Source organism: Pseudohalioglobus sediminis (assembly GCF_008370495.1).
In the GTDB taxonomy this organism is placed as follows: Bacteria; Pseudomonadota; Gammaproteobacteria; order Pseudomonadales; family Halieaceae; genus Halioglobus.
This window is the reverse complement of the sequence record NZ_VTUX01000010.1, coordinates 115,344-173,014: the sequence shown is the minus strand read 5'-3', so window position 1 is coordinate 173,014 and position 57,671 is coordinate 115,344. Positions and strand designations below refer to the sequence as shown.

Sequence of the window (57,671 nt, the reverse complement as noted above, 5' to 3'; positions counted from 1 at the left end):
CGCACCTGCCTGCGCGCCCCGCCTAACACGATTTCCTTGACTTGTCTCACTGTATAGCGGCAGGCCACTCCGGTAGTATGCCCCACCCATAATAATGACTTTTCTCTAACGGAGTTCCTGTATGAAGCTTTGGCATTGTGCCGGCTCGCGTTCCCTGCGCCCGCTGTGGGCGCTGGAAGAGATGGGCCTTGAGTACGACATCGAGATACTGCCCTTTCCGCCGCGGGTGTTCCAACGCGATTACCTTGAGGTCAACGCGCTGGGTACCGTCCCGTATTTTGTCGATGGCGATACGCACATGACGGAATCGTCGGCTATCTGCCAGTACCTGGTTGACCGCTACCAGCAATACGATTTCGGCCTGCGCCCGGAGCATGCGCAGTACGGTGACTACCTGAACTGGCTGCATCATGCCGATGCTACGCTGACCTTTCCGCAAACGATTTCCATGCGCTATTACTACCTCGAGCCCAGCCCTGAAAAGCAGGCCGTCGCCGACGACTACGCCAAGTGGTTTATCGCGCGTTTGCGGCGCCTGGACGCGCACCTGGAAAGTCACGAGTTCCTGGTGGATGGGCGTTTCACGATAGCCGATATTGCCGTTACCTACGCGTTGTTCTTTGCCAGGGCGCTGCAACTCGATGAACGGTTCAAGCCGCAGACGCGTAATTACCTTGAACGCATGACCTCGCGTCCCGCGTTCAAGCGTGCCGAAGGCCAGGGTGAACCGCTGCAGTTGCCGGCGCGCGACCAGGTCTAGTTCCAGCAGCCATCAGAAAGCCGAGGTATAGCGTGGCCAGGAAAAAGAAACCGTTTCCCACCCGGGCTCTGGGTCGCAGTCTGTCCGTATCCATGGCCGGCCTGCGCGCAGGCGGGGCGCTGGCAGTGGACAGCGCCATGTCGCGGGTGCTGGGGCGCAGTGAGGATGATCCCCAATCGGAATTCGCGCGGCGTGAGGCCCAGCGCTTCGCCGAGGAACTGGGGCGCCTCAAGGGCACTTACGTCAAGATCGGGCAGATGCTGGCCCTGTTTGGCGAGCATTTCCTGCCTCCGGTGCTGGTTGATGCGTTGCGCGACCTGTCTGATGCAACTGAACCGTTGCACTGGGATGCGCTGGAGTCCTTTGTGCGCGGTTCACTGGGCCCGGTTTTCGACGAATTGGAAATTGATCCCGAGGCCATCGCGGCGGCGTCACTGGCACAGGTGCACCTGGCCAAAATTCGCGATACCGGGGAGTGGATCTGTATCAAGGTACAGTATCCCGGCCTGGCGCAGATGATCGACAGCGACTTTGACGCGGTAGTGAAAATGCTGGTGCTGGCCCGCTGGGTCAAGTCCGGACGCGACCTGGACAGCTGGATGCAATCCCTGCGCACGCATTTGCACAATGAAATCGATTACCAGCGCGAGGCCCGGTTAACACGGGAGATGGGCGCGCGCGTGGCCGGCCTCGAACTCGACGGTGTGCGTTATCACGTGCCGGAACTCTACCCCCGATACTGCAGTGGCGAGGTTCTCGCCATGGAGTATATCGAGGGTTACTCGGTTATCGATGCGGATGTTGCCGGCCTGTCCCAGGCGCGGCGCAATGCGCTGGCTCGCGCGATGCTGGAACTGTTTTTTTACGAGCTCTATGACTGGGGCGTACTGCAAACCGATCCGAACTTTGGTAACTACCTGCTGCGCCTGGACGACCGGCGCAAAAAGCATGCACATGATGAACTGGCGCTGCTGGACTTCGGCTCGGTGCTGGACTGCTCCGAGGACTTTCTCTACCACCTGCGTCATACCATCGCTGCCAGCCAGCGCGAGGACGTGCCCGCTATTGTCGACGGCCTCATAGGTCTGGGTTGCCTGCAGCCGGATGCCAGCGAGGAGGGCAGGAAGATGTTCGCCGACTTCTGTTTACACCTGCTGGAGCCGCTGCGGCCAGTCGACAAACTGCCCGCAGAGTACCTCAACGAGCGTGGCGAGTACTGCTGGGGGCGCTCACGCCTGATGAAGCGCGCCGGCAAACAAGCGGCGGCGTCTGCTGCCAGCCGGCACTTCACGCCGCCATCACGGGACTTTGCACTGATCGCCCGCAAGCTTACAGGCGTATTTAACTTTATCGCGGTGCTGGATGCCCAGTTCAATGCCTGCGACATGATCGAGGCCCATGTGGCAGCCTGGCAGGAGCGAGAACAGCGTGGCAAAAGACCGTAACGAGCGTAATGAGAAGCACAAGGCAGTACCGACTTCCCGGGTAGGGCGCTTTGCCCGGGTGGCGCGCATGGCCAGCGGTGTCGCCGGTGGCATGCTCGCGGAGGGCACGCGCCAGTTGCGTGCCGGGAAAAGGCCGCGCGCCCGGGACATGTTGATGACACCGGCCAATGCCCGCCGCGTGGCTGACCAACTGGCGACCATGCGCGGCGCTGCCATGAAGGTAGGGCAGATACTGTCCATGGATGCCGGGGACTTCCTGCCCCGGGAGTTGGCCGACATACTCGCCCGCTTGCGTGCCGATGCGCGCTATATGCCACCGGGCCAACTGGACAAGGTCATGACCGATGCCTACGGCGAAGACTGGGAGGCGGTGTTCTACGGGTTTCAGCACCGGCCCCTGGCTGCGGCCTCCATAGGGCAGGTGCATCGGGCTGTCTCCCCGGACGGGCGCGAGATTGTGCTCAAGGTGCAGTATCCCGGTGTCGCGGGCAGTATCGATGCGGATGTCGACAATATCGCCGCACTGCTGCGGGTTTCCGGATTACTGCCGACAGAATTCAATATTCAGCCGCTACTCGATGACGCCAAGGCGCAACTCAAGGATGAGGCCGACTACAACAAGGAGGCCGAATTCCTTGCCGCCTTCGGTGATCTGCTTGCTGGCGATGAACGTTTCCTGGTGCCGGAGGTGCTGCCTGACCTCACTCGCCAGACGGTGCTGGCGATGACCTATGTCAGCGGCGAACCCATTGAGTCGATCGCCGACCTGCCGCAGGAAGAACGCGATGCGGTGATGACCTCGCTGGTAGAACTGATGTTCAGGGAACTGTTCGAATTGCGCATGGTGCAGACAGATCCCAATTTTGCCAACTACCAGTACAATCGGGCCAGCGGCAAGATAGTACTGCTTGATTTCGGTGCTACCCGGCGTTTCAAGGCCGGATTTGCCAATGCCTATCGCAGCCTGGTAAAAGCGGCGATTGCCGGCAACGAGAAGCGCCTGGTCGCCGCCGCGGAGAAAGTGGGCTACGCCATGGGCGATGAGGACAGTGACTACCGGGAACTGGTGTTGTCACTGTTCCTGCTGGCGCTGGAGCCTTTGCAGGAGGACGCACCTTACGATTTCGCGCGCTCCGACATGGCCAACCGCATGTCGGCAATGGCCGAGGACGTGACCGATTATCGCGACTTCTGGCAGGCACCACCGACCGATGCGGTGTATTTCCACCGCAAGCTGGGTGGCATGTTCCTGCTGGCCAGTCGGCTCAGGGCGCGGGTCAATGTGCACGCGCTGATCAAGCAGTTCCTTTAGTCCGACTGCGTTTTTTCTTTGCCGCAGGCTTTTTCTTCTTCTTCGTTTTCCTGACCGTGGCCGCATACAGTTCATCAAAGGATGCCTGCAGGCATTTCGCATAGAATTCGGGGTCGGGCATCATTTCCCGGCAAGCCGTAAATGACAGCACGATGCTGCCCTTCTTGTTCTGCACCGAGCTGTACACGATCTGGAACAGGCCGACATTCGGCAACAGCGGCCCGAGGCTGATGGAGTCCACCAGGGCGGCCCCGCACATGTACAACTGGTAGGGCGCCCCCGGGACGTTGGTGACGATGGTGTTGAACATCACGCTGGCCTCTGACAGGCCGGTGGCGGAGGCCGTGCGCACGGCCAGGGACAGCACGTTACCCGGCAGTACATCGGTGAGGTCAACGGCGAAGCGGGGTCCCAGCGCTTCGGCATAGGTCTTGGCGTTCTGTGACTCCTCGTGAATCGCTGCCAGTCGCGCTGCCGGGTCGAGGATGTCACTGCACAGGGCCACGTTCATAAAGCCCACCATATTGCCACCGGCGGCCTTTTCCTCTGGCGAGCGCACATCGATAGGGCAGCCGGTCACCAGTGATTCATCCGGTAGTTCACCCTTGTCCTCGAGGTAACGGCGCATGGCGCCGGAGACGATGGTCAGCATGGCGTCGTTGATGGTGGCGCCCGGTACACTGTTCTTGATTTCCCGCACCTGCTCGAAGTCGAACTTCCTTGCCCCAACCACCCGGTGTCGGGAAATCTTACCCTGGAAGCGCGTGGTGGGCTTGTCCTCGATGAAGTGAAAAGAACCGGCCTTGCTGCCGCGGCGGATGCGCAGGGCGGCGGGGATCGATTCCTTGATGAAATCGAGCGCCTGGCCCGGTTTGCGCCAGGCATCCAGGTAGGCGCGACCCAGCATACGCGCCTTTGACGGGCGTTCCACGATCCAGGGCGGTGGATTGCCGGGATCCCGGGTCTCCGGTGTCAGGTCGTGGACGATATTCATGAATTGCGTACCGGTGGCGCCGTCCATCGCGCAGTGGTGCACCTTGAGCAGGAGGCCGAAACAGCCCCGTGGATAGCCCTCGACGTTGTTCAGCCCCTCGATCACATACATTTCCCACATGGGCTTGTCGCGTCGTAGCGGCATGGAGTGAATGCGCGCGGTCAGGATGCACAACTGGCGCCAGTCGCCCGGCTTCGGCAGGGCAATGTGGCGCACGTGGTATTCCAGGTCAAAGTCCGGGTCTTCCACCCAGTAAGGCCGCCCCAGGCCACCCGGCACAAAGGCCAGTTTGCGACGGAATATCGGTGACAGGTGCAGGCGTCGCTCGAGCATGTCCAGGATCTGTTTGAAGCGGACCTTGCCGCCAGGCGCGGTGGACTGATCGTAGATGCTGACACCGCCGATGTGTTGTGGCAGACCATCGATCTCCGCGTGCAGGAACATGGCATCCTGGCCAGAAAGTTGTTGCATAAGCCGTCATCCGGGGTTGCTGTTGATAGCGAAGGATTGCGCGAAACAGGAGTGGGGTCAAATAACTTTTCCAGCTACTTCAGCCAGTTAGCGTTGCCGCCTTGCCCGTTCTGGCGGTCTGTTGGCGGCGCCCGAGGGCACCCTGAAAAAAATTCATTGACAACGTTGTCACAGGCTTTTAGGGTATCTCACGACAACGTTGTCTCAGACGGGCGGCGTGGATATAACAAGGTGCCGAAGAGGGAATACCGTGAATACCATCAATTCAAGCATTCGAAAGCTCAGCGGGAGCAAGACCACGTTCCTGCACAGTTCACTGGCCGTATTGGCCCTGACCGGTGTCGTCGGTTCTGTTGCAGCGCAGGCGCAACAGGAAGAACCCGCGGTACTGGAAGAGGTCGTGGTCACCGGAATCCGCAGCAGCCTGCAGGAATCCCTGGAAACCAAGCGTTACGCCGGAGCCGTTGTCGATGCGATTACCGCAGAGGACCTCGGTAAGTTTCCCGACAAGAACGTGGCTGATTCCCTGTCGCGCATCACCGGTGTTTCGGTGACACGGGGTTTTGGTGAAGGTGAGAAGATTGCCGTGCGCGGCACCTCCCCGGACCAGAACCGGACCCTGCTCAACGGTGCGGCGGTCGCTTCAGCGGACTGGTTCGTGCTCGACAATCCCTCGCGTGCCTTCAACTACACGCTGCTGCCCTCGACTATCGTGTCCTCCCTTGAGGTCTACAAGACACCGGAAGCCAGCATCCAGGAAGGTTCCCTTGGCGGTACTGTCATGTTGCGCACGCGCAGGCCGCTGGACATGGAAGCCAACAGTGGCGTGGTCCAGGTCCAGGGTATCTATTCCGAGAATTCCGAAGAGTGGGACCCGAACCTGTCCGCGCTGTACTCCTGGAAAAATGATGCCGAAACCCTGGGTATCAACGTTTCCCTGACCAAGCAGGACCGCACCGTGTTGCGCGAGGGAACAGAAGTGCTGGGCTACCAGTTCCAGGACTTTGGCCTCGGCCCACTGTGGACACCGCGCGCAATCGGTGACGCCTACTTCACCCAGGACCGTGAGCGTGAAACCGCGCTGATCACAGGCCAGTGGCGCCCCACGGATGCCGGCGAATTCACCCTGACCTACCTCAACTCGGAGCTGGATGCAGACAACACCAACTATAACCGTTACGAGTGGTTCAATGGCCAGGCTGGCGGCGGCACTATCGACCCGGCCACAGCACGTCGCGTTGGCAGCGGCGTGGTGGCAGGTGAAGTGGACAACAACTACGCCGAATATTACGTGATCGATCGCGTGTCCTACAGCGAGACAGAGTCCATCGACCTGCAGTACAGCCACAATTTCGAGACCTGGTCCATGGACCTGCGCGTTGGCCACACCGAAGCGGAAGGCGGCACCTCCAGTGATCGCCAGTATGGCTTTGACCGTTTCCTCGACGGCTCCAGCTTCAGCGGCCTGAATCACACACCCTTCTTCGAGGGACAGGTGGAAAGTGATGAGCAGCTTGTGACCCGCGGCCTCGGCTGGATGATGGAAAACAAGCGCATCATGGAAGATGAAGAGGACTATGCCTCCGTCGACTTCGACTTCCCCCTGGAAATGGGCGTGTTCAACGGCATCAAGGCCGGCATGAATTATCGCGATCACGACAAGAGCCAGTTCCAGAACGGCACACGCTTCCACTGGTTGACTGATGCCATGCACTCTGACGATGCCACCGAATATGGCGGCGGCTCGGACACCTCCGGCTGGGATCGCTGGCTGTACGGCAATCTCGATGCCGGCACCCTGGCGGACTACGCACGCAACGAGTCCGGTGCACCTTACCCGCTGATGAATATGAGCAAGGCCGCCTCGGTCATTTTCCCGGCCGAAGCCTATGCCAATGCCGCTACCATTCTCTTCCTGCCCGATACCTGGGATGTCAACGAGGAGATTATCGCGGCGTACGGCCAGCTCGAATTTGAGGGCGAGGGTTTCCGCGGTAATTTCGGCGTGCGTGTAGTACAGACCGAGGTCGCGTCGCAGGGTTATAACTGGGACGGTGACTGGCTCGCCGCCAGTATCGACCAGCTCGGCGGCTACCAGCTGCTGGTGGATTTGCTCGATCCCCGCGGCGACTTCAACGTGCGTCAGGAAACCATTGACCACGACTACACAGAAGTGCTGCCCAACATGAACGTGGCCTTCGATCTCACTGATGACAGTATCCTGCGTTTCTCCGCCGCCAAGGTGATGGCGCGTCCTGACTACGTGAAGATCGCCAACCAGGAATCGGCCAATACCGATACCCGCACCGGCAGCCGCGGTAACCCGGAGCTGGACCCGGAAACTGCGAACCAGTTTGACCTGGCCTATGAGTGGTACTTCCAGGATCAGGCATTGCTCGCATTCACCTACTTCAACAAGGACATCAGCGACTCCGTGATCTCCAGCACCTCGGTGGAGAAACGCTTCGACGAGAAGCAGGGCGAGTTTGTCGACGTGTTGTTCGTGCAGCCGGTGAACGGCAAGGGCGCGGAAGTTCAGGGCCTTGAGGTCAGCTACCAGCAGAACTTCGGCAACTTCGGTGTCATCGCCAACTACACCTACACCGATGCCGACAGCAAGGATGATCGCGATCCGGTGAACAACCCCGGGTCTGGCCTGGTGCGCGGCACGTCAGAGCATATGGCCAACCTGACCGGCTTCTACGAGAACGACTGGATGAGCGCGCGCCTGTCCTACAACTACCGTACCGAATGGTATGACGGCCTGTCTGAGTTTGGCTCGGAGATGTACATCGATGATTACGGCCAGCTGGATACCAGCATCACCTTTACCGTTTACAACGACTGGGACATCGTCTTTGAAGGTGTGAACATCACCGGTGAAGAGCTGGAGCACTACCACATCGACACCGGCCGCAGCGCGCGCCTGTACGACAACGGTGCACGTTACACGGTGGGCTTCAACTACCACTTCTAGAGTTGTGTGTCGGGCGTTGCGGTGACGCCCATGTCGGGTGAGGAGGTATCTCTGTAACCCTTTGAGGGTCGATATGTGAGGAATACTTGCGTATCGGCCCTTTTTTTATGAGGCTGTGTTTTTCACGGTAAAGGAACAACAATGGAACAAACCGTGCTGGCGCCAGTGGACTGGTGGGTGATCGCGGCCATGTTGGGCGCATCACTGCTGGTTGGATTCCTGGTCAAGGACCAGGCCAGTGAAGGTGGCGTTGAAGGCTTCTTTACTGCCGGTCGGAAAATGAAGTGGTGGCTGCTGGGCACCTCGATCGTGGCCACCACGTTCGCGTCCGACACGCCGCTGGCGATCACCGGCTGGATCGCGCGCTATGGTATTGCCGGTAACTGGTTCTGGTGGGGCGGGGTGCTCGGTTCCGTTGCCATGACGGTGTTTTTCGCACGCAAGTGGCGTACATCCGGCGTGGTCACCGATGTGGAGATCACCGAGCTGCGCTACGGCGGTCCCGCCGCGGCGACCTTGCGCTCGGTCAAGGCCTTCATCAATGCCACCCTGGTGAACTGCGTGATCCTGGGCTGGGTTTTTGCCGGCATGAGCAAGATTTCCGAATCATTCATGGACTGGCAGTGGTTGCTGGGCAGCGGCCTCTATGGCGCGATGGAGGCGGCCTACCCGGAAGCCTTGCTGTTTGGCAGTTTCGATAACACCCTGACCATCGCCGTACTCGTTGTCGTCACCCTGGCCTATTCTGCACTCGGTGGTATGCGCGCGGTGATCATTACCGACCTGGTCCAGTTCGCGCTGGCGATGTGTATGTCGGTATTGCTTACTGTCCTCGCGGTGTCCCACCTTGGCGGGTTGGAGGCGATGTGGGATGGGCTGGCGGCAATCTATCCCTCCGATGGTTCGGCGACCAGTCTTGATGGCACACCCTACCTGACTCATGAGAGGGTTGCCGCTTTCGTGCCGGACTTTGGTGACGGTGTAGTGGGGTCTCTGGGTATCCCGTTTTCCGCTTTTGTGCTGACGCTGGGTGTGATGTGGTGGACCAGCGGCACTGTTGACGGCTCCGGGTTCACGGCCCAGCGCCTGTATACCGCACGCGACGGAGGCGAGGCGGAGAAGGGCGCGCTGTGGTACAGCTTTGCCAATTTTATGTTGCGCTCCTGGCCCTGGGCCATCGCCGGGGTCGCTGCGCTGGTGATCTTCCCGCGACCGGATGTGGACCTGGCTGCACGCCAGTTTACCGAGTGCCTGCACCAGGAGCAGGCCTGTACCCTTGAGATGCGTGAGTGCCTGGAGAATCGCTATGCCTGCAGTGTCCCCGAGTATGCATTGCTGTATCGCGATGAGGGACAGTTGTCTCGCGACGGGCTCAGCGCGGCCGCGGTGGCGGCGGAAGACGAGGCCACCGTCGTCGTGTTCCGCGAAGATCGCGAGCGCAGTTATCCGGCCATGATCCGGGAATTGCTGCCCGCCGGCTTAATGGGCCTGATGCTGGCATCGCTGATGGCGGCGTTCATGTCCACGGTGTCTACACACATCAACTGGGGCGCGTCCTACCTGGCGAACGATTTCTACTACCGCTTCATCAACCCCCGGGCCAGCGAGCAGCACCTCACCACGGTGAGCCGGCTGGCCACGCTGGTGATCGCCCTGATGGCAATCGTCGTCGCGAGCACGGTGGATAATATTGGTTCCATGTGGGAGTTGTACGGCGGCATGATGGCGGGCCTGGGCTTGCCTCACCTGATGCGCTGGCTGTGGTGGCGAGCCAATGCCTGGACGGAGATCAGCGGTATGCTGACCGGGTTTGTGCTGGCGCTGGCCAACTACATTGCCGGCCAGAACGCACTGCTACCCGATGGACAGATTTCGATTTTCCCTGCGTTCATGGCCAGCCATGCCGTGCACGTGATCTGCTGGATTTCACTTGTCTCTGCGCTGGCTTCGGTGGTCGCGACGCTGGTCACAGCACCTGTCGAGGCGGCGCAATTGCGCCGCTTTGTGGCCAGGACGCGGCCGATGGGTTTCTGGCGCGAGTATGCCGAGGGCTACGCCCCGGAGCGCAGCTTTCGCGAATCCCTGTGGTATTTCGCGCTGGGCGGTAGTTCGATTTATGCCGGTATGTTCGGGGTAGGATATTTGCTGCGTCTGCAGTACGCCCAGGGGATTGGTTTGCTGTTGCTTTGTAGCGTTGCCCTGGCATGGATGGTCCGGGGCATGGGGCGAATTGATCGCGGAGTCGCAGCGCCCTAGGCGTTGACTGCGCGGCCGTGGACGCCGCGCGCAGCCAGTAACTGGTGTTGTTGCTGGCTGCGCTGCAGAAAAGCCGGCCAGTCCTGCCCGGTAGCGCCGCACCAGCCCCACTCGGCAATAGCGAACAGGCGTGGAAACAGCATGTAACACAGTTTTTCCCGGTCATCGATCAACTCGCACCAGAGATTTCCCTGCACCCCGAACAGGGGAGCGTGCAGTTCGCCCTGAGCGGAAAAATGCTGGAAGCACTGTTCCAGGTCGGCTGTGCCGGCCCAGTAGAGGCCCGGTTCGTCGGCATCTGCGCTCCATGCCATGTCGAGATAGGCCCAGGGCGCGGGGCAGCCGATTACAGGATGGCCGCTGGCGGCAATACGGCTTACCGCGGCCGCGCCCGTCCAGGCGCAAACGGGTGTGCGCGCGTCAAGCGAGCCGCTCTCAATCACTTCTTCCCAGCCGATCAGCGTGCGTCCCCGGGCGGCCAGTCGCTCCTGGGCTACGCGCATGATGTGCCCCTGCAGGTCCCGCGTGTTGCTGTAGCCCTCGCTGGCCATGAGCCGGGCGCAGGCGGGTGAGCCTGTCCAGGCACCGGCGGGGACTTCATCGCCGCCCATATGCACGTAGGGGCCGGGGAACAGCGCGCAGACTTCATCCAGCACCGCGTCAAGGAATGCGTAGGTGCCGGGAAGGCCGGGGTTCAGCACATTGTCGTTAAAGAACTGTACTGAGGTGTATGCCGATATGTCGGCCGGCTCGCACAGCAGTTGCGGCAGCGAGGCGATGGCAGCCCGGCAGTGCCCCGGAATATCGATTTCCGGGATAACGCAAATGCCGCGCGCGGCTGCGGCGTTCACCACCCGGGTAACATCTTCACGGGAATAGTAGCCGCCGTAACGTTGTGCACCGCTACCCAGTTGCGGGGGCAGCACTTCAGCGTGACCGCGCCAGGCACCTGCCTCTGTAAGCTGCGGGAAGGCCTTGATTTCCAGGCGCCAGGCCTCGTCGTCGGTGAGATGCCAGTGGAAGTAATTCAACTTGTACAGGGCCATCCAGTCCAGCAATTCGAGCAACGTGTCCACACTGTGAAAATGCCGGGCACAGTCCAGCATCAGGCCGCGGTAGGCGTGTCGGGGTTCGTCGTCTATCTGCTGACAGGAGAGGTCACCCCTGCCCGGCGGGCGCATGTCCAGGAGCTGCAGCAGACTGGCCGCGGCGCGTAGAAACCCCTCGGCATGCGACGCGGTCACGGTAACACCGCCGGGCATCACCTGCAGGCGGTACTGCTCTTGCGCGAAGTCATCGACCAGGGTGAATACAAGGGTGGCGTCCTCGCTATCCGCCGGGGTCCAAGCCTGCCCCAACATATGCTGCAACCACGCCACTGCAGGCGCCGCCGCGGATACTGCGGCGAAAGTGACTGACGCGGGCCAGTCACAGTGGCCGGGCAGGCTGGAGGACCTTGCAGGCGGTGGCACCAGGGCGCCGGCGGGGGAGACCGCGGATGGGGCCGCAGGGGACACCGCTGGTGTTGTCGACGTGCGCTGACGACGCGGCGGGAATTGCGGGCAGGCCAGTGTCACCGGCAGGGTCTCAGCGCCGGTTACCAGGAACACGCCCGCAGGCAGGTCTGTATGCCGTTGCAACAGGTCTGCTGCGCCCAGCAGGCAGAGCGTGACGCTGCCGCCCGCGGTGAGATCCTGGTGGCGGCTACTGGTAACGCGGATGTGACTGCCGACCCGCCCGAGGATGCGGGTGTCTTGCCCCGGCTCGATCTCGCGCAGCAAGTCGCAGTGCAGCACCCAGTTGCGCAGTGTCCTCGAGGTGGAGTTGTGCAGCGTCAGCCAGAGCTCGCTGCAGCCGTCCGTCTGCACCTGATTCAATTCCAGCCCCAGCCCCCGCGTGGCCCGCGAAGAATTCGTTGACAACGTTGTCATCGCCTCGTATTGTACAAATGACAACGTTGTCATAATTACGCAATAAATGCAATGAAGGCCCCTCAGGGCGTTGACGTGGAAAGCGATGAGCAGGGATCAGTTATTTTTGGGTATCGACGGTGGCGGCAGCAAGTGCAAGGCGCGGCTGGTCGATACCCGGGGTGAATTACTGGGTACGGGCGTTGCCGGCCCGGCCAATGCTTTCCAGGACGCCTGCCAGACGCGCGTATCGATCGTAGAGGCCGCCCGGCAGGCGCTGGCCGACGCGCAACTGCCCGCCGACGCGCTGGGCGGGCTGGTTGTTGGCGCGGGACTGGCTGGCGTTAATATCCCGCGCTGCCATCACGAGATGACAGCATGGCAACACCCGTTCGCCGCTTTTTACCTGGCCACGGATATCCATGTAGCCTGCCTGGGCGCGCATGCGGGCGCGGATGGGGCGGTGATTGTCGCCGGAACCGGCTCCGTCGGTTACAGCCTGGTGAATGGCGTGGGCACCAGCTTTGGCGCCCACGGTTTCCCGTTTGGCGACAAGGGTAGTGGCGCCTGGCTAGGGCTGGAAGCATTGAAAGCCGCCCTGCTGGCCATGGACGAACTGGGCCCGGCCACGACACTGCTCGGCGCTATCGAATCACACCTGGGTACGGCCAGCCTCGGCATCGTGGATGCCATGGCAGGGGGTAGTTCAAGGGACTATGGTGCGCTGGCACCGCTGGTGTTTACGGCGGCTGCTGCCGGCGACGCGGTGGCCAGGGGAATTGTCGAGGAAGGTGCCGCCTATCTGGATGCCCTGGCCCGTCGCCTGCAGCGTGCCGGAACAGGGGAGTTCTGCCTGCTGGGCGGTCTCGCCGTGCACATCACGCCCTGGCTGTCCGCCGATGTTGCAGCGCGGATTCGTGCCCCGCTGGGCCAGCCCGACGAGGGTGCGGTACGCCTGGCGCTGACTGCTCACCGCCGCTAGGCGGAACCCGCAGCACGCAGGCGGCCCAGCAGGGCCTGGTTCTGCTCTTCGATGTGCTTGAAGAAAGCCGGATCGCTGAGCTCACTGGCCGCGGCCTCGTCAACGATGACCACGGTTGAGGAGTGAAACTGCAGGGCCGATGCCGGACACCAGGACGAGACCGGCCCCTCCACCATGGCTTGCACTGCCGCCGCCTTGCTCTGGCCGGTGGCCAGCAACACGATCAGCCGCGCTTCCATGATTGTACCGATGCCCATGGTCACGGAGAGCTGTGGCTGGAACTCGTCGGCACGGAAAAAACGCGCGTTGTCGGCGATGGTCTCCCGGGTCAGGGTTTTTACCCGGGTGCGTGAGTTCAGGCAGGACGTCGGCTCGTTGAAACCGATATGGCCGTTGCGGCCGATGCCCAGCAACTGGATGTCGATGCCGCCCGCTGCGGCGATCGCGGACTCGTAATCGCGACAGGCCTGTATCGGATCGACAGCGTCGCCGGGCGGCACGTGGGTATTTGCCGGATCGATGTCGATGTGCGTAAAGAACTCCCGGTTCATGAACTGGCGATAGCTCTGCGGGTGATCGGCGGACAGGCCCATGTACTCGTCGAGATTGAAGCTGGTGACCCCGGCGAAGGAATATTCGCCGCGACGATTGCCGTCAATCAGTTCGCGATACAGGCTCAGCGGCGTGGAGCCGGTGGCAAGGCCCAGCACTGAGTCCGGCTTTTTGCGCAATTGTTCGCGGTAAATGTCGGCGCCATAACGCGCCACGGCTGCTGCATCATCCAGTATAACGACTTTCATATAGCTCTCGTTCAGGGCTGCCCTGGGTGCGCCAGGTGTTCCCCGCCAACCCAGGTGTCAGTTGCTGCGAAGTGTTCATCGAAGGCGACCAGGTCGGCGCGATAGCCTGCCTGCAGCCGGCCTCGTTCGTGTTCCAGTTTGAGAAAGGTTGCCGGGTACAGCGAGGCCATGCGCAGGCACTCGCCAAGCTCGATGCCGGCTTCCCGATGGGCAATACGCACGGCATCCAACAGGCTGATTGCACTTCCTGCCAGGCGCCCCTCGGCATTGACCAGGCAGCCATCACGCACGGTGATGCGCTTGCCGTAGAGTTCGAAGCTGTCCTGCGCAGAGCCCACCGTTGCCATCGCGTCACTGACCAGGAACAGCTTGCCGCGCGCTTTGCAGCGCTGCGCCAGTGCCAGGGTGGCGGGGTGCACGTGGTGTCCATCGGCAATGATGCCGGCCCAGGTGGCAGCGTCTTCCAGGGCGGCGCCCACCGCACCCGGTTCACGCGAGGTCAGTGGGCTCATGGCATTGAACAGGTGGGTAAATCCGCGCACGCCCTCGTCAATGGCCTGCCGCACCCGTTCGTAGTCGGCGTCCGTATGCCCGGCGCAGACCAGTACGCCCGCGTCGCTCAGCATGCGGACCACGCCGGCCTGTAATTGTTCGGGTGCCAGGGTCAGCATGAGTGGAAATGGCCGCGGCTGGCACAGCCATTCCAGGTCGCCGGCGTCCGGGCGCCGGATCATGTCGGCCTTGTGGGTGCCGCGGCGGGCCGGCGCAAAAAACGGCCCCTCGATGTGTAAACCGATGATCCCCGCTTCTTCATCGGCGATGGCCGCTGCCGCCGCCTCCGCGGCGGATCGCACCAGTGCCGCTGTATCGCTGATCACGGTTGGCATGATGGCGGTGGTTCCGGCACAGCGATGGGCCCGGGCGATACTGCGCAGGCCACTGCGGTCGGGCTGGTTGTTGAGCAGTACGCCGCCACCGCCATTGACCTGGACGTCGATCAGCCCGGGCGCAATGGTGGTGTCGCCGAGATCGGTCACCGGGGTATCCGCTGGCAACTGCTTGCGCTGCATTACGCTGCTGATACGTTGACCGTCGACCACGATGACGTGATCCCGCAGCCAGCGCTCACCGTCGAAGATCCGGCGTGCTGTGAGCGTCGCGGTCACACCGGGGCCGGGCATGTCGAATCGCGCACAACCAGTTCAGGCTTGAAGCCCAAATGCTGTGGCATATCATCTCCGCCGCGGCGCGTGGAGCGAATGCTCTCTATGAGCAGTCGTGCTGCCGAGCCGGCGATATCGCCGTTGGGCTGGTGGGCCGTGGTCAGCTTGGGCCAGCTCTGGCGCGAGAACGGGCTGTCCTCAAAGCCCACGATGGACAGTTCCTGGGGCACGGCAATGTGCTTGATGCGCGCGGCGAACAGTGCGCCTGCGGCGATCTCGTCGTTACAGGCGAAGATGGCGCTGGGCGGTGTTGCCAGGTTCAGCAACTGCTCGGTGCGCTCGCTGCCCGAATCGAAGGTGTATTCGCCTGCCATGACCAATTCAGGCTTTTCCTCCACGCCGTGGGACTGCAGCGCGGCGCGATAGCCGGAGAGTCGGTTGTCGCTGGAGGCGTGCTCCGGGTCACCGCCAAGGAAGGCAATGCGCTGGTGCCCGAGGCCGAGCAGGTAGTGGGTGATGTCATATGCCGCGTGGTAGTCGTCAACCAGCACGCAGGGTCCGGTGCAGTCGCATTCGCTCTCGCCGGACAAAATGCGCACGTGACGTATGCCGCGCTGTTCCAGCGCGGCAATGAGTTCCATTGACTCGGAGAAAGGCGGCGTCAGGACCAGTCCGGCGACATGGCCGTTACTGGCAAGTTGCAGCAACTCGTCGGTGACATCGTCGTCACCGACAGACAGGGGGTGTATCAGCAGTTCAAAGCCCTGGCGCTGGCACTCTGCCAGTAAGCCGTGCTGCATCTCAATGACATAGTGGCTGTTGGGATTGTCGTAGATGAAGGCGATGAAACTGCCCGCGCCACGCAGTTGCCTGGCGGAGAGATTCGGCTGGTAATTCAGTTCCTTGATGGCGTCCCAGACGCGTTGACGCAAGTCTTCGCCCACAGAGGGCTCGCGATTGATCACCCGGGACACGGTCTTGAAGGAGACCCCGGCGAGCTTGGCTACGTCTTTTATGGTGGCCGTCATGGTGCGGAGATAATCCTTATAATCGGTGGGGCTACACCCGGCAAAACCTCAGTCTAACCGCATTCTGCCGACGGGACAACGTTGTCATGCGGGTTTTTTGCGGTGGATAACTCGCAGGAAGGCCCGCCGCCCTCAGGCGGCGGGGGAGATGCCCGGTGTTGCTGCCGGCTGCGCCTGCTCGCTGCGTATGCGCCGCGTCAGTGGAATCAGCACCAGCCCCATCAGTGGCAGGAAGATGGCCACCAGCCACAGCAGCGTCCACTGCATGCCGCGGCTATCCAGCGCCAGCCCCAGCAGCGGGCCGGTGACGATGAATATGGCCCTGACACCCAGGCTCACCAGGGAATTGACGGTGGCACGAAACTCGCCGGGTACCCGCCGGTTCAGCGCCTCGTAAAACAGGCTCATGGATAATCCACGCGATATCTGGATGGCAAAGCCACACAGCACACCCCACCAGCCACTGCCAAAAGCCATACCCAGCAGTCCGCACAGGGGCAGGAGGCCGATCAGCAAAAGCAGCCGGCGGTAGCCCAGCCAGCGTTCCAGCGCCTCGCTGAAGCGCGCGGCCATGCTCACAGTCAAGGCAAAGGCTGCCCAGATATAGCCGAACCAAGCCAGGGGCACGCCCTGCAACTCCCAGTATTTCTGGTAGACCCAGAACACGTACACGGCGAGCAGGCCAAACACGGCGATGGCGAATGCGGTCCATAACACCACCGGTTTACCGAACAGCAGCAGTTCCAGGATGCGTCGGGCGTTGTCGCCGTGGCTTTTCACCTGCGTCATCTCCGCTGATCGCGGGCGCGGCGCCTCGCACAGGAACAGCGCCAGCACCAGAGGTGCGAGCCCGGTAAACGCCTGTACCAGTACCACGGAGTCAAGAGACCACATCAGCAACAGGCTGGCGGCAATGCCGGCGATGCCGGAAGCAGCGGCTTCCACCGCAATCAGTCGGCTCAGGGACCTGCCAGCGCCAGCGCCGCCGGATTCATTTTCCTGCAGGTAGACCTCGGTGTCATAGAGCAGCGCGAGATCAGCGCCCGAGACAAGGCTGAAGCCGATGCCCAGGATGAACTCGTACAGCAGGAAGTCGACAAAGGTGTCGGCCCACAGCAGTGAGAGGAAGCCCACCGCGTTCAGCGCAGAGCCCGCCAGGATCGCATTGCGACGACCCCAGAGGTCGGCAAGGTAACCGGAAGGCACCTCGCACAATGCAATGGTGAGCGCGAACAGCGCCTGCGTCTGCAGGACCTGGCTCATCGACAGCCCGTGGCCCTGCAGCAGTGGCACGAATACGGGTACGATCACCATAAAGCCGGTGAAAAATCCCAGCAGGTAAATCGTCTTGATGTTGTGTTGCAGTGACCTGTTCACGGTTCTGATCCCTTTTACGGGAGAACCCTGATGGCGGAAGCAAATTATCGACAGAAATAAAAAAGGCCTCCGGAATCAGGATTCTCGGAGGCCTTTGTTATCAATATTGCTGATTACATGTGCGTCCTCAAATCACGCTGCCTTTACACAGGCATACCGGCGATGCGGTTTGCATGCCGCTTCGCTTATAGCTATATGTCTGGTGCAGTGTGATCATGGTTTTGCTGCTGTAATCTACGCTGGTAATGTTTTCAGTCCTGTTTGGACAGACCGCTTATACTGCGCCGGTAGTTGATCGGGGTCAATGGTTGTCTGCCCAGCTGTGAAAAAATCACAGCTGCCAGCCGGCGCATGGCACCCGCGACGTGCCGATAACAATAAGGAGAGAGCACTTGAAAGCCGATATCGAGATCGCCCGAGAGGCGAGCATGAAGCCTGTCCTGGATATTGCCGCCGGGCTCGGCGTCGATGCAGGACACCTGGTGCCCTACGGGCACTACAAGGCCAAGATAGGGCTCGACTATATCAACAGCCTGCGCGATCGCGACAATGGCAAGCTGGTGCTGGTAACGGCCATGAGCCCGACACCGGCCGGGGAGGGCAAGACCACGGTGGCCATTGGCCTGGCCGATGCCATGAACCGATTGCAGAAGCGCGCCTCGGTCTGCCTGCGCGAGCCGAGTCTCGGCCCCTGTTTTGGCCTGAAGGGTGGCGCGGCAGGAGGTGGCATGTCCCAGGTCGTGCCCATGGAAGACATCAACCTGCACTTCACCGGCGACATGCATGCCATCGGCGCGGCCCACAATCTGCTGGCGGCCATGATCGATAACTACATCCACTGGGGCAACGACCGCCGCCTCGACCTGCGTCGCATGACCTGGCGCAGGGTAGTGGATATCAATGACCGCCAGTTGCGGCAGATCGTTACCGGGATTGGCGGCCCGGCCAACGGCTTTCCCATGGAGGCCGGTTTTGATATCACAGTGGCTTCGGAGGTCATGGCGATTTTCTGTCTTGCGCGCGACCTGCAGGACCTGCAGCGGCGCCTCGGGAATATTGTTATCGGCCATACACGGGAGAAAGAACCTGTCACCGCCGCTGAGGTGCAGGCACCGGGCGCCATGACGGCGCTGTTGCGCGATGCGCTGGCCCCGAACCTGGTGCAGACCCTGGAGAACAGTCCGGCGTTTATTCACGGGGGCCCCTTCGCCAATATCGCCCACGGTTGCAACTCGGTGATCGCCACCGAGACGGCGCTCAAGTTGTCAGACTACGTGGTCACCGAGGCCGGCTTTGGCGCCGATCTCGGCGCGGAAAAGTTTTTCAACATCAAGTGCCGCAAGTCGGGCCTGGTGCCCGACGTGGCTGTGATAGTGGTAACAGTGCGCGCCTTGAAGATGCACGGCGGTGTTGCCCGCGATGCGCTGGACGAGGAGGATGTCACCGCGCTGGAAGCGGGCCTCGAAAACCTCGGGCGGCATATCCGCAACTGCGGGCAGTACGGCGTGCCACTGGTCGTGGCCATCAATCACTTTGCCAGCGATAGCGATGCGGAGATCGCGGCCATCACCACTTATGTCGCTCAACGTGGCCTCAAGGCGCACCTGTGCACACATCACCGTGACGGCGGTGGCGGGGCCCTGGGCCTGGCAGAGGACGTCATCTCGCTGGCAGACAGCGGTCGCGCCCAGTTCCGCACCCTGTATGACGACCACCTGAGTCTCTGGGAGAAGGCGCGCACCGTGGCGCGAGCGGTCTACGGCGCCGACGAACTGGACGCAGACCAGAAAGTGCGTGACCAGTTTGCCCAGTTTGAAGAAGAGGGCTACGGCCATTTCCCGGTGTGCATGGCGAAGACGCAATACAGCTTCTCCACGGACCCGCAGCAGATGGGCGCGCCGAGCAATCATCGTGTTAAAGTGCGCGAACTGGTGCTGGCGGCAGGTGCCGAGTTCCTGGTGGTGGTCTGCGGCGACATCATGCGTATGCCGGGACTGCCGCGTAAGCCAGCCGCCAACAACATCCATGTGAACGCACAGGGACAAATCGAAGGATTGTTCTGAATGAATCAATTGATCACCCGGGCGAGCTCGATCAACCGGGCCCTGGATCAGATCGGCGACAAATGGTGTCTGTTGATTATCCAGGAAGTGCTCTGGGGGATTAACACCTTCAACGACATGATGGCTGCCATGGGCGTGTCACGTGGCGTGTTGTCGAACCGCCTGAAGTGGCTGCAGGATGTGGACTGCCTGCGCAAGGGTACCAGCCCGGTCAGCCAGCGTCCGGTCTACCACCTGACGCGCAAGTCGGTCGAACTCTATGACTGTGCGCTGATGGCCACACGCTGGGAGCGCAACTGGTTCAGTCATCCACGCCTGGACCGGGTTGAACTGGTGCATGAATCCTGTGGCCGCGTTTTTCATCCGCAATTGCAATGCGTGGCCTGCGATGGTGAGGTCAGGCTGGAAGACGTAAGTTACGCACCAGGACCCGGTGCTACCCGGGACGTGCGCGAAAAAAAGGTGCGTCGACGTTCTTCCATCTCCATCAACGATATCCCTTCTGACCGGGCGCTGTACCGCAATCTCATCAACCTGGTGGGCGATCGCTGGACCGCGAATATCATCGCGCTATCCTTTCATGGATTGACACGCTTTGATGAGTTCCATGGTGAGTTGCCCGTGGCGACCAATATCCTTTCTGACCGGCTGCGTTTGCTGGTTGGCGAGGGCGTCTTCCAACAGGTGGCCTATCAGCAGCGTCCGCTGCGCCATGCCTACGAGTTGACAGACAAGGGTCGGGACCTGTTTCCCTGGTTCCTGGCGCTGTTGCAGTGGGGCGACAAATGGTGTGACCCGGAGGGTCGCGGCCGCCCGATGATTGTGCTGCATCGCCGTTGCGGGCAGGCACTGCATGCGCAGACACGATGCAGTGCCTGCGGCGAGCACCTCAAGGCCCATCAGGTGCACTATCAACTGGATGGGGAGAGCCTGTAATTGTCCCGCAGTCCTGGAAATCAACGCCACCTCAACAAGGAGAAAACCATGAGCCTGTTACGCCCCCTGATAATGCCACTGACTGCGGTGCTGCTCGCTGCCCCCGCTGTGGCGACCGCCGACAGCCTGGAGTCGGCAGCCAACGACCTCTGTGAGAAGGTCAAGTCCTGCACGCTGGCGGAAATGAACCAACAGGAGTTGACGCCGGAACTCAAGGCGATGATGGAACCGATGCTGGAAAACATGTGTGTCGCCATGCGTGAAGGCATTCGTGAGGTGCCGGTTGAGCATGAACTGCACGCCCCGGCCATTGCCTGTTTGCGCAGCATGGCGAATCTCAGCTGCGCCGATTTCCAGGATGACACCAAGGTGGATACCGCAGAGTGTCGCAAGTACCGTGACATGGCCGAGAAGCTCTACGGCGGTAACTGATTGTTGGTGGAGCGGCACACCGCGTCCGCTCCGGCGGCCCGGTGAAGACTTGAAGGATACGGGCTGACACAGGCCTGTTTCCGGGCTTAGCAGTGATTGCGATTTCCAGTACACTGCGGCCACCGTTCAATACACCAGGAATCTGTTATGTCACCGGTGAAGCCGCTGCGCCAAATACTTTTCTCATCCCTGTTCGCCCTGGCGCTGCCACTCTCCGCACCGGCAAGTGCAGCCGGGGAAGTGCTCTATTACGAGGACCGCGCACAAATACCTGAGCCATACACCTGGGATCTGGGCCTGTATTTCGCCGATGAGCAGGCATGGGAAGCAGCTTTTGCCGAACTGGAGGCCGAGTTGCCGCAGCTGGAAAAGTATCGGGACCGGGTGGCGGAGTCGCCGGCGACCATGGCAGCGGCGCTGGAGGAACAGTTCAGGCTGAGCCGCAAACTCGGCCCGCTGTACATCAACGCCAACCAGAAAATCCATCTGCTGCGGAGCGACCCGGTGGGCGCAGAGCAGTCGGGCCGCGTGAACAGCCTGTTGTCGCGTTTCCAGCGTGAGGCCGCCTTCATACAGCCGGAAATCGCGCTGATGCCGCAGGACAAGGTCGCGGCGTTTCGCAAGGCCCCCGAACTCAAACCCTATCGTCACTACCTGGACAATGTCTGGCGCCTGCGCGAGCACACACGGTCGCCGGAGGTAGAACAGGTCATTGCCGGCTCCACCCTGCCCGGAGCCGGGCATTTCAATACCTATGAGGAACTCAACCACGCCGATATTGCATGGCCCACCATCGTTGATGAAAACGGCGAGCCGGCAGTCGTGTCACCGGGCCAGTTTGCGCGCTTCCGGGCGAGCACGGACCGCGACCTGCGCAAGCGCGCCTGGGAGGCGCATATGCAGAAGGTGGCTGATTTCCAGAACACCTATGCGGCGACCCTGGGCTCGAAAATCCAGCGCGATGTCTGGTTGGCACAGGTCTATCGTTATCCCTCCTCGATCGAGGCGGCACTGTCGGCCAGCAATGTCCCGCCAGAAGTAATGGAAACGCTGCTGTCGACGGTGCATGACAACGCCGACAAGATACAGGGCTACAATGTTTTGCGACGCGAGATCTTGGGGGTTGAAACCCTGCAGCCCTGGGACAGCCAGGTCTCCCTGCTCCCCGATGGCGGACGGAAATACACCTTTGCGGAAGCGTGGGAGCTGGCGATGCAGTTCTGGCGCGAGACCTTCGGCGATGAGTTCGCCAGCATTGCCCAGCAGGCGCTGGATAATCGCTGGGTCGATGTCTACAGCAACGAGGGCAAGCGCGGCGGCGCCTACTCCTGGGGTACGTATCAGCAGCCTTACTACCTGTTCCTGAACTGGGGTGGCGAGTTCGAGGACGTTTCCACGCTGGTACACGAAATGGGCCACTCGGTACATGGTGTGCTGGCCAGTAACAACCAGTCCTATCACGACGCGCCGGTAGATCTTTTCGTTGCCGAGGTGGGCTCTGTTGCCAGCGAGTCCCTGTTCGGCGAATGGATGCTGGAACGCACCAAAGATAAGCAGGAACGCAAGCAACTGCTGGATCATGCACTCAGCAGCATCCGCAATACCTTTGTCACGCAGATTTTCTTTCACGAGTGGGAAGCCCGGGTGCATGCCATGGCCGAGGAGGGGCAAGCGTTGACGGCTGCATCGATGGGCGAGGTCTATGTTGACCTGCTCAAAACCTACAATGGCGATACCTACGCCCGGCATGAACTGGACGCACTGCACTGGGCGCGCATTCCGCATTTCTTCCGCAATTTCTACGTGTGGAAGTACGCCACCAGTTTTGCTGCCGGTGAGGCTTTGGCAGCGCGTTTTCGCAGCGGCGACAAGAGCGCCGCCGAGGACTACATGAACATGCTCAAGCTGGGCGGGAGCGTCTATCCCCTCGATGTGCTCAAGGCCGGCGGTGTGGATATGACAGACCCCTCGGTAATCCGCGCAGTGATGGATCGCTTTGGCCTGTTGCAGCAACAACTGGCCCGCGAGTTTGGCTTGTAGAGTGCAGGGCGTCGCCGGAGGAGTGCGTTGACACCCGGGGTCAAGGCGGCACAGCGCCACGGCGTTGCGCATACACTGCATGCCTACAGGCATGACAATGCCAGCACGTCCTACGGCCTGGAGGCTGCCGAGGCATTGCAGCTGCCCCCAGAGCGTGTGTTCAAGACCCTGGTGGTAAGCCTCGACGGGAGCCAGTTGGCTGTCGCCCTGGTGCCGGTTTGCGACCAGCTGCATATGAAATCCCTGGCGCGCGCGCTCGGTGCCAGAAAGGCCGCCATGGCGGATGCGGAATCCGCCCAGCGCGCCACCGGTTATGTACTCGGCGGCGTGAGCCCCCTGGGCCAGAAAAAGCGTTTACCCATGGTGATCGACCGGTCTGCCCAGGCTTTTGACACGATTTTTGTCAGCGCTGGCCGCCGCGGTCTGGAAATTGAACTCAGCCCGCAAGACCTGGCCAGTGTGACTGGCGCGGGCTTTGAGGCGTTGCGCCGGTGAGGTGCCAGCCATGAATTGTGATGTCGCCATACCGCAGAGCGTGGATGAAATCAGCACCGCCTGGTTGCAGGCGGCGCTGGGCGTTACCGTGAGCCGCGTTTGCCTTGAAGCCACTGATGACGGGACCACCGGCAGGGCGGTCATAACTGTCGAGTATGCAGAAGCGACGCAGTTGCCTCATCGCTTTTTTGTCAAGCTGCCGCCTGCTGATAGACAGCAGCGTGCCTTCGTACGTGCCACCGGCATGGGTGTACGCGAAGCGCGTTTCTATCGCGAGCTGGCCGCGGACCTGCCGGTGCGCGTGCCGCGGTGTTTCTTCTCTGGCTGGGATCAGGGCGGTGAGCGTTACATCATGTTACTGGAGTACCTGCCAGACGCCGGTTGCACGTTCCGCAATGCGTCCACGCGCGGTTCGCCAGGCTACCTGCGGCAAGTGCTGGCGGCGCTGGCTCGACTGCATGGGCAGTACTGGCAAGCGCCAGCATTTTCTGCGGGCATGCAATGGGTCGAACCCATCGTCCAGCATGACATCACTCGACAGCTGCTGCCGCTGGCGCTGCAAAAGCATGCTGCAGCCATGCCGCCGCTGTTTGTCGAGCTGGCCGAGTTGTACCTCGCCGAGGAAGATGCCATACATGAACTGTGGCGTCGCGGTGAACATACACTGATTCATGGCGATATACACGACGGCAACCTGTTTTACGACACCCTCGCCGATGCACCCGGCCTGCTGGACTGGGCCCTGCTGGCAAAAGGGCCGCCAATGCGTGATGTCGGCTATTTCCTTGCCGGTACCCTGGCGCCGAAGGAGCAGCAGGTGGGCAGTAAGCAATTGCTGGATTTTTATCGCCGGCAACTGCTGGCCACCGGAGTGACTGCACCGGACCTGGCGACGCTGCAGCGGGAGTACGCGATCCAGGCGGTATATCCGTGGCTGGGTGCGGTCGTCACCCTGGCGATGGGCGATGCCTGGCAGCCGAGTCGCTATATCATGGCATCGCTGCAGCGCCTGCATGAGACGCTGCAGTTGCTGGGGTCGCTCGACGCTATCAAGGCGGAGCTCGGCTAGGGCCTGCTGGCGCGGCTAGAATTCCGGGCCGACCGTAATGTAGATCTGGAAGGAATCCTCGGCGTCGTCCAGTGGGAAGCCAAAGTCGATGCGCGCCAGGCCTACCGGGGAACGCCAGCGCAGCCCGAAACCCGCGCCCAGTTTTTCGCCGATGTCGTCGAAATCATTGAAGGCATTGCCCGCGTCGAGGAACACCGCGGCGCTGAAGTCGGGAATGATCTGCTGTTCATATTCAACACTCGCCACCAGCAGGTGCTTGCCGCCAGTTATCGTATCGGCGGCGAAGAGTTCCTCGAAGCCATAGCCGCGCACACTGCGCGCGCCGCCCGCACGAAACTCGAAGTACTCCGGCAACTGGTTGAAGTTGATACCCAGCGCTGTCTCGCTCTCGGCGTCGCTATAGCCCAGTGACGAGCGCAGCAACAAGCGGTTGTTTTCGCCCACCGGGAATATATTCCAGGTGTCTGCGCGCAGTTGCCAGAAGCTGATGTTGGAACCCAGGTCTTCGCTGGCTCCGAGCAACGCGAGTTTATAGAAGTCGCCCCGGCGAATGTAGAGCGGGTCGTCGGCACGATACAGTTCCAGCCTGAGCGTGGGCACCACGGTTTCGAAGTCGGGCGCCAGTATGTCGTAGGTCTCGCGACCGATGCTTTCGATAATGTCCTGCTGCGAGCTGTCAGACAGGTTGCCAAACACCACTTCGAAGATGTCATAGGTCTCCGCCGCCACGCCCAGGCCGATGCTGCGATCAAAGGTAAAGTCGTGCCAGCTGAGCCGGGGCATGTGCCAGTACATCGAGGCGATATTGGTGGCAATACGGGTTTCTCCGCCCTCGTCGAGATCGACATCATCAAAGGTCAGGTCCTTGCTTTCGTGTCGCGCCGTGAATTCGATGCTGCTGCCGGAAAGCGGCGCTATGGGTATGGTGTAGCTGGCGTCGCCCGCGATGCGGTTGCGATCCTCCACGGCGGTGGCTCCGAGGGTGAGCTGGTGGCCTTTGCGGCCAAGGTAGCGCCGCGTCCAGTCGAGCTGGCCGCCGAGCCCGTAGTCCGTGCCCCAGCCGAGGCGGCCGCGATACCGATTGGGCTTGAAGGGGGTGAGTTCGATGCCAATGGGTATGGCCGGTTGCGTATCACCAAGCGGTTCGCCAGTGACAATATTGACCTCGCGAAAATGGCCGCTCCGGCTCAGGGCCGCGCGCTGGCGGGCAATGGCATCGGGGTTATAAACGTCTCCCTCGCTGATCACCAGGTAGTGTTCGAGGTAGTCAGTGGCAAACTGTTGCTGTGAGAATGAAATGGGGCCGAAACGGTAGCGCGGGCCGGTGTCCAGCAGCAGTTGCACGCTCGCTGCGTAGCTCGCCATGTCCACTTCAACGCGGTGCTCGCTGAATTCGGCGTCGAGGAAGCCCAGGGTCTGCGCCTGTTCCAGCAGGCGCACCTTGGCGGCTTCGTAATCGCGGTGGTCCAGCGTATCACCCGGGCGCAGTGGGATGTCGTTGGTGGCCCGCTGCAGTGCAGTGTCGGTCTCGCCGGGGCCACGCAGGGTAGCGCTGACCTCTGCGATGGCAACCGACTCGCCCGGGATCACTGCATAGGCAGCCTGCCAGGCGGCGTTGTCGTTGCCAGGCGGCGTGAGCGTGGCATCTATACGCGGGCGGTAGTAACCGAAAGGCTCCAGCGCACGGCGTATTTCCCAGGTGGCCTCGTTGTGCAGCGCGGTGATGGTTTCGGCGTCGAGTTGCGAGTCCTGCTGCCTGGCCCGTATGCGCAGCGAGGCCTCCACGTTTTGCAGCAGCTCTCCCTCGAGACCCGTGACAGAGACCGCCACAGTGGCGCCGACCGCAGCCGGGGCACAAAGCAACAGCCACAGGCAGCTGAATGCGAACAAGCGCCGCGCGACACACCATTCAGTATTCGTCTCAGTGCTCATAGGTAAAGGTCGCATTGACGTTGTTATCCGCTTCACCCACGTTGGCGCTGACACCGTAGCGCGGGGTGATCGTAAACAGCGAGTTGAACTCACTGGTGTCCTGGACCATGTTGTAGCCGTAGCCCACGTAGATGCGCGGGCTGATGTAAGTGCCCAGGCTGAGCACGTTGTCCCGTGAGCGCGGCGAGCGCCCGGTGAGCAGGTAGCTCTGTATTTCGCTGGCCGGCAGCTGCGGCCGCGAGAACAGTTCCAGCACCGTGTGCCGCTGATGGATACGCCGGCGGCGGTGACCTGCGGGTCGTTGTCGATCCAGCGCACCGCGCGTATGTTCAGCTCCGGTTCCGAGGCGGTGACATCGGCGAAAATAATCTGCCCGTTTTCAATCTGCAGGTCCTGGCCAAAGGAGCGGAAGGTGCCGCCTTCCAGCGCCAGCCTGCCGCGGGCAGTGGGCATGATGTCGGCCTGGTCCGGCGAGTTGGTAAAGGTTACGGCACCGGTGATCTGGCTGCGGAAGCCTACCGCATTGACGTTAACCGCGTCTCCCAGCACCAGGCGCACCTGGCTGTCAATGCGAAACGGGGCGGCCGTGGAGAACAGGTCCGGCGGGGGCTCCACTGAGCGGTTGATAACCACCACATCGGCCGAGGGCGCCACCCGCTGCCCGGATGATGCTTGCTGCTCGGGACTCGCTGCCAGCGCGGCGGGGCTGAGCTGTATTTGTGGGGTGATGTCAGCTGCGGGTACGCGGATGTCGCCGCGCAGTCGCAGTGTGTCCTCGAGCCAGCTGATTGCCAGGTCCGGGGAGACGGCGACGCGTGCATCCGCGGTGTTGTAAACGGTGAAGCTCTCGCCCTGCAGCGCCACGTCGGCGGACTGTGTATCGAGGTTGACGCTGCCTTTCACTTGCAACTGCCCATCACCTGATGCGGCGCTGCCGGCGATGTCGAGCAGGCCGGTAGTGTCCGGGTCGCTGGTTGCCAGCAGGCTCACCCGGCGCAGTTTTAAACCGGCCATGGGTATATCTGCAGCGCCGTTGCGCAGGGCGACTTCCCCGGCGATGGCGGGCTGTTCCAGGCTGCCTGCCAGCGCGAGATCAGCGTCCAGGCTGCCCGCGGCGGCGCTCACATCCGGTAGCCAGGCGGCGAGGCCCTCGAGTTCCGGGATGTTGGCCTTAAGCTGGCCCTTTAGAGGCTGCTGTGCGGGCAGCGGCCAGCGCTTGAGGTTCGGCAGGCTGATGTTGCCAGACACCCGACCCTGCTCGGGCAGGCCGAGACTGGTGTCAGCTTGAAGGCCGTCGTTGTCGATACGGAATCCGGTGACGCCACCCGCGTAATGCAGCTGCCGCAGGCCGGCCTGGGTGTCTACCTGTATTACTCCCGGACTCAAATCGATGGCACCCGAGGCGCGCAGCATACCCTGCGCATCCATGGCGGCATCGATATTGGCGGAGACGCTGCCGCTGGCGGTATCCAGCAGGCCCTGCAGGGGAAGTTCCTGCAGCTTCGCCACCAGCGTGCTGTCACCATCGGCCTGCCAGGCGGCAGCGGTACACAATGCGGCGCTGCTACTCTGCTGTTCCAGGCAGGTATTCGCCAACGATGCCTCTTGCGCAGACAGTGCCAGGGCACCGCCCTGGCGCAGTTGCCAGCTGCCGAGTTGTTCGCTGGCGAGGTCTAGCCCGGTCACTGTGCCGCGCCAGTTGGAACGCCCTGTTCCCAGCCCGCCGGAGAGGCCCAGTGACAGTGTCTCGCTGGCAGTGCGTCCCTGAAACCGCAATCGATGCTGGCCCAGGGTGCCATCTACCTGTAGCTGCAGAGCTTTCGCCAGTGCTTCACCGTCGCTGCGCAGTTCACCCGTGCTCAGGTCAATCGCCAGCGCCGATTGCAGCTCAATGCCCGACTGCAGGCGCAGTGCCAGCGATTCCAGTTGCAGGTTGTCCAGCGCCAGTGTCCCGCCGCTGATCTCAGCGCTCAGCAGCGGCGCTGATATTGTCCCGGCGAGTTCCCCCTGTGCCATGATCGCGCCTGTGGCGCCGTCGAGCAGGACTCCCGGGTCGTTGATATCGGCCTGCCAGCGCAGGGCCAGGGCGTCACCTTCGAGGTGGCCATCGGCCGCCAGGCTATTGTCGTCGCTTTGCGCGCGCAATTGCTGCAGCGTGATGCGCTCACCGGCGATTTCGGCCACGGCGGATGCGGCCACCGGGTAGCCCATGAGCTCTCCGGACAGCGCCTGCAGGTCGATGAGCGCCTGCACCTCACCATCCGCCTGCAACTGCCCGCTGGTCTCCAGCGCCAGCGACAGTTGCCCTGGCAGTTCAGTCAGTGCGGCGGGGTTGAGGCGGGTCGCGTCGATTTGCAGGGCCCAGCGCGGCGCTGGTTGCCAGTGCACGGGTCCCCGGATGTTTACCTCGCCATCCAGGAGCTGGCCGCGCAGTGCGGCGATCTGCAGCTGCGTGGTGTCGCCACTGCCCTGCAATTGCCACTGCCCGGGCGGAATGTCCTGCCCGGCCAGCGCAGCGTTTACCGTCAGCTCGTAAGCCTCGGTGGACCCGGCAATGGCCAGCTTGCCGTTTGCACTCTCTGCCAATATTGGATCGGTCATCAGCGGCCAGCGCAGTGCGCGCCATGCCAGTTCGCCCTCGAATCGAGGCGCTGGTTGGTCGAGGCCACTGACTTTGCCGCTGGCGAGAAAGCTCAGGGCTGTCTCGCGCAAGGACACCTGCAGCCGCCTCACCTCGGCGCGGTTGTCGCCCTGGCTGCCCTCGATATCGCCGTCCAGTGCAAGCGCATCGGGCAGCTCGGCGTTGAGGGCCTGCAAGCCTTCGGCGCTGGCGCCAAACGCCAGGTCGAAAGCCAGTGTGTCCCCCCAGGCCAGATCGCCGTTGAGTACAGCGTTACCCGCCAGTTCTGCGGCGGCGCCAGCGGCCAGCGGCACTGACCCTGACCATTCGGCGTTGATGTCCACTGGCATGTCATTGCGCAGCACCACGTCGCCCCGCAGTGCGATGCTTCCGCCCGGCGCTGCCACGGTCAGTGAATCGATGCGCAGTGCGCGGTCCTTGATTGCGGCCGCGACCGACACGCTGTCAATCAGCAGGGGAGGGCCGTCACCGCTGCGCCAGCTGATGTCCTGGATCGCGAGACCCTGTAAGGTGACGTCAACTGGCAACGGCAGGCTGCCGGGCAGGAATGGCCCGGTGGCGGGCTCGCTGTCACTGGCTGTGGACACAATATCCACCCCCTGCACGGTGGCGCTATCGATCAGCAGTTCGCCTCGCAGCAGGGCGGCCGGTGACCACGCTATTTGCAGGCGCTCCACACTGGCCTCAAGCCCCGGCTGGGAGATAGTGACCCCGTTCACCGTCATGGCGCCCAGCAGCGAGCCGCTGAACTGTTGCCACTGTATGTCGTCCCCGAGGCGTTGCTGTACTTGCCCGGCTAACAGGGCCGATCCGCGATCAGAACCCGCCAGCCACCACAATCCCGCCACGGCGACGAGGCACAGCAATGCCACGGCAGCGAGCAGTGCCATGGCGAGTTTCACGGTTTTCGACAGGACCAAATTACCTCCGGGCCGGGTTACACGCTTTAAATGGTTGTCAGAGCGCACACTACAGGCTACTTTGCCCGTAGCGAATAGATAGTAGTGAAAGGAGACCCATGATGAAACCGCAAACGCTGACACTGGTGATGACAATGGCCGCCGTTTCTACTGCATCGGCGGTGGAATTCAACACCGACGCATTGAAAACCATTCAGCAGGAGGGCCACAAGATAGCCGCAGAGGCGCAGGGTGGCCGCGCCTTCAAAATGGGCAATGGATTCTGTCTCGACTACGCGGGTAAGGCCCTGGTGCTGAAAAAGTGCAAGAAAAGCGGCAGCACCCAGACCTGGCACTTCGATGGCCAGAGCAGGCTGGTAGCCAGTGACGGTCGCTGTGTGAACAATGCCCAGCTGGCCAAATGTGGCGGTGGCAAAAACCAGAAGTGGACACTGGACCAGCAGAATCGCCTGGCCAATGCCAACGGCCAGTGCCTGCAGCCCCAGGGCAATAGCCCCAAGAACGGCGCCAAGCTCAGTGTTGCCAAGTGCAGCGGCGCCGGCCACCAGGTCTGGAAATCCTAGTGGTTTAGTCGAGCCGTCGCCTCGGCGGTGCTAGAATGACGCCCACGTTGCAAGTGCGTCGCCATAAGCTTTTGCAAGCGCAGCGCACGGCAGTGTGGGCAATAATAAAATAACTGGCCGGTGACCCCTTTGGCGAGGCAGCCGGCGCTGATGCCGCTCTGGCGGTGCAGGGAGTTCGTATGAGTAATGCCAGTAAACCCGACCATCCATTGACTGCCGCCGAGTTCACCGACGGACTCATCAGGGTGGGGCTTATCCTGCTGATGGTCGTTGCCTCGCTGCGTGTATTCAGCCCGTTTATGAGCCTGATGCTGTGGGCACTTATCCTCGCGGTGACCCTGTACCCGACCCACCAGCGCCTGGCAGCGAGGCTGGGTGGCAAGCAGGGTCGGGCGGCGACGCTGCTGATACTGATCAGCCTGCTGGTCGTGGGCATACCGGTTGCCATTATCGGCTCTGCTGCGGCCCAGCACGTGATGCAGGTGGCCGATGGCTACCAGGCCGGCACCCTGGCCCTGCGTCCGCCGGCAGATGCGGTGGCGGAATGGCCGTTGATCGGTGAGCAAGTGTATTCCGCGTGGTCAAAGGCTGCCGCCAACCTGCCCGCATTCGTCGAGGAAAACCGCACCACGATAGAGTCGCTGTTGACCAAGGGTGTGGCGGTCGCCAAGAGCACAGCAGGCTATGTGCTGATGTTCATCGGCGCGCTCATCGTTTCCGGGATCATGATGGCCTACGGACGCAGCGGCAGTGAAGCGCTGTATGCAATACTCAATCGGCTGGTCGGGTCCGAGCACGGCCCCAGGGTGCATTCCCTCGCCACGCTGACCACTCGCTCCGTGGCGGCAGGCGTGCTGGGAGTGGCGCTGATCCAGGGTATCCTCGCCGGTGCCGGCTTTATGCTCGCCGATGTCCCGGCAGCGGGCATACTCGCATTTGTGGTGCTGATGATGGCGATCATGCAGTTGCCGGTTATCCTCATCATGCTGCCGGTCATCATCTGGCTGTGGAATAACGGTGATGCCGGTACGGCCATGAACATCGTGTGGACGGTCTATCTGCTGTTGACAGCCCTGGCAGACAATGTCCTGAAACCCATGCTGCTGGGCCGCGGCGTCGATGCGCCCATGCCGGTGATCCTGATAGGGGCCCTGGGCGGCATGATATCCACGGGCTTTGTCGGCCTGTTTGTCGGTGCCGTGGTGCTGGCTGTGGGCTACCGGATATTCATGGAGTGGGTGGCGTTAGCGGATGACAGCGACACGGCGCAAGAGGTGGCCGAGGCCGGGGAATGATGCCAGCCCGCCGAGCGGCCACTGTCGCACTCGCCGCCATCATCCTGCAGGCCTGCACCAACCTCGGACCCGACTACGAGGAGCCACCGGTTGACTGGCTGCAGCAGTGGGAGACAGATCTCTACGGCCAGGCGCTGACCTCGGCGCCGCAGCAGGCGCAGGATGTCGGCTTCTGGTGGCAGGCCTTCAATGACCCGATCCTCAACCAGTTGATAGAGACCGCGCGGACGGAGAACCCCACCCTGCGTATTGCCGGCCTGGCGATCCTGGAGAGCAGGGCGCTGCTGGGTATCGCTACCGGCCGCCGTTACCCGCAGGTGCAGCGTGCCAGCGGCAACTGGACCCGGGTCGATAGCTGGCCCACCGAGGGTGATGACTCCGGGGACCACAGTCAGCTGAACAGCTACGGTGCAGGGTTTGACGTGGCCTGGGAGCTGGATTTCTGGGGGCGTTGGCGGCGCGGTGTAGAGTCTGCCGATGCGGCCTTTTTCGCTTCCGTAACCAACCAGCAGAATGCGCAGGTGTTACTCGCCGCGCAGGTAGCTGATGCCTATTACGCCTATCGCACCACGGCGCGGCAGATAGAGATTGCCCGCGAGAACGCCGGTTTACAGAAGCGCAGCCTGGAGATTACGACCAACCTGTTCGAGAGTGGACAGTCCGCTGAACTGGACGTGCAACAGGCCCGGACCCAGTACCTGGCGACGATGGCCACCATCCCGGAACTGGAGATTGCGCTGCGGCAGATAGAGAACGCGCTGGCTGTGCTGTTGGGGCGAGCCCCTGGCGAACTGCCGGAAATGGCCGCGGTCTCGCCCGACCTGCCCACTTTAAACCCGGTCTTTATCGACGATTTCCCCGCCAACCTGTTGCTGCGCCGGCCTGACGTGCGCACTGCAGCCTGGTCGGTGGCGGCACAGTCTGCACAGATCGGCGTTGCCCGTGCCGATCTCTACCCGGCAATCTCGCTGTTTGGCACTATCGGCTGGTCGGGTAATTCACTGAGTGGCACCAACGATACTCTCAGTACGGGTTTTGGCCCGGCCTTTAGCTGGAACCTGTTTAATTACGGCCGTCTCGAAAACAATGTCAGGGTGCAGGATGCACGCCTGCAGCAGGCGATAGAACGTTACCAGCTGACCGTGCTGGCGGCGGCATCGGAGATTGACGGCGCCGCAATCAGTGTGGTCAAGACCATGGAACAGCAGGGCATTCTCGCCGATGCGCTGGCCGCTGCGGAACGCTCCCTGACCCTGTCCACCAAGCGCTACCAGGAAGGCTATTCGGACTTCCAGCGCGTGCTGACCGCGCAGCAGTCGCTGGCAGCGCGCTCCGCCAGTTACGTGTCCAACCAGGGTGCGCATATCAGCGCGGTGATCGATTTTTACAAGGCAGTGGGCGGTGGCTGGCAGCCGGCCAATGGCGACGACCTGGTGCCGGAGCCCATCCGTGCAATCATGGCCGAGCGCACTGACTGGGACGGTATGCTGGATGCGCCGTTACCGGTGGCAACGCAACCCTGACAGGTTTAACAAGCTATGAATGAAGCGAAAGCAGAGACAGAGACAGGCGACGGCGCGACGCAAAGCCAGGACACGCAGGGTCAGGCGCCGGCTGCGGTGAGGCGCGGTGGCGTGGTGATTGCCGCGCTGATCCTGCTGAGCCTGGCGTGGTACCTGAGCGCAGACCGGTTCACACCCTATACCACACAGGCCCGGGTGCAGGCCTACGTGGTCGGCATCGCGCCGCAAGTGTCTGGCTATGTGGTCGAGGTGAATGTCAAAAACAACCAGCGGGTAGAGGCCGGGCAGCAGCTTTTCCGTATTGATACCACCCAGTACGAGATTGCCCTGGCCAAGGCGCAGTCAGATTACGAGAACACCTTGCGCCAGGTCGATGCCGGCGACGCCGGGGTGGAAGCGGCACGGGCCAACCTGCGCTCTGCGCAGGCAAACCTGGTCAAGGCGCAGAAGGACACTGCGCGGCTGGAGCGACTCTACAAGGAAGATCCGGGTACCATCTCGATGCGGCGCCTGGAAATCTCCCGGGCCACACTGGATCAGTCCAGGGCCGCGGTGGCGGCAGCCGAGGCGGGCATTGCACAGGCCATCGAGGCCAAGGGCGGGGACTCTGACGATGACAACAATACCCTGCTCAAGATCGCCCGCACCGCCGTGGAAAAAGCGCAGCTTGACCTGGAGCGCACCGTGGTCAGGGCAACATCAGCCGGGGTCATCACCGACCTGCGCACAGATGTGGGCATGTATGCGGCCGCCGGCGGCCCACTGATGACCATGGTGTCCTTCAGTGATGTCTGGGTGCAGGCCGATTTTACCGAGAATAACCTCGGCAATATCCAGACCGGTACCCCGGTAGAAATCCTTTTCGACGTGTTGCCGGGGCAGGTATTTGCCGGCGAGATCAGCAATATCGGCCTTGGCATCAGCGCGTCCCAACCGCCGCCGCCGGGGACGCTGCCCAGCGTCAGCAATAACCGGGACTGGTTGCGCCAGTCGCAACGCTTCCCGGTCATTGTGCGTTTTCCCGTGCGCGATGACGACGCACTGCTGTCGCAGCTTCGCGTTGGCGGGCAGGCTTCCGTGATCGCCTACAGCGACAAAGCCTGGCTGACGCGCTGGCTGGGCAAGCTGTACATCCGCTTCATGAGCGTGATGACCTACGCTTACTAATATGCCTGTTGCCGCCAAGCGTGTATTCCGGCTCAGCCTGAGTGTAGCGCTGTCACTGGCTCTGGCCTATGGCACGGCGCAGGCGTTGCCGTTTATCGCCCCCCTGTTTGCGTTTATGCTCGGCGCGGCGCCCAAGCCGCCGCTGGGGCCAAAAGGCCTGCTCGGCCTGGTGCTGGCCCTGTGCGTCACCCTGGGTAGCGGCCTGCTGTTGGTGCCGCTGCTACAGCACTACCCCGCGGTAGGGTTGATGGTGGCGTTGGCGGGCCTGTTTCTTGCCAACTACGTGACGCTGAACCTGGGCAAGGCCATGGTCGGCGCATTGCTGACGGTCGGTATCGCCATGATTTCCGCCATCGGGTTGATGGGTTATGGCATCGGCTGGCTGCTGATCCAGGCCATGTGCGTGAACGTGGCAATCGCGGTGATAAGCCAGTGGCTGGTATACCCGTTTTTCCCGGAGGATGGGGGCGCGGCGCCGCAACCGCCTGCACCACAGCCCGCGCAGTCGAGCTGGCTTGCCTTGCGCGCCACGCTCATCGTCTTCCCAAGCTACCTGCTGGTGCTGAGTAACCCCACCCTGTATGCGCCTATCATCATGAAGTCCGTGGCGCTCGGGCAGCAGGTGTCGGAGACCGACATGCGTGTCGCCGGGCGTGAACTGATCGGTTCCACCCTGCTGGCGGCGCTGCTTGCCGTAGTCATGTGGTGGTGCCTTAAGCTGTCGCCCACGCTGTGGATGTACACGTTGTGGACCCTGGCTTTCGGCGTCTTCATCATTGCCAGGGTCTATGGCGTCGCGCCCACTCGCTTCACGCCCAGTTTCTGGTCCAACGTGATGATCACCTTGCTTATTTTTATTGGCCCGGCGGTCGGTGATACGGAGTCTGGAAAAGACCCGTACAAAGCCTCGGCAGTGCGGCTGGGGCTGTTTCTCGGTGTTACGGTATACGCCTGGTGGACCCTGGTGACGCTCGAATGGCTGCGCAAGCGCAGGCAATTCGTTCGCCAGGCCGTGGGCGATGGAGGGCCGCTGTAGTGTTAGTGAATTTCATGGTGGGCCTCGGCGCCATGCTGGTGTGCCTGGTGGTGCAGGCGCTGTTGGTCGCGATTGCCGTGCAATTTTATGCACGCTACCAGGGGCGGGCCCGCTCGGCATCGTTCTTCAGTACGCTGTTGTTGATTAGCGGTGTCATGGTGGTCATGGTGATGGGAAACTTTCTGCAGATCTTTATCTGGGCGCTGTTGTTTCTGGGCCTGGGCGAGTTTGATGACATTGTGGTGGCGGTCTACCATTCTGCGGTGAACTTCGCCACGCTGGGTTACGGCGATATTGTTATGTCGCCCGCGCACCGGATTCTCGGCCCCATGCAGGCGATAAACGGTGTGTTGATGATTGGTGTGACCACGGCGGTGATGATGTCCGCCTCGCAGGACGCGCTCAGGCGCACCCGCAATGCCAGGCAACAGGCCGGCGAGTGACCCTGAATTTCCCCGGCAGCCTGCCGGGGCTTTATCAAGAAAAGGTAACAATCACATGAGCAGGATAGACCGTCGCTTTCCAGAAAAGCGCGCTTTCGTAACAGGTGCCGCTGCCGGGTTGGGGCTGGAGATCTGTGAGCAGCTAGCCCACCAGCAGTGGAAGCTGTTTATCGTTGATATCAATGCGCCGCGCTTGCACGATGTGGCGGAGAAGCTGCGTGCGATGGGTGCGGAGGTCATCGACAGGGAGCTGGATGTCACCCGGCCGGAGGCACTGGATACCGCCCGCGCGGATATCGTCGCGGCCTGGGGCGGTGTGGACCTGGTGTTCAATAATGCCGGTATCGCCGTTGCCGGAGAGGTTGATGAAGTGGCCCTGGAAGACTGGCACCGGGTCATCAATGTGGATCTCTGGGGCGTGATACACGGTTGTCGCACGTTCTCGTCCCTGCTGAAACAGCAGGGCAGCGGCCACATCATCAACACTGCCTCCAGTGCCGGCACGCTGTCGGCACCGGAAATGGCGCCTTACAACGTCGCCAAGGCGGGGGTGATCTCACTCTCGGAAACGCTGCGGGTTGAGCTTTCCAAATACGATATCGGCGTGACCGTGGTCTGTCCGACGGTATTCGCCAGCTCGCTCGGTGAGAACATTGGCGACAGCACCCGCGGTGAAAAGATGCTGCAGCGCCAGCTCGAGCAGACGCAGGTTTCCGCAAAAGAAATTGTTGCGGATGTATTCGACGCCATCGAGCGCCGACGCCTGTACGTGATGACGCAGCCCGATGCGCGCTGGGGCTGGCGCATGAAACGCCTGTCGCCGGAATTTTTCTTCAACTCCCTCGCGCGCATGTACCGTGATCGCAAGGGCGTGTTCGCTGAGGACCGGTTTTAGATTTATCGCCAAACAACCCGTACACCGTGCTGGCGGACGAGTCAGCGCGCAAATTTAAGGAGGACCAGTAAGTGCTGGATTTAAAGGGCAAGACAGCAGTCATCAGCGGCGGCGCTGACGGTATCGGCTTCAACCTGGGACTGACCCTGGGCAAGGCCGGTATGAATATCGTGCTCGCAGACATCGAGGCGCCGCAACTGGCCAGTGCCGAGGCGGCGCTGCGCGATGCCGGCATCGAGGTGCTCGCCGTGGCCATGGACGTGGCACTGCGTGAGGACTGGTCGCGCACGGCGGAAGCGGCCGTGCAGCGTTTCGGTGCCGTGCACATGCTCATCAACAACGCCGGTGTGGGTGGTGGAATCGGTGCCCTGGAAACGCTGGACGAGCCAGGCTGGCGCTGGGCTATTGATGTCAACCTGATGGGCGTGGTGTACGGCGCCAATACCTTCATTCCGCTCCTGAAAGAGCACGGTGAGGCCGCGTGGTTGATCAATGTCGCCTCCATGGCGGGTATGGCGGGCGCGCCCCTTGGCGGCGCTTATACTGCCACCAAGGCCGCCGTCGTCGCCTTGTCCGAGTCCTGGTATGACGAGCTGAAAAACACGCCTGTGCAGGTGTCAGTGCTGGCTCCGGCCTTCGTGAAAACGCGTATCCACCTGTCGCATCGCAACCGCCAGGCCCGCTATGCACCGCTCTCGCCACCTACACCTGACGTATTGCACATGGCAAAGGTGACTACAAAGGCTGTGGAAAACGGGATCGATGTTGAGGTCGTGAGCGCGCGCGTGCTGGAGGCACTGGAGCAGGGCGAGCTGTATATTTTTACCCATCCCAACTACAGTGTGGTGCCGCAGCATCGCAGTGCTGCCATCGCCGCCGCGTTCGAGCGCGCCGCAAAGAGCCCGCTTCTGGAAGGCATAGCCGAACAGGATGTGACGCTGTTTGACGGCTGAAACGGGCCAAAACCATGCAACAGAAACAACACTACGCAGGAGCACCCGCAATGAAAGACAACAGAGAGTTCGATGTGATCGTTTACGGCGCCAGCGGGTTTACCGGCCAGTTGATCGCCGAGTACCTGGCGGAGCGCTACGGGGTGGGCGAGGGCCTGCGCTGGGCGCTGGCGGGGCGCAGCGAGGCGAAGATTCGCGAGGCGGCCTGCGAGTCGGGACTGTCCGGGGAGATTCCCGTGATCACGGCAGATTCCGCAGACCCGGCCGCGCTGAAGGAAATGGTAGAGCGCACGCGCGTTGTGCTCACTGCGGTGGGCCCGTATCAGCTCTATGGTTCGGGCCTGCTGGCAGCCTGCGCTGCTGCCGGTACCGATTACGTGGACCTGTGCGGCGAACCCAACTGGATGTGGCAAATGATCGAGCAGCACAACGATGCGGCCCGGGAGTCGGGTGCGCGCATTGTATTTTCCTGCGGCTTTGACTCGATTCCCTTCGACCTGGGTGTGTACTACCTGCAACAGGTCGCGCGGGAGAAAACCGGGGCCGCCCTGACGCATGTGAAGGGGCGGGTGCGCGCGATGCAGGGGCATGCATCCGGCGGCACCGTGGCAAGCCTGAAAGCGACCATGACCGCGGCCGCCGGCGATCCCTCTATTCTCACCCGGCTCAAGGACCCGTACTGCCTGGTGCCGGGTGCGGAAGGCGTGCCGCAACCACCAAGCCACAAGCCCGCCTATGATGAGGACATCGGCAGCTGGGCGGCGCCCTTCATTATGGCGCAGATCAATATACCCAATGTGCATCGTTCCAATGCGCTGCAGGGCCATGCCTATGGCGCGGACTTTACCTACACTGAAATGGTGCTTACCGGTCCGGGCGAGAAGGGTGAGGCTATGGCCAGGGCAATGGCAGAGCCGAACCTCGTTGCCGGTGACAAGGAACCGCAACCGGGCGAGGGGCCCAGTCGCGAGGAACAGGAGGCCGGCTTCTATGACCTGCTGTTCCAGGGCCAGAGCAACAGCGGGGACACTATCTCGATTTCGGTAACCGGTGACCGCGACCCGGGCTACGGTTCCACCTCGAAAATGATTGCCGAGAGTGCGGTGGCGTTGGCACTCGATGATATCGCAACAGCCGGCGGCATCTGGACACCGGCTGCGGCTATGGGTGAAGAGTTGCTTCAACGCCTGCAGGCCAATGCCGGCCTGGCGTTTAAAACAGAGTAGGGGAAGGCTATGACCACTGGGCTGGAGTTCCGGGTCGACCGGGAAAATTTTGACCGCACTGACATCGCCGAGGTGGCCCTGCCGGAAGCGGATGAACTCGAGCCGGGCCAGGCCCTGCTGCGTGTGGATCGCTTCGCGCTCACCGCGAACAATATCAGCTATGCCGCAACCGGTGTGGCCCTGCGCTACTGGGAGTTTTTCCCCACCGCCCCGGGCATGGGCGTGATACCGGTCTGGGGCTTTGCCGAGGTGGCAGCCAGTCGCTGCGAGGGGCTCGACGTGGGTGAACGCCTGTACGGTTACTGGCCCATGGCAACCCACCTGGTGGTAACGCCCGGGCATTTATCGCGGGGCAGTTTTGTCGATGTCACTCCGCACCGCCAGTCCTTGCCTGTTATCTACAACCAATACCTGCGCTGCGCCGCAGACCCATTGTACCGGCAGGACACCGAAGCCCTGCAGATGCTGCTGCGCCCGCTGTTTACCACATCTTTCCTGCTGGACGATTTTCTCAGCGACAACAACTTTTTTGCCGCCGATACCGTGCTGTTGACCAGCGCGTCCAGCAAAACAGCGCTGGGTATGGCCTACCTGTTGCATCGACACCGCGCCGGGCGCGAGCGCGATTATCGGATTATAGGGTTGACCTCCGAGGGCAACCGCGGCTTTGTCGAGAGCCTGGGCTGTTACGACCAGGTTCTCTGTTACCCGGAGCTTGAGCAATTGGACGCGCAGGCGCCGACCGTGGTGGTGGACTTTGCCGGCAATGCGGAATTGCTATCGCGGATTCACCGCCATGTCGATACGCAGCTGCGCTACAGTTGCCTGGTGGGCGCGTCGCACTGGGACAAGATGGGCGCTACCGGCGCCTTGCCCGGGCCCGAACCGATTATGTTTTTTGCGCCAACCCAGGCGGAGAAACGCATCTCCGAGTGGGGTGCGCCCCGGTTTCAGCAAAACCTGGCGCAGGAGTGGCAGGCTTTCACCGACTTCGTCAGCCAGTGGATGCAGGTGGAAACCAACCTCGGGCCGACGCAGACGGACCGTGTTTACCACCAGGTGCTGGCCGGCCGGCTGCAGCCAGAAAGCGGGCATATTGTGTCGCTCAGCGAAGCGTGAGTGCTGCCCCGTCCGGGCGGGGTTGGCCCGGCGCCCCGTGCGCGGTGTCAGCTACGTCTGTAGTTCGCGGCCAGGTTTTTTTTGATGACAGGAGAGGCTTATGCAGCACGCTGTTTCTGAGCGCTTTTCGCGCGCGATTGCCCTGGGTTTGGGCGTTCTGTTACTGGCGCTGCTGCCGTATGCCAACGCCGCCGGTGAGGACCGGGAGCTGGCTGCTTTGCGAGCGCAAGCCAATACGGAATCTGCAAATAAGGAGCTGGTCCGTCGCTGGTTGTCGGAGCTGTGGGACCAGGCTCGTTTCGAAGTGGCGGATGAACTTCTCGCTGAGAAATTTACGCGGCACAGTGAAGGCTATCCGGCGCAGGGGCCGGATGCCTATGTGGCGATCATCAAGTCCTGTCACGATGCCTTCCCGGATACCAGGATCACCATGGTGGCGGAGCCCATTGCCGAGGGTGATCGCGTTTTCGTGCGTTGGCGCTGGACTGGAACCCATGAGCACCCTTTCAGGGGCGTTGCGCCGACCTCCCGCAAGATAGATGTACTTGGCGAAGACGTGATTCGCATCCAGGATGGGCGCATTACCGATGTGTGGCCGCTATTCGACCCGCTCAGGCTGATGTTTCAGCTTGGTGCCCTGCAGCAGGTCGCCGGCGATAAACTCAAACAGTGACGCTACCTCGCGTTGCGATTACCGACCTGCGACGCTTCCCGGGCCAGGCCCATATGGACATCCACCGGCACCTGCGCGGTCGTGTCCGTCAACGCCATCCCCCTCTCATGTTTAAAAAATTGCCTGCAACGGGTCGCGGGTTCAGCTTGTCAGCCTCGCGTGGGCCAGGTGCAATCCAGACCACTGCTCACGGTACTGGATCATGGCAGTACCGCGGTAGACTCCACTGCTGTACTGTTTTAGGCTCTTGTTAAAGTACGCTTTGCTACGCCACAACGGACTCTGCCGTTGCTGCGGACCTGGCGACAGACGTGGATGATTTCGAATTTGATTAAGCCTGTTTTTCTAGTCGCAGCGGTATTGGTGTTGAGCGCCTGCCGTCTGGACGTCAGCACCGACCCCGGCGGCAAGGTGCTGTCTGCATCCTCCAAGATAGACTGCTCGGGTGAACAGGGCGATTGTGTCGCCTGGTATGGCAGTGCCGAGCCGGTGAACGATACCCTGGAAGCGATCGCCGATGCCGGCTACAGCTTTGTCGGCTGGAGCGGTGATTGCACCGGCAGCGCGGCGACCTGCCAGCTGAGCGTTGGCGCCCGTACCCCTGATCGGGCTGTGCGCGCCCACTTCCAGCAGGGTGCCGGCGCTGTACTGGCAGCGACACCTTCCCCGGGCGGTGTGGTGCGCAGCGAGGACAGCCTGTTGCGTTGCGGCATGCATTGCGCAGCAAGTTATGCGGCGGGCTCGCGCGTCACCCTTTCGGCGGAGCCCTTGCCGGGTTACCGCCTGCAGTCGTGGGGTGGCGACTGCGCGAATACGAGCGCTGCCCAGTGCACCCTCACCATCAACTCGCGCCGCCGCAACGTTTCCGCTACCTTTGTTGCCGATGCAGCGCCTGCGCTCAGTTACGACGGTGTTTACGAGGTGAGCGCCGATACCCTGGCCTTCGACAGCTTTGTGGTGCGCGACGGGCGCATCAGTGGCGCTTTCTTCTTGCAGGTACCCTTCGAGTTGGATGGCCAGGTAGACGAGCAGGGGGCTTTCACTTTCACCGCCGCCAGCAATGCCTGCCAGGTGACCTTCCTGGGAGAGATCAGCGCAGGCAGCCTCGACGGCACCTATGATGCATCAGGCTGCAATCGCGCCGATGGCGTGATCAGGGGTTCCCTGCTGGAATCGCTCGCCACCACCGACTTCGTCAATTTCGAGAGTGGCCAGGTGCGCCCCCTGGCGCTGTCGCCGGATGGCAGCCGGTTGTTTGTCACCAATACACCTAACAACACGCTGGACATATTCGCTGTGGACGGGGCCGCGCTGACGCCACTGCATACAGTGCCCGTGGGACTGGAGCCGGTGGCGGTGGCTGCCCGCAGCAATAACGAGGTGTGGGTAGTCAATCACCTGTCGGACTCGATCAGCATCGTGGATGTAGGTGCCGAGGTACCGCAGGTAGTACGCACCCTGCAGGTGGGCGATGAGCCACGCGATATTGTCTTTGCCGGGCCGCAGCGCAGGCGCGCTTTCATTACCACGGCGCGCAGAGGCCAGAATAGCGGCTACCCCCTGGAGGAGTACCGCGAGGCTGGGCTCCCGCGAGCGGACATCTGGGTGTTTGACAGCGCCAGCCAGGATTTCGTGTTCAGCGGCAAGCCGCTGACAGTGATCAACCTGTTTGGCGACGTGCCGCGGGCGCTGGCCACCAACGCGTCGGGCAGCCGGGTGTACGCTGCGGTATTTATGTCGGGCAACGGCACCACCACCATCTTCAACGCCCCGGAAGTGAACGCCGGTAAACCGGGCCCCGATGCCAGCGTCCACGGCGAACCGCAGCCCGCTACCGGACTGATCGTCAAGTACGATGGCCAGGCGTGGCGCGACGAGGCGGGCAACGACTGGAGCGAGCGGGTGAGGTTGTCGCTGCCGGATTACGATGTGTTTACCCTCAACGCCAATGCACCGGTGCCGCGAGAGATCGACCGGGCCAGCGGCGTTGGCACCACCCTGTTCAACATGGCCTACAACACCGCCCGGCAGGAACTGTACGTGACCAATTTCGAGGCCCGCAACGAGGTGCGCTTCGAAGGCCCGGGCACCCTGGGCAGCAGCGTGCGCGGGCATATCGCAGACAGTCGTATCAGCGTCATCGACGACAATCAGCAGGTGCGGGCGGTCGACCTGAATCCGCACGTCGACTACAGCGTGCCGCAGGGGCAGGGTGTGCCCGCAGCGATAAAGGCCCGCAGCCTGGCGCAGCCGGTGGGCATCGCGGTATCCCCCGACGGGGAGCGCGTATACGTCGCGGCGATGGGCTCGAACAAGGTCGCCGCCATCGATGCCGACGCGCTGGATGGCAGCTACCAGCCCGACGGCGGCCGGCAGGTGAAGATACCCGGTGGTGGCCCCACCGGGCTGGCACTGGATGCGGCGGGCAAATACCTCTATGTGCTGGCCCGTTACAACAACAGTGTGGTCACGGTGGACACCTCGTCGCTGCAAGTGGCGGGTGTTGAGGTGCTGGCCAACCCCGAGCCAGCGCACGTGGTGAACGGCAGGCCGTTCCTGTACGACGCCACGCTGACCTCCAGCAATGGCACGACCGCCTGCGCGTCCTGTCATATCTTCGGCGACACCGACCACCTGGCCTGGGACCTCGGCAACCCGGATGAAGAAGTGGTGCCGAACCCGCTTGTTTTCACCCAGAGCGGACGGCCCGAACCCGGCGCCACCTTCCACCCCATGAAGGGGCCGATGACAACGCAAACCTTCCGCGGCATCAATGACTCCGGGCCGATGCACTGGCGGGGAGACCGCACCGGCAGCAACCGTGAAGTGGTGGATGGCAGGCTGGAATCGGTGGAGGCCGCGGCATTCAAGGAGTTTCGCGGCGCCTTTGTTGGCCTGCTTGGCCGACAGAGCGAGTTGGCCGAGGCGGACCTGCAGGCGTTCACCGACTTTGCCCTTACCCTGGTGCCGCCACCCAACCCCCTGCGCGCGCTGGACAACAGCCTGAATCCATCGCAGCAACTGGGCGAGCAGATCTACTTCAACGAGGTCACCACCGGGGGCAACCTGTTGTGCAACGACTGTCATACCCTGGACCCGCTGCGCAATCAGTTCGGCACCGGGGGCAGGGTCAGCGACGAGGGGCCGGGCATCACCGAGGATTTCAAGGTGCCGCACTTCCGCAACCTGTACACCAAAGTGGGCATGTTCGGGCTGTCACCCAACTTCATGGCTTTCGGCAACGCACACCAGGGCGACCAGGTACGCGGTTTCGGTTACCTGCACGACGGCAGCATGGATACGCTGGACCACTTTTTCTCTGCTATTCAGTTCAACCTGGCGGCCAACGATGAACGGCGTTTCGCCATTATTGATTTCGTGATGGCCTCAGATTCCAACCTGGCGCCCGTCGTCGGCCAGCAGGTCACCCTGGATGCCTCGTCGCGCTACCCGGCAGCGGCAGCGCGACTGGACCTGATGATCCAGCGTGCGCTGGCCGAGACCGAGCGCCCTGAGTGCGACCTGGTGGCCCATGGCGTGGTCGCAGGTGAGCGACGCGGTGCCTGGTTACGCGCTGACGGTTTTTTCCACCTCGACAGCGCTAGCGCCGACCCGCTTTCGGTTGCCGCGATCAAGCAACTGGCCAAGCAGCCGGAACGTGCTTTCACATTCAGTTGCGTGCCTCCCGGCAGCGGAAAGCGGATCGCCCTGGATAGCGACGGGGATGGAATTTATAACTACGACCAGCGTTAGGTAGCGCGGCTGGCCGGCACTTTGCACAATCCGCAACAGCTTGACTCCGGGCGCGGGCCGACAACGGACCAGTGCCCCAGCGCGATACAGCCCAGCAGGGTTACTGCGGATTCACCGATCGACACATCACCCTCTCCCCAGTGCAGGAAATCGCTGTCGGCGAGGTCTCGCCTGAACGTGCCGCTGAAAGCGGACTGGCTCTGCAGCCCCTCGACCTCGGCAGAGGATGGCGCGTCAGGTGCCATCAGGATGGGCAGCGCGTAAATGCCCAGGCCAAAGCCGGCTTTGGATCTCACCGTTCTGGGTGGTTATAACGGCGGTGATTTGAACTGAATTGAAACTTAGTCACCACAACGCGATCACACAGTTCAGTAAACAACATTGCACAGGACGCCGACATGGAATTCACTTTCAAGCGCAACGCGCAGATCACAGCCGTATTGCTACTCATTGCCGCCATTACCCAGGCAATCTACACCGCTCTTTACGCCTCAGGTGCCGATGTGCCGCGTCAACTGTTATGGGGAGCCGAGAGTATATTATTCACGCTGCTTGCGGCCTTTGCCGGCGCTGCGCTGGTTCAGACCCGGCGCCACCAACTGGCGTGGGCGGCTATTACCGCGGCGGCAGTACTCAACGTTGTTCAGGTGGGCGTGGGTCTCACCATGTTCGGCCCTTTCTTCGAGGCAGCCGCTAACGTTGAGGGCGTCACCCCCGCAGCACGTGCGGTAGTGGCTTTTTCCTTCATGGTCTACAACGCCGCGAAAGTCCTGCTGGCCCTGGGCTTGCTGGTGATTGGCCTGGAGATCATTGGTGCAGGCTCGGTTCTGCTGGGCAGGGCGAGTGCTTCTACTGGTGTTGTCGCGTTGGTAAGCAACAGCGCCTCCATGGCGGCAGGTCGAGATGTGTTCGGCGATTTGCCATTGGCTGGTGCGTCCGGTGTGCTTGCCACTGTCCTGCTGGCGGTGTGCCTGCTGATACTGAATAGGGATTCTGCGTAACGCCACTTGCGCATATGGCAGCAGTTTGGCGAACTCACTGTCTGGAGAGTTGAGAACCGATACACGTGGCAGGGTGGTGTGCCCCCGTTTTGCTGACGCTCAACAATTCGCCCTGCGGTTGGTCTTGTGTCGTTTGGGGCAGCGCTTCCCGGCTTCCTCCTCTGTTTCCTCTGCTTCCTTTGCCTCCTCTGTAAAATGCGCCGAAGGCTCGCCTGCAGGCGTTGAAGTGTCGCTGGCAATGTCCCTGGCAACGCCCAGGATCATCTCATTGGGTACTGGCATACTCAGGTTGTACTGGCTGATCTTCCAGCCCGATGCGTCCTTGACCAGCACCCCGGAGCCGCGACACAGACCCAGTTGGTCGTTATCCAGGAGTTCATCGAACCAGGCGCTTGCGCCATCCGCTGACAGCGTTATGTGACGCCGCTGCAGGCGATACTCCCAGCCCTGGCCTTCGCTGAAGTGCTGGTGCACAAAGTCGCGCCAGGCCTGACCCTGCCAGCGTTCGCTGGCATCCGTTCCAAGGAATACCATGTTATCGGTAACCTCCGCCAGGTACGCATCTTCATCGGCAGCTGTTGCGGCCGCGTGAAAACGATCGAGCGCCGCTGCTATGTCCACTTCGCTTGCCATTAACAGGTTGGGTAGCAGGCAGGCCAGCAATGTGAGTGTGCGATGAAGGTGCATAGGGTTGGCCTCGGGCTGGTTTGGACAGTGAATCAGGTCCACGATTGTCCCAATTAACGCCCGGGTTTGCACGCCATTGTAAGCGACCCCAGCCGGTAAACGGTGCATGCTATAGTCTTCGCAGCGATCGTTTTCATTCAGCCCATGCTTCCGGGCTTCCGGAGAGGCTTTAGCCATGAGCACAACGCCCCAGGACACAGCGGCTTGCCCATCGACCCATGCACCGGCCGACGCCATGGCTGGCTGGGTTTGCCTGCTTGGCATCATCTGTTTCGGCATCGGCTTCTGGCTATTGATGGGGTTTGTGCCGCCCCCATCGCCCGCGAGTGACGCACCCGACGTTGCATCGCGTTACCTGGACAACACCATGGGCGTTCGGCTGGGCACGGTGCTTGCGTTGCTGGGTGCAACGCTTATCCTGCCCCTGTTCGCGGCCATGTCGGCTGCCATGCTGCGAATGTCCACGCGTTCTTACACCCTGGCCCTGACGCAACTTGCCTGCGGTGTTATTGCGCTTGCGCTACCTATCATTGTGCTGATGCTGTATGCCACGCTGGTCTTTCGCCCCGAGCGCTCGGCGGAGGATATTCTTCTACTGAGTGACTTTGCCTGGCTGATGCTGGTCGCGGTGGCACCGCCACCGGCACTGCAGGCACTGACAATTGGCCTGGCAGTGTTGACAGATAAAAGCCAGCGGCCCGTGTTTCCACGCTGGTTTGGCTTTTTCTGTATCTGGGTGGGAATACTGTTTCTGCCGGGCATGTTTGCCATTTTGTTCAAGACCGGGCCTTTCGCCTGGGATGGACTGCTGGCGTTCTGGTTGCCCTTTGGTGTGTTCTTCGGTTGGCTGGGGACGACAGCCTGGCTGATTATTTCACTTGCCGGGTCGGACCGTGCCGCCGCCTGACGTCAGTACTGCAAGCGCTACCGCAGGAGACCAGCGCCGCGGGGTGATACCCGGTGGCGCCGACATATGGGTGCTGCTGGGCGGAGACTTCATGGTTTTCGGCTTGTTTTTTGCCACCTACGCCTGGTACTGGCAGCAGGACCCAACGGTTTTCGCGCAAGCGCAGGCGCAGGTGAATACGCTGATCGGCTTCGCCAATACCTTGCTACTGCTAACGGGCTCATGGTTTGCCGCCAGTGCCATGCGCCAGGTCCGGTCCGGTCGGGCTGATCGTGCAGCCAGGTTGATGGGGCTGGCGGGGGTGTCGGGCATCCTCTTCCTGGTAAACAAGTCGATCGAATGGCAGCACCTTTTCTCTCTGGGGATTTCGGTAGACAGCAATGACTACTTTATCCTGTTCTTCATGCTCACCGGTATTCACGGACTGCACGTGATCATAGGCTCTGCGGTGCTGTTGTGGTTTTGGCTGCGTCTGCGCAGTGGGTCTGCAACGGCCCCATCCAGCCAGGCCCTGGAGGGCGGTACACTCTTCTGGCACCTGGTCGATGTGCTGTGGATTGTGCTGTTCGCGCTGGTCTACCTGGTGAGTTGAGTTAGCTTATGCCACTTCATCGCGAAACCCTGGTATGGCTCCTGCTGGTATTGGTGACGGTTGCAATGACCTACCTGCTGGACGGGGGTGCGTCGGGCTTAAGCGATGGCCTGCGTAATACCCTGATTCTCTTGATTGCCTTCGTTAAAGTCAGAATCGTGGCTTACGAGTTTATGGAAATTCGCTTTGCTCCCCTGGCAATGCGCGTGGCAACCAACGCCTGGGTGGTAGTGACCTGCATCGCATTGCTGTTGCTGTTTCCGGGCTAGGGCGGCTGTTACGGCATTTACGTTGTTGCCACGCGGGCGCTGTGTCGCAGGTCATCCAGCAACATTTTCGATGCCAGTGCGCCAAATATCATGGGGAACACAATGTACTGGTACTGTGTCCATACCAGTGCCAGTAGCGTGTCCCAGACATCGCCCGGCATATTGACGAAGCCGTCGAACACTTCCGAGAAGCTGAATATCACCGTGGCCGCTATGGGTTCTCCGCAACCTATAATGACGAGAAGGTAGCGATAGGGTGAGCGTATCCTGTTCAGGTGGAAGAAGTAGAAGGTCATCGCCAGGTTCACAAAGGAGAACATCTCCAGCGCGAAGAATGTGCCGTCATGGTTCACAGTACGCAGGTCCAGTACGCCGAAGGTGCCCAGGACCCAGTAGTACATGTGCCACGGTGATTCACGCATGTAAGCCGTTTGCGCGACCAGGTCCTCAAGGGTATGCAGGTTCTCAAAGACCACCCGGGAGAAAATAAACCACGGGATTTCCCATTGGATGTTGGTGATTGCGTAGCACAGCATCCAAACCACCAGCAGGTCGTGCCAGAAGTCCATTTGCGCCTGCCCGGCATGGCGACGCATGAACCAGACCAGGATCCAGACGTTGAGCCAGACACTGATGAAGTACATGGAGAGTCTGCTGCTCATAACAAAGTCCAGCACGCCCACATAAAACAGAATCATCAGGGTGATGGTCGCAGCGGACCAGATCGATGTGGTCACCAGGAAGATGGTTCTTGCCGACTGGGAGAGTGCGCGCTCAGGAGCGAGTTGGGTGAACGCTACTGCAGATGCTGACGTGGTCATGGTTTTTATTCCGGTCAGTTAGTGTTACGACTAAGGGGTACAGCGGGCACGCATATAAGCGGTACAGCGGGCACGCATACTTGCGCAGGTTGATGGTGGCTGCGCCGCACCCGCTCTGTCTCGCATACGGTTTCCAGGGTGGCCGGGCGCATTACAGTGCCTTCTCTGGGTCGCCTACAACGGCGAGTACTTTTAGCAGGCGATGACGTGTCAGAATGCGTGGCATCAGCAGCATCATGCGATTGATTCTGCCGGTCACTACAATGGCTTTCTTGCGCGCTTGCAGTGCCCGCAATGCTTCCTCCACTACCGCCTGGGGTGACTGTATCAGCGCCTTGGGCAGGTTTTGGCCATCGGCTTCCCCACCCGTTGCGCTGGTAATGAACTCTGTCTGTGTAATGCCCGGGCACAGTCCCATCACATACACACCGCGGGGACGCTGCTCTTCCCACAGGCATTCCGAAAACGAGGCAATGAATGCCTTGCTGGCGCTGTACATGGGTTGCGCGGGGGTGGGCAAGAAGGCCACGATGGAGCTCAGGTTGATGAGCGCGTCTCCGCGCTCCGCCTGGCGCAGGAAGGCATGCGCCAGTGTCATCAGCGAGGCGCAGTTAACCGACAGGATATTGCTTTGTGCTTCCAGCTCAGAGGCAAAGAACGGATCGAACACACTTAGCCCCGCGTTGTTGATCAGCAGGTTCACGCGCTTGCCCTGCAGCGCCTCTTTAGCAAGCCTTACACCAGCGTCTGTGCCCAGGTCGGCCACCAGGTATTGATGGCCCTCTCCGGGTAGCTGACTTACCAGCTCTTGCAGTCGCGCTTCACGTCGCGCCACCGCCGTAAGGGTGTAGCCCTGCGCTGCCAATTGCAGCGCGAACTCCTTGCCAATGCCTGAGCTGGCCCCGGTCACGAAAGCGTGCTGATCGCTCACCCTGTGCGGGCTGAGTTGTTCGTGCGCAGACATCATTGGCTCCTTTTGCGATACGGGTGCCTGCCGTATAAAATAAGCAGACAGCCATGTCAGATAAGATTAAGATGACACGGCTGTCCGATTAAAGTCAAGTAGTTGCCAGCCAGTCAGCAGCGGGAATCAGGGGGGGCAGTGAGCAAGAGTGGAGAGAATGCAGTGACAGCAGCCAGTAAAGATACGCCGACAGTGCGCAACCGACCGGGTGTCGAGGCGCAGCGAGAAGTCATTGTGCAAGCGGCCGTTGCGCTGTTCGCCAACAGGGGTAGCAGCGTCACGTCGGTCTCCGACATCTGCAAGGCTGCCGGCGTGTCACGCGACACTTACTATCGTTGTTTTGCCGACAAAGACAGCCTGATCAGCCACCTTTACCAGACCTCCGTTAACGAGCACGTGCTCGCTGTCCTCAACCCCGACCTGATGAACTACGGGAATGAGGACTGGGTAAGTCAGGTGTCCAGCCAGACGGTTGATGCCATTCTAGAGCGATCGACGGTTGCCCAGTTCCTTTACCTGGAATCGGCAGACCCCAACTCTACGGCCCATCGGATTATCAACCAGGCCTATGACATTGCCGCCGAGCGTATGCAGCACTGGGCGCTGGAGCAATTCGGGCAGGCACCCGCAATGGAATTCTTCAAGTCGCTGCTGTTTGCCACTCAATGGCTGGTGCACAACGCCATTGTGTCAGGAAAGACGCCGGAGCAAGTGGATATAGCCAAGCAATCAGTCAAGCAGTTACTGTACGGCGCCTTCGCCAGCATGCAGCGCGACGAAACGGTACGTTGACGATTTACCGGGTGAAGGCTCGCCAACCAACTTTTGCGTATGAATGAATCGCGCTAACTATTTGAAAAGATACCATTATGAATGCTAAGGCTGGGCGTAGCGTGTATCTGTATTAATAGCTCTCAATTAGAATAAAAATCTCAAAAAACCCCCATCTGCATGAGCAATAATAAAAATAAATTACCTATTTATCCACCGTAAGGGACATTGATTAAGGCTCATCCTAGTGGTCTGGTTGACGCCATATCACAAATGCCCCATGATGCCTGGAAATAGGGAAATGCGATATCGGTTTGAAATGGTAGCAGAGAGTGATCCAGTCTCGCTAGCGCTATTGGGCTCTAATGACAGTCCCTCCCTTGTGCGCCCGCTTCTCGAGGGATTTGTAACGCCTGGTCGTGACGCGGGTGTCCTCAATTTATTGGATGGTCTTGAACGCTTAATAGACCAATCAATTGAATGGAACATACAGATTCTTCCGGATCCACTCCTGGGTATAGAGGAGACCGTCCTTGACGAACTTGAAGAACTCATTCGGCAATTTGAGCAAATGGCCGAAGATGACCCTCGCCTGGATCGATTGAGCGAAGGGAAGGGGAAGGAAGACAAGAACCCGTTTGCCAAGGATAGCGAAGCAAGGTTGTCAGACTACGAGTTGGCCGCCCTGGTCTGCGATCTGCCTATGGATGCCGATCTTCGACGTCAGTATAGCCAGCTCAGGGTGCTGTTTCTGGGATATGCCTGGCGGTCGAGTGATTCTGTGGATATCAAGAAGCGCACTGCGCTAGAGTTGCGCAAGATTGTAATCAATAATCCTCATGGTCTAGAGCGTCGTGAGTATTTGGGGTTCTCGGCTAGTGCGGACGATGTTCCCGAGATCGATGATCTAGTTGTGCGCTTGGCAGAACTACAACGTCCGGGTGAAGAATCGCCACCGTACTTGCGAGATTGGTATACAGCATTGCGGCGCTTCTTCAAGTTCTGGGCCCCCGAACCCGAGCTTACTCCTGTTCCTTCCAAGACCATCCAAGGAAGCTTGCCCTCTGAATCTTCAGAAGAGCGGAGCAGGGCTGATTCGGGAATTACGGATAGTTCACCAGATAATCAGCAGTTTCATCCCTTTGAGTCTGCTTTGCAAAAGCAGATCAGTTTGGACGGGGGGAGGCAGGAGATCGGTGAGGCGCCAGATCAACTGTCCATGCTCTCCCTGGATATTGAGGGTACACCCGAGGCCCTTACAGTGTTTCTTGGCTCTTCACGTTTCTGGCTTCAGGATATTTACAATCTTACGGCCATATCACCTGAAGTATTGGATGAAGAGGAAGTTGATTGCCTGTGTGAGTTTTTTAGATCGAAGGAACCCACAGGCACTCGCGGTGAGTATGAGGCCCGTCTGATTCTGGAATTATCCTATGTCACAGGTATTCCGACAGACAAGCTTTTGGATATTTCGATAGGACCACAGGGTGTCATAAATGCTGATGGTCAGTATCGTCGTCAGATCAAACAGCCCACACAGAGTTACATACCAGATGAAGCGGAGCTTGGGCGTTATCGGGAAATACTGGCTGAAATCTGTCTAGATCTGCCAGACTCTGTCCTCGCCAAATTGACCGGCATTATGCCAACAACGAAGAAGAAATCGTTGGTCAATTGCCTGTCATTGTCGAAAAAGACGCTTGCTTCCTTAGTGTCACAGCAAGTCACCCTTTTCAATGAAACTTACGAGCTTGATATGAGCGTTAGCCGCGTTGGTTTGGCGCTGCGTAATCGTGTGTATCTCAAGACCAAGAATCCGGCGTTAACGTTGCACATTGCTGGTCTCGATGGCTACGCGCCGCCGTCGATGAGTTGGTACCAGGGGATCGATGACGAGGCGCTGTCATCGGCCTATGAGCAAGCGTTGGAGGCTCTGTATGGCCTTAGCTGAAGCGCCAATGACTTTGTACTACCCCAAAGAGTCTGAGCTAAAGGCTGCGGTGGCAAAGCTAGTATCGAATACTCGCGTTTCCATTGAGAAAAGTCATGCTCCAATCCCGGATGTGCACCAGGCCTACACTTATTACGTTCTGACACTTTTGATGTATGCATTGGGGTTGAGGCCAACAGTTGACCCCCTCGCCATGATCCGGCATATCTCGATTGAAACGGGATACTGTCTAATTTGCGACAAAGTTTCCAATCCAAAGAGAGCGTTCCGGCTTGTTAAGTTGCCGCCGTTTGTACATCAGCAACTGAAAAGCTACTTGAAATACCTTGAGGTACTGCAGAGCAAGCTCGCTTCTTCACCGAGGAGTGTGCGCTTGGCGAAGGCCATTGGCAAAATGCTTGCTGGCGAGAAACAGAAAATTCCGCTCTTCTTCTTACTTAATCGTGGCTCGAGCCAGGCGCTCTCTATTCGGCCCGGGATGATTGAGAACTATCTGAAGTCCACGCTTGGGCTGCCGGCGAACTTCGGCAGACATGTGTTAGCAACCGAGATCGGTTGCACGGATTGTCCATATCATTATCTGGAGGCTGTGCTCGGCCATTGTGACCACGCTGAGCATGCATTTGGGAAGACGTCCCTTATGAGACCTACTCATGTTTTGAGTAGTTTCGCAGACTACGCCGGTGACGTTCTGCAAGCACATGGCTTTGCTCTGCTTGAATCTCCCTATAGCTGGTCCACTTCGGAACCTGCCCAGCGTTCAAGTTACCCTGGAAGAATTTTCAATGCCGATCAGATAGCGCACATTTTTCGCGCGAGAAAGAGGGAAAAGGTCGCCGACCTACATCGCCGCATTTCGAAGAAGATTACCGATGACCTGGCCGATTGTGTTCGGCACACGCATCGCATTGATGAAGAGCAGATTACTACCTCTGTCGAGCGTATTGTCCGATTATGTGAGCGATTGGGCGCCTCCATTCGCTGGGCATTAAGGCATTTCTACGGTTGGCTCTCCCAGATGCGTCGCAAAGGAATATTAGTAGCCACAAAGCGGATCTTTATTGCTCAGAAAGAGGCGTCTCCATTTACGGAGGACTCTCTCTTGCGTTATGACGAGGCGCAATTAGTCAGGTCGAGCTTTCAAAGCTTGTTGTCTGACTACTCCGCAGACTGCAAAGACAACGAAGACGTGGAATTGGCTGAGGTCGATATTGCCTGTTTTGCCGTCATTTCTGCTGCTTTGATGGGCAACGTGGCTGACGAGCAATCCCTGAGGGAGCTGCTTGCGGACCGCAATCAGACGATGCTTGAGGGAGGCCAACTCTTGTTGTGGGGTTCCCTTGCTCCCAAAGCTCGTCGAGTGCGGGATGAAGAAGATCAGGAAGTGGATCAGGTTTGGGTTGCAGATCAGACGACGGCGGTTTGGCTCGCCAGGGTCTACGCCGACGGAATTCACAGGCGACTGGACCCAGGTGAACTCGACAAAGCTTTGTTGGCTCATTGCAAAACGCTAGGACTTAGAGGTCGAAAGAATCCCTACAAGTGGTTAACGACTCAGTCCGCAAATTTGATGCTGATCGAGCAAATGGGTTTAGTGCGGGAGCTGGAGAGAGGCAACTTGCCAACGCGCTCGATGTCACGTTCAGTCTTTGCCCGTCTGATCGACAAAAATCCGCTTCAAGGGAGTGAGTTTGACGATGACGACTTAATCGATGCGTTGACCAGCGGAAAGGTGATAGAGCCCAATGAGGTCGAGGCCCTGTCCGTTGGGCAGTATCTTACGTTTCGTCGGTGGTTCAATCGAGAGTGCACCCATATCGCAAAGGGAAGGCCAACAAGTTTCGATCCTAAGGAGGGTGCCACGGGTTACAGGGCCAAATATCGCATGAGCACAGGCACGCGAAAGGTGCGTCTCGAGGTGCTTTGCGAGCGTCGTAAGAGTCAACACGTCGTAGATATTGAGAAGCAGCCACCAATCGATAAGAATTTGGAATCCGTTCTGACGTATACCGCGAGGCTATGTGCGGTCGGTACTCAGTACAAGAAGCATCTGGCATGGGCGACTGTGAGACAGTACAGCGCTATCGTCCTCAGGGGGTTGACCCGGGTTGCAGCCGGCCGAGATGTCACCCAGCTAGATGAAACGGAGTATGAAGAGCTGTATATGCTGATGCTGGAGCGGGCATCCCCTCGTAACAGAAAGCGCACTTTGGTCGCGCTGCGAGAATACCACTTATCCCTGATGGCGTCCTACCGTGCCCCCTGGGTTGACTGGTCATATATTGTGGGTCTCAGCGAATGGGACTTCTCTGACGCCATCCACTCGATCGATGCCAACTATGTTTTCAGCAACGAGTACGATTATGCGCTAAAAATCATTGATAACCAGAAGTCGCTAAGTTTGCCGGTACGGACACGGTTGAAGGCACTTTTAGTGCTGGGCTATCGATTTGGATTACGTTGGAGCGAGGGTTTATATCTTAAACAGTGTGATCTGCATTTCATGCGGGATGGTAGGGGCATCAAAGTAAGGGTTCGACAAAACAAGCACCGTCCCCTCAAGACCCGATCCGCCCGGCGCGATGTGCCATTACTGGGAAATCTTTCCGAGGGTGAGTTGCAAGCTCTGTTTGACGTAAAAGCCTATGCGAGTGCGTCCGGGGAAGTTTCGCCCAGCGACCTGTTGTTTCATAGCGAAGCGGGTGAGGAAGAGGTTGCTGATCGACACCTACTCTCTGCGCTTGCTAATCGCGCGCTTCGAATTGCAACAGGCGATCGATCGGTTCGATTTCATCATCTGCGCCATAGTTATGCCACCAGCCTTGTGGTTTTTTCGATGGACTCCGTGGCAAGGAAAGACGGTGTTTGGTCGGTTGTTAGAGGGCGCCTCCTCGAACCACTTCAGTTGGATGTCTCAGAAGATTCGACCGATGGACGACCAATACAGTTGCGTTATCAGTCGGAATCGGCCTTAGCTGACTTCTTGTGGCAGTCGACTGAAGCAGGGCCTGCCCGAATGAGAGTCGTTTCGATTCTCATGGGCCATGCAAGCAGCTACACTGCGTTACTCCATTACACGCATGTGACGCCATTTCTCTCTCGTAGTATTCAGTCTGCGGCTTCACCTGGCGCGAAATTGAACCCTATGGTGGCGAGTGCTGCGGTCGGTCAACGCTATGACTCACTGAGACGCAAGCTTTCGAGACATCGCTCGGCTGATACGTCGATTCCCATCGAAAAGGTAGTGTCCAAAGAGCAGCGTGTCCAACTGGACAAGAGAATCGAGTTAACCGGCCCAACTGATAGGCGACTTATTGAAGTCGACGCGGTAGGACCCACCCCCATCACCAGCTTGGATACATTGAATGTGAATCTGTCCCGCCATGCGTTAAAGGCTGAAGCAGCTGAGAGCCTGGGGATGTTGTTAGGGTTGGATATGCAGCTATTCCATCGCTGTGGTTTGGAGGCGGAACGTGTTACTGGATTTGATCGATATGCGTTCTTATCGACTCGTGATTCAGAAGACGGGTTTATAGTCCCAAACCTAAAGTCAGCGCGTGTCACACAAGCTGAAAATACCCGTGTGCGAGAGTTGCTGCCAAAAATGGAAGCGCGGATTCGTCGCCTGGATCCTGAAGCGAGAGATCATCTAAAGGAGGCCATCGCAGCATTAGCGCACGCAACTGAGGTCAGTGATAGCCTATTTGTTATTGGTCCGACCGGTGATGTCGCCGATATTGAATGGGCCTTGCGAACTTTGGGCCTCTCAGATCAAGGGCTGCAGCGCGTATCAATCGGGCCTGAGTCTGATTTTGCAAGAGCTCGCATGGCGAGAGAGAACTCACTCTCTTGGCGTAAGGCCAGACGCGCATACGTGATCTCAGGTGGAACGCCCAAGGATCTAGTAACGCATCTCACAATGCTGCGGCTGGTGTTTTTGGCTTACCTCTACATCGAGTACAACGCGGAACGAGAGACTCTGGCAGCGTAACTTTCAGTCGTTCGATGCAGAATCACGCTCCTCCCTATTCTGTAGTCGCTCTTTTCTAAAATTCAATACTTAATCACGTACTTTCAAAAAAAGCCTGTATTACAGGAAAATCTTTAAGAATTGCTTCTGCTTTTTGGTTTCTGTTGATAAGAAAGTGGTTGTGAGACAGGACAATTCTGTCGCGGAACCAGATGAATAGGAGAGGTGTATGAATATATTTGTAAAGGAAAACAGAAGTTTCCTGCTCATTTCTGAGTTGGTGAAGCTAGATCCAAAAATTTATGGGTCTTCGTCCAAGGAACTGATGTGCTTCGACGTTGTTTCCGGAAATGGAAGCGAGCTTCCCAAGGACTCGCAGTTCGAAAGGTTAGCGAATATCGTCATCAAAACGATCATGGAGACAAAAGAGAAAACGAAGGGCGCGACCTATGGGTGGATTGAATCAGTCAAGTGTCAGTTTTGTCAGATAGAAGAGGGCGGCCTATTGAGCTGGTGTCTGGTGGTGTTTAGCGATCCCAGCCTCGACGAAGCCAAACAGCAGCAGCTGCACCAGTCACTGGCGGATGAGCTTTTCGCGGCGATTGAAGCGGAAAATTTTGAAAACTTTGACCATGGAGCCTCAGCATCCAGATTACATAATGACACTCGTGGTGCCCTGAAGCATTTTCGGAAGTTACATGAACACAACGACTACATAGTCCAGAGGGCGGTAGCCGTCGACGACGGTGAAGGCGGGAAAAAGGTCGAACTGGTCACGAGTAGCACACCTCTGCGAAAAAAGAAGCCTCCAAAGAAGACCGCCTCTTCCTTCAATGGTCTGACGAAGATAGTGGCCGTCGATAAAGATAGTCTCGAGATAACCTTTCGGGATGTTTCTGGCGATGCCGAGATTGCCTACCCAGATATGAGGATGAAAGCTAAGAATGAAAAACAATTCGAGCTCCTGAATATCGCTCAGGCTCATGGAATTCTGCTCGTAGCGAAATTTGACTATAAAGCAGAGGGTCAGGAAGCATTCGGAACGTTGAAGAAGGACAGTGTCGATTTCTCACTCATGAACGGACAAAC

The 57,671-nt window shown here is 60.2% G+C and carries 43 protein-coding genes (1 of these 43 only partly in view); 32 read left to right on the top strand and 11 right to left on the bottom strand.

Features of this window, described 5'->3' with window-relative positions:
• Positions 1-121: 121 nt before the first annotated feature.
• The 3 genes from F0M18_RS18355 to F0M18_RS18345 are packed head-to-tail and all read left to right on the top strand — an operon-like array spanning position 122 to position 3,517.
• Positions 122-760 (top strand): glutathione S-transferase family protein, encoded by a 639-nt coding sequence (locus F0M18_RS18355; protein WP_149612922.1) that lies wholly within the window; start codon positions 122-124, stop codon positions 758-760.
• 32 nt (positions 761-792) lie between these two features.
• Positions 793-2,205, top strand: a complete 1,413-nt coding sequence (locus tag F0M18_RS18350) for an ABC1 kinase family protein (protein WP_262500993.1) — start codon at positions 793-795, stop codon at positions 2,203-2,205.
• Positions 2,189-3,517, top strand: a complete 1,329-nt coding sequence (locus F0M18_RS18345) for an ABC1 kinase family protein (protein WP_262500992.1) — start codon at positions 2,189-2,191, stop codon at positions 3,515-3,517. The genes F0M18_RS18350 and F0M18_RS18345 overlap by 17 nt, the downstream gene beginning before the upstream one ends.
• Here F0M18_RS18345 and F0M18_RS18340 read toward each other — a convergent pair.
• A complete protein-coding gene (locus F0M18_RS18340; RefSeq protein WP_149612921.1) occupies positions 3,501-4,982 on the bottom strand; it encodes a WS/DGAT/MGAT family O-acyltransferase in 1,482 nt (493 codons plus the stop codon). The two genes, F0M18_RS18345 and F0M18_RS18340, sit on opposite strands and share 17 nt — an antisense overlap.
• Before the next feature lie 250 nt (positions 4,983-5,232).
• Between F0M18_RS18340 and F0M18_RS18335 the strand changes: the two genes are divergently transcribed.
• Positions 5,233-7,959, top strand: a complete 2,727-nt coding sequence (locus F0M18_RS18335; protein WP_188109805.1) for a TonB-dependent receptor — start codon at positions 5,233-5,235, stop codon at positions 7,957-7,959.
• Positions 7,960-8,100: 141 nt separating this feature from the next.
• A complete protein-coding gene (locus tag F0M18_RS18330; RefSeq protein ID WP_149612919.1) occupies positions 8,101-10,215 on the top strand; it encodes a sodium:solute symporter family protein in 2,115 nt (704 codons plus the stop codon).
• Here F0M18_RS18330 and F0M18_RS18325 read toward each other — a convergent pair.
• Positions 10,212-12,137: a beta-N-acetylhexosaminidase gene (locus tag F0M18_RS18325; RefSeq protein WP_188109804.1), complete on the bottom strand. Its 1,926-nt coding sequence runs from the start codon at positions 12,135-12,137 to the stop codon at positions 10,212-10,214. The two genes, F0M18_RS18330 and F0M18_RS18325, sit on opposite strands and share 4 nt — an antisense overlap.
• Before the next feature lie 94 nt (positions 12,138-12,231).
• On the opposite strand from F0M18_RS18325, the gene F0M18_RS18320 reads away from it, so the two are divergent.
• Positions 12,232-13,107 carry a BadF/BadG/BcrA/BcrD ATPase family protein gene (locus F0M18_RS18320; protein WP_149612917.1) on the top strand — a complete coding sequence of 292 codons (876 nt, stop codon included), beginning with the start codon at positions 12,232-12,234 and terminating at the stop codon, positions 13,105-13,107.
• Here F0M18_RS18320 and nagB read toward each other — a convergent pair.
• The 4 genes from nagB to F0M18_RS18300 all read right to left on the bottom strand — a co-directional run bounded on the left by nagB (position 13,104) and on the right by F0M18_RS18300 (position 17,475).
• The gene (nagB, locus tag F0M18_RS18315) at positions 13,104-13,907 is read right to left on the bottom strand and encodes a glucosamine-6-phosphate deaminase (protein WP_149612916.1); all 804 of its coding nucleotides are present in this window, start codon (positions 13,905-13,907) and stop codon (positions 13,104-13,106) included. The genes F0M18_RS18320 and nagB overlap by 4 nt on opposite strands.
• Before the next feature lie 11 nt (positions 13,908-13,918).
• Positions 13,919-15,088: an N-acetylglucosamine-6-phosphate deacetylase gene (gene nagA / locus F0M18_RS18310; protein WP_149612915.1), complete on the bottom strand. Its 1,170-nt coding sequence runs from the start codon at positions 15,086-15,088 to the stop codon at positions 13,919-13,921.
• Positions 15,070-16,098, bottom strand: coding sequence for a LacI family DNA-binding transcriptional regulator (locus tag F0M18_RS18305; protein ID WP_149612914.1), 1,029 nt, complete (start codon positions 16,096-16,098; stop codon positions 15,070-15,072). The genes nagA and F0M18_RS18305 overlap by 19 nt, the downstream gene beginning before the upstream one ends.
• Positions 16,099-16,230: 132 nt before the next feature.
• Positions 16,231-17,475, bottom strand: a complete 1,245-nt coding sequence (locus F0M18_RS18300) for an MFS transporter (RefSeq protein ID WP_149612913.1) — start codon at positions 17,473-17,475, stop codon at positions 16,231-16,233.
• 392 nt (positions 17,476-17,867) lie between these two features.
• Between F0M18_RS18300 and F0M18_RS18295 the strand changes: the two genes are divergently transcribed.
• The 6 genes from F0M18_RS18295 to F0M18_RS18270 all read left to right on the top strand — a co-directional run bounded on the left by F0M18_RS18295 (position 17,868) and on the right by F0M18_RS18270 (position 24,510).
• Positions 17,868-19,538, top strand: coding sequence for a formate--tetrahydrofolate ligase (locus F0M18_RS18295; protein ID WP_149612912.1), 1,671 nt, complete (start codon positions 17,868-17,870; stop codon positions 19,536-19,538).
• Positions 19,539-20,474, top strand: coding sequence for a winged helix-turn-helix transcriptional regulator (locus F0M18_RS18290; protein ID WP_149612911.1), 936 nt, complete (start codon positions 19,539-19,541; stop codon positions 20,472-20,474).
• A gap of 48 nt (positions 20,475-20,522) precedes the next feature.
• Positions 20,523-20,906, top strand: coding sequence for a hypothetical protein (locus F0M18_RS18285; RefSeq protein ID WP_149612910.1), 384 nt, complete (start codon positions 20,523-20,525; stop codon positions 20,904-20,906).
• A 147-nt stretch (positions 20,907-21,053) separates the two neighbouring features.
• Positions 21,054-22,946: a M3 family oligoendopeptidase gene (locus F0M18_RS18280; RefSeq protein ID WP_149612909.1), complete on the top strand. Its 1,893-nt coding sequence runs from the start codon at positions 21,054-21,056 to the stop codon at positions 22,944-22,946.
• A gap of 27 nt (positions 22,947-22,973) precedes the next feature.
• On the top strand, positions 22,974-23,441 hold the full coding sequence (ybaK, locus tag F0M18_RS18275) for a Cys-tRNA(Pro) deacylase (RefSeq protein ID WP_149612908.1): 468 nt from the start codon (positions 22,974-22,976) through the stop codon (positions 23,439-23,441).
• A 10-nt stretch (positions 23,442-23,451) separates the two neighbouring features.
• The gene (locus tag F0M18_RS18270) at positions 23,452-24,510 is read left to right on the top strand and encodes a phosphotransferase family protein (protein WP_149612907.1); all 1,059 of its coding nucleotides are present in this window, start codon (positions 23,452-23,454) and stop codon (positions 24,508-24,510) included.
• A 15-nt stretch (positions 24,511-24,525) separates the two neighbouring features.
• Here F0M18_RS18270 and F0M18_RS18265 read toward each other — a convergent pair whose 3' ends face one another.
• Positions 24,526-30,003, bottom strand: a complete 5,478-nt coding sequence (locus F0M18_RS18265) for a translocation/assembly module TamB domain-containing protein (protein ID WP_149612906.1) — start codon at positions 30,001-30,003, stop codon at positions 24,526-24,528.
• Between the two features lie 98 nt (positions 30,004-30,101).
• On the opposite strand from F0M18_RS18265, the gene F0M18_RS18260 reads away from it, so the two are divergent.
• The 12 genes from F0M18_RS18260 (at position 30,102) to F0M18_RS18205 (ending at position 44,649) form a co-directional block, all read left to right on the top strand.
• Positions 30,102-30,566: an RICIN domain-containing protein gene (locus F0M18_RS18260; RefSeq protein ID WP_149612905.1), complete on the top strand. Its 465-nt coding sequence runs from the start codon at positions 30,102-30,104 to the stop codon at positions 30,564-30,566.
• Positions 30,567-30,745: 179 nt separating this feature from the next.
• The gene (locus F0M18_RS18255; protein ID WP_149612904.1) at positions 30,746-31,861 is read left to right on the top strand and encodes an AI-2E family transporter; all 1,116 of its coding nucleotides are present in this window, start codon (positions 30,746-30,748) and stop codon (positions 31,859-31,861) included.
• Complete coding sequence (locus F0M18_RS18250; RefSeq protein WP_149612903.1) at positions 31,858-33,384, top strand: efflux transporter outer membrane subunit; 1,527 nt, start codon at positions 31,858-31,860, stop codon at positions 33,382-33,384. Before F0M18_RS18255 ends, F0M18_RS18250 begins: the two co-directional genes overlap by 4 nt.
• Before the next feature lie 15 nt (positions 33,385-33,399).
• The gene (locus F0M18_RS18245; RefSeq protein ID WP_149612902.1) at positions 33,400-34,551 is read left to right on the top strand and encodes an HlyD family secretion protein; all 1,152 of its coding nucleotides are present in this window, start codon (positions 33,400-33,402) and stop codon (positions 34,549-34,551) included.
• A 1-nt stretch (position 34,552) separates the two neighbouring features.
• Positions 34,553-35,587, top strand: a complete 1,035-nt coding sequence (locus F0M18_RS18240) for a DUF2955 domain-containing protein (RefSeq protein WP_149612901.1) — start codon at positions 34,553-34,555, stop codon at positions 35,585-35,587.
• Positions 35,587-36,030, top strand: a complete 444-nt coding sequence (locus F0M18_RS18235; RefSeq protein ID WP_149612900.1) for an ion channel — start codon at positions 35,587-35,589, stop codon at positions 36,028-36,030. The genes F0M18_RS18240 and F0M18_RS18235 overlap by 1 nt, the downstream gene beginning before the upstream one ends.
• A 55-nt stretch (positions 36,031-36,085) precedes the next feature.
• On the top strand, positions 36,086-36,925 hold the full coding sequence (locus tag F0M18_RS18230; protein WP_188109803.1) for an SDR family NAD(P)-dependent oxidoreductase: 840 nt from the start codon (positions 36,086-36,088) through the stop codon (positions 36,923-36,925).
• A 71-nt stretch (positions 36,926-36,996) separates the two neighbouring features.
• Positions 36,997-37,878 carry an SDR family NAD(P)-dependent oxidoreductase gene (locus F0M18_RS18225; RefSeq protein ID WP_149612898.1) on the top strand — a complete coding sequence of 294 codons (882 nt, stop codon included), beginning with the start codon at positions 36,997-36,999 and terminating at the stop codon, positions 37,876-37,878.
• Between the two features lie 50 nt (positions 37,879-37,928).
• Entirely contained in the window at positions 37,929-39,104 is a 1,176-nt protein-coding gene (locus F0M18_RS18220; RefSeq protein WP_149612897.1) for a saccharopine dehydrogenase family protein, read from the top strand.
• 9 nt (positions 39,105-39,113) lie between these two features.
• The gene (locus F0M18_RS18215) at positions 39,114-40,223 is read left to right on the top strand and encodes a DUF2855 family protein (protein WP_149612896.1); all 1,110 of its coding nucleotides are present in this window, start codon (positions 39,114-39,116) and stop codon (positions 40,221-40,223) included.
• Positions 40,224-40,323: 100 nt separating this feature from the next.
• Entirely contained in the window at positions 40,324-40,896 is a 573-nt protein-coding gene (locus F0M18_RS18210; protein ID WP_149612895.1) for an ester cyclase, read from the top strand.
• A 366-nt stretch (positions 40,897-41,262) separates the two neighbouring features.
• Positions 41,263-44,649, top strand: a complete 3,387-nt coding sequence (locus F0M18_RS18205; protein ID WP_223178010.1) for an InlB B-repeat-containing protein — start codon at positions 41,263-41,265, stop codon at positions 44,647-44,649.
• On the opposite strand, the gene F0M18_RS18200 is transcribed toward F0M18_RS18205, so the two are convergent.
• Complete coding sequence (locus F0M18_RS18200; protein ID WP_149612894.1) at positions 44,646-44,945, bottom strand: hypothetical protein; 300 nt, start codon at positions 44,943-44,945, stop codon at positions 44,646-44,648. The two genes, F0M18_RS18205 and F0M18_RS18200, sit on opposite strands and share 4 nt — an antisense overlap.
• A 102-nt stretch (positions 44,946-45,047) precedes the next feature.
• Between F0M18_RS18200 and F0M18_RS18195 the strand changes: the two genes are divergently transcribed.
• Positions 45,048-45,650 (top strand): thiamine biosynthesis protein ThiC, encoded by a 603-nt coding sequence (locus tag F0M18_RS18195; RefSeq protein ID WP_149612893.1) that lies wholly within the window; start codon positions 45,048-45,050, stop codon positions 45,648-45,650.
• 99 nt (positions 45,651-45,749) lie between these two features.
• On the opposite strand, the gene F0M18_RS18190 is transcribed toward F0M18_RS18195, so the two are convergent.
• Positions 45,750-46,337: a nuclear transport factor 2 family protein gene (locus tag F0M18_RS18190; protein WP_188109802.1), complete on the bottom strand. Its 588-nt coding sequence runs from the start codon at positions 46,335-46,337 to the stop codon at positions 45,750-45,752.
• A gap of 175 nt (positions 46,338-46,512) precedes the next feature.
• Here F0M18_RS18190 and F0M18_RS18185 point away from each other — a divergent pair, with 175 nt between their 5' ends.
• The 3 genes from F0M18_RS18185 to F0M18_RS18175 are packed head-to-tail and all read left to right on the top strand — an operon-like array spanning position 46,513 to position 48,105.
• Complete coding sequence (locus F0M18_RS18185; RefSeq protein WP_188109801.1) at positions 46,513-47,244, top strand: hypothetical protein; 732 nt, start codon at positions 46,513-46,515, stop codon at positions 47,242-47,244.
• On the top strand, positions 47,231-47,836 hold the full coding sequence (locus F0M18_RS18180) for a cytochrome c oxidase subunit 3 (RefSeq protein ID WP_149612890.1): 606 nt from the start codon (positions 47,231-47,233) through the stop codon (positions 47,834-47,836). The genes F0M18_RS18185 and F0M18_RS18180 overlap by 14 nt, the downstream gene beginning before the upstream one ends.
• Before the next feature lie 8 nt (positions 47,837-47,844).
• Complete coding sequence (locus F0M18_RS18175) at positions 47,845-48,105, top strand: cytochrome C oxidase subunit IV family protein (RefSeq protein WP_149612889.1); 261 nt, start codon at positions 47,845-47,847, stop codon at positions 48,103-48,105.
• A 17-nt stretch (positions 48,106-48,122) separates the two neighbouring features.
• Here the strand turns inward: F0M18_RS18175 and F0M18_RS18170 are convergent, their stop codons facing one another.
• Together F0M18_RS18170 and F0M18_RS18165 are read right to left on the bottom strand one after the other, a co-directional pair.
• The gene (locus F0M18_RS18170; protein WP_149612888.1) at positions 48,123-48,926 is read right to left on the bottom strand and encodes a hypothetical protein; all 804 of its coding nucleotides are present in this window, start codon (positions 48,924-48,926) and stop codon (positions 48,123-48,125) included.
• 151 nt (positions 48,927-49,077) lie between these two features.
• On the bottom strand, positions 49,078-49,890 hold the full coding sequence (locus F0M18_RS18165; RefSeq protein WP_188109800.1) for an SDR family NAD(P)-dependent oxidoreductase: 813 nt from the start codon (positions 49,888-49,890) through the stop codon (positions 49,078-49,080).
• Between the two features lie 138 nt (positions 49,891-50,028).
• Between F0M18_RS18165 and F0M18_RS18160 the strand changes: the two genes are divergently transcribed.
• The 4 genes from F0M18_RS18160 to F0M18_RS18145 form a co-directional block, all read left to right on the top strand.
• Positions 50,029-50,682 carry a TetR/AcrR family transcriptional regulator gene (locus tag F0M18_RS18160; RefSeq protein ID WP_188109799.1) on the top strand — a complete coding sequence of 218 codons (654 nt, stop codon included), beginning with the start codon at positions 50,029-50,031 and terminating at the stop codon, positions 50,680-50,682.
• Between the two features lie 421 nt (positions 50,683-51,103).
• On the top strand, positions 51,104-52,612 hold the full coding sequence (locus F0M18_RS18155; protein WP_149612885.1) for a hypothetical protein: 1,509 nt from the start codon (positions 51,104-51,106) through the stop codon (positions 52,610-52,612).
• On the top strand, positions 52,599-56,603 hold the full coding sequence (locus F0M18_RS18150) for a tyrosine-type recombinase/integrase (protein WP_188109798.1): 4,005 nt from the start codon (positions 52,599-52,601) through the stop codon (positions 56,601-56,603). Before F0M18_RS18155 ends, F0M18_RS18150 begins: the two co-directional genes overlap by 14 nt.
• Positions 56,604-56,811: 208 nt before the next feature.
• Positions 56,812-57,671 carry the 5' portion of a hypothetical protein gene (locus F0M18_RS18145; RefSeq protein WP_149612883.1) on the top strand. The gene runs 100 nt beyond the window's last position, so the window shows 860 of its 960 coding nt (coding positions 1-860); it begins with the start codon at positions 56,812-56,814; its stop codon lies off the right edge, out of view.

What these genes read in the sequence shown, in the direction of transcription:
- F0M18_RS18355 (WP_149612922.1), top strand. Translation starts at nt 122, where the DNA reads ATGAAGCTTTGGCATTGTGCCGGCTCGCGTTCCCTGCGCCCGCTGTGG.
- F0M18_RS18340 (WP_149612921.1), bottom strand. Translation starts at nt 4,982, where the DNA reads ATGCAACAACTTTCTGGCCAGGATGCCATGTTCCTGCACGCGGAGATC.
- F0M18_RS18330 (WP_149612919.1), top strand. Translation starts at nt 8,101, where the DNA reads ATGGAACAAACCGTGCTGGCGCCAGTGGACTGGTGGGTGATCGCGGCC.
- F0M18_RS18320 (WP_149612917.1), top strand. Translation starts at nt 12,232, where the DNA reads ATGAGCAGGGATCAGTTATTTTTGGGTATCGACGGTGGCGGCAGCAAG.
- nagB (WP_149612916.1), bottom strand. Translation starts at nt 13,907, where the DNA reads ATGAAAGTCGTTATACTGGATGATGCAGCAGCCGTGGCGCGTTATGGC.
- nagA (WP_149612915.1), bottom strand. Translation starts at nt 15,088, where the DNA reads ATGCCCGGCCCCGGTGTGACCGCGACGCTCACAGCACGCCGGATCTTC.
- F0M18_RS18305 (WP_149612914.1), bottom strand. Translation starts at nt 16,098, where the DNA reads ATGACGGCCACCATAAAAGACGTAGCCAAGCTCGCCGGGGTCTCCTTC.
- F0M18_RS18290 (WP_149612911.1), top strand. Translation starts at nt 19,539, where the DNA reads ATGAATCAATTGATCACCCGGGCGAGCTCGATCAACCGGGCCCTGGAT.
- F0M18_RS18285 (WP_149612910.1), top strand. Translation starts at nt 20,523, where the DNA reads ATGAGCCTGTTACGCCCCCTGATAATGCCACTGACTGCGGTGCTGCTC.
- F0M18_RS18280 (WP_149612909.1), top strand. Translation starts at nt 21,054, where the DNA reads ATGTCACCGGTGAAGCCGCTGCGCCAAATACTTTTCTCATCCCTGTTC.
- F0M18_RS18270 (WP_149612907.1), top strand. Translation starts at nt 23,452, where the DNA reads ATGAATTGTGATGTCGCCATACCGCAGAGCGTGGATGAAATCAGCACC.
- F0M18_RS18260 (WP_149612905.1), top strand. Translation starts at nt 30,102, where the DNA reads ATGATGAAACCGCAAACGCTGACACTGGTGATGACAATGGCCGCCGTT.
- F0M18_RS18255 (WP_149612904.1), top strand. Translation starts at nt 30,746, where the DNA reads ATGAGTAATGCCAGTAAACCCGACCATCCATTGACTGCCGCCGAGTTC.
- F0M18_RS18250 (WP_149612903.1), top strand. Translation starts at nt 31,858, where the DNA reads ATGATGCCAGCCCGCCGAGCGGCCACTGTCGCACTCGCCGCCATCATC.
- F0M18_RS18245 (WP_149612902.1), top strand. Translation starts at nt 33,400, where the DNA reads ATGAATGAAGCGAAAGCAGAGACAGAGACAGGCGACGGCGCGACGCAA.
- F0M18_RS18240 (WP_149612901.1), top strand. Translation starts at nt 34,553, where the DNA reads ATGCCTGTTGCCGCCAAGCGTGTATTCCGGCTCAGCCTGAGTGTAGCG.
- F0M18_RS18230 (WP_188109803.1), top strand. Translation starts at nt 36,086, where the DNA reads ATGAGCAGGATAGACCGTCGCTTTCCAGAAAAGCGCGCTTTCGTAACA.
- F0M18_RS18220 (WP_149612897.1), top strand. Translation starts at nt 37,929, where the DNA reads ATGAAAGACAACAGAGAGTTCGATGTGATCGTTTACGGCGCCAGCGGG.
- F0M18_RS18215 (WP_149612896.1), top strand. Translation starts at nt 39,114, where the DNA reads ATGACCACTGGGCTGGAGTTCCGGGTCGACCGGGAAAATTTTGACCGC.
- F0M18_RS18210 (WP_149612895.1), top strand. Translation starts at nt 40,324, where the DNA reads ATGCAGCACGCTGTTTCTGAGCGCTTTTCGCGCGCGATTGCCCTGGGT.
- F0M18_RS18195 (WP_149612893.1), top strand. Translation starts at nt 45,048, where the DNA reads ATGGAATTCACTTTCAAGCGCAACGCGCAGATCACAGCCGTATTGCTA.
- F0M18_RS18190 (WP_188109802.1), bottom strand. Translation starts at nt 46,337, where the DNA reads ATGCACCTTCATCGCACACTCACATTGCTGGCCTGCCTGCTACCCAAC.
- F0M18_RS18185 (WP_188109801.1), top strand. Translation starts at nt 46,513, where the DNA reads ATGAGCACAACGCCCCAGGACACAGCGGCTTGCCCATCGACCCATGCA.
- F0M18_RS18175 (WP_149612889.1), top strand. Translation starts at nt 47,845, where the DNA reads ATGCCACTTCATCGCGAAACCCTGGTATGGCTCCTGCTGGTATTGGTG.
- F0M18_RS18170 (WP_149612888.1), bottom strand. Translation starts at nt 48,926, where the DNA reads ATGACCACGTCAGCATCTGCAGTAGCGTTCACCCAACTCGCTCCTGAG.
- F0M18_RS18165 (WP_188109800.1), bottom strand. Translation starts at nt 49,890, where the DNA reads ATGTCTGCGCACGAACAACTCAGCCCGCACAGGGTGAGCGATCAGCAC.
- F0M18_RS18150 (WP_188109798.1), top strand. Translation starts at nt 52,599, where the DNA reads ATGGCCTTAGCTGAAGCGCCAATGACTTTGTACTACCCCAAAGAGTCT.